The 55903-nt window shown below is 60.9% G+C and carries 58 protein-coding genes and 2 riboswitches (2 of these 60 cut by a window edge); of the genes, 31 read left to right on the top strand and 27 right to left on the bottom strand.

Annotation, left to right across the window (positions count from 1 at the left end):
- The 5 genes from AC097L_RS02015 to AC097L_RS01995 form a co-directional block, all read right to left on the bottom strand.
- Positions 1–131: the 5' portion of a tRNA threonylcarbamoyladenosine dehydratase gene (locus AC097L_RS02015; RefSeq protein ID WP_479584434.1), read on the bottom strand. Its footprint begins 682 nt before the window's first position; the window shows 131 of its 813 coding nt (coding positions 1–131); the start codon lies at positions 129–131; the stop codon falls past the left edge of the window.
- 78 nt (positions 132–209) lie between these two features.
- A complete protein-coding gene (gene ybgF, locus AC097L_RS02010) occupies positions 210–1013 on the bottom strand; it encodes a tol-pal system protein YbgF (RefSeq protein WP_479584433.1) in 804 nt (267 codons plus the stop codon).
- Complete coding sequence (gene pal / locus AC097L_RS02005) at positions 1010–1552, bottom strand: peptidoglycan-associated lipoprotein Pal (protein WP_479584432.1); 543 nt, start codon at positions 1550–1552, stop codon at positions 1010–1012. Before pal ends, ybgF begins: the two co-directional genes overlap by 4 nt.
- Before the next feature lie 49 nt (positions 1553–1601).
- The gene (tolB, locus tag AC097L_RS02000; RefSeq protein ID WP_479584462.1) at positions 1602–2834 is read right to left on the bottom strand and encodes a Tol-Pal system beta propeller repeat protein TolB; all 1233 of its coding nucleotides are present in this window, start codon (positions 2832–2834) and stop codon (positions 1602–1604) included.
- A 118-nt stretch (positions 2835–2952) separates the two neighbouring features.
- Positions 2953–3723 carry a glycosyltransferase family 2 protein gene (locus tag AC097L_RS01995; protein WP_479584431.1) on the bottom strand — a complete coding sequence of 257 codons (771 nt, stop codon included), beginning with the start codon at positions 3721–3723 and terminating at the stop codon, positions 2953–2955.
- Positions 3724–3967: 244 nt separating this feature from the next.
- Here AC097L_RS01995 and msbA point away from each other — a divergent pair, with 244 nt between their 5' ends.
- Together msbA and AC097L_RS01985 are read left to right on the top strand one after the other, a co-directional pair.
- Positions 3968–5737 (top strand): lipid A export permease/ATP-binding protein MsbA, encoded by a 1770-nt coding sequence (gene msbA / locus AC097L_RS01990; protein ID WP_479584430.1) that lies wholly within the window; start codon positions 3968–3970, stop codon positions 5735–5737.
- 29 nt (positions 5738–5766) lie between these two features.
- Positions 5767–6837: a glycosyltransferase family 9 protein gene (locus AC097L_RS01985; RefSeq protein WP_479584429.1), complete on the top strand. Its 1071-nt coding sequence runs from the start codon at positions 5767–5769 to the stop codon at positions 6835–6837.
- On the opposite strand, the gene AC097L_RS01980 is transcribed toward AC097L_RS01985, so the two are convergent.
- Positions 6829–7842: a hypothetical protein gene (locus AC097L_RS01980; protein ID WP_479584428.1), complete on the bottom strand. Its 1014-nt coding sequence runs from the start codon at positions 7840–7842 to the stop codon at positions 6829–6831. The genes AC097L_RS01985 and AC097L_RS01980 overlap by 9 nt on opposite strands.
- A 46-nt stretch (positions 7843–7888) precedes the next feature.
- On the opposite strand from AC097L_RS01980, the gene AC097L_RS01975 reads away from it, so the two are divergent.
- The gene (locus AC097L_RS01975) at positions 7889–9181 is read left to right on the top strand and encodes an O-antigen ligase family protein (protein WP_479584427.1); all 1293 of its coding nucleotides are present in this window, start codon (positions 7889–7891) and stop codon (positions 9179–9181) included.
- A gap of 1 nt (position 9182) precedes the next feature.
- Entirely contained in the window at positions 9183–10007 is an 825-nt protein-coding gene (locus tag AC097L_RS01970) for a glycosyltransferase family 2 protein (RefSeq protein WP_479584426.1), read from the top strand.
- Positions 10008–10132: 125 nt separating this feature from the next.
- Here the strand turns inward: AC097L_RS01970 and rng are convergent, their stop codons facing one another.
- From rng to AC097L_RS01910, 12 genes are all read right to left on the bottom strand, one after another.
- The gene (rng, locus tag AC097L_RS01965; RefSeq protein ID WP_479584425.1) at positions 10133–11620 is read right to left on the bottom strand and encodes a ribonuclease G; all 1488 of its coding nucleotides are present in this window, start codon (positions 11618–11620) and stop codon (positions 10133–10135) included.
- A gap of 11 nt (positions 11621–11631) precedes the next feature.
- Positions 11632–12234, bottom strand: coding sequence for a Maf family protein (locus tag AC097L_RS01960; RefSeq protein WP_479584424.1), 603 nt, complete (start codon positions 12232–12234; stop codon positions 11632–11634).
- A 106-nt stretch (positions 12235–12340) separates the two neighbouring features.
- Positions 12341–12916, bottom strand: a complete 576-nt coding sequence (locus tag AC097L_RS01955; RefSeq protein ID WP_479584423.1) for a YceI family protein — start codon at positions 12914–12916, stop codon at positions 12341–12343.
- 61 nt (positions 12917–12977) lie between these two features.
- A complete protein-coding gene (locus AC097L_RS01950; RefSeq protein WP_479584422.1) occupies positions 12978–13544 on the bottom strand; it encodes a YceI family protein in 567 nt (188 codons plus the stop codon).
- Between the two features lie 20 nt (positions 13545–13564).
- The gene (locus AC097L_RS01945; RefSeq protein WP_479584421.1) at positions 13565–14128 is read right to left on the bottom strand and encodes a cytochrome b; all 564 of its coding nucleotides are present in this window, start codon (positions 14126–14128) and stop codon (positions 13565–13567) included.
- 119 nt (positions 14129–14247) lie between these two features.
- Positions 14248–16116: an ABC transporter ATP-binding protein gene (locus tag AC097L_RS01940; RefSeq protein WP_479584420.1), complete on the bottom strand. Its 1869-nt coding sequence runs from the start codon at positions 16114–16116 to the stop codon at positions 14248–14250.
- Positions 16117–16143: 27 nt separating this feature from the next.
- Positions 16144–16623, bottom strand: a complete 480-nt coding sequence (gene rlmH, locus AC097L_RS01935) for a 23S rRNA (pseudouridine(1915)-N(3))-methyltransferase RlmH (RefSeq protein ID WP_479584419.1) — start codon at positions 16621–16623, stop codon at positions 16144–16146.
- Complete coding sequence (rsfS, locus tag AC097L_RS01930; protein WP_479584418.1) at positions 16624–17436, bottom strand: ribosome silencing factor; 813 nt, start codon at positions 17434–17436, stop codon at positions 16624–16626. It abuts the gene before it with no gap.
- Positions 17433–18044: a nicotinate (nicotinamide) nucleotide adenylyltransferase gene (gene nadD, locus AC097L_RS01925; protein WP_479584417.1), complete on the bottom strand. Its 612-nt coding sequence runs from the start codon at positions 18042–18044 to the stop codon at positions 17433–17435. The genes rsfS and nadD overlap by 4 nt, the downstream gene beginning before the upstream one ends.
- An 8-nt stretch (positions 18045–18052) precedes the next feature.
- Positions 18053–18946 carry an oxygen-dependent coproporphyrinogen oxidase gene (gene hemF / locus AC097L_RS01920; RefSeq protein WP_479584461.1) on the bottom strand — a complete coding sequence of 298 codons (894 nt, stop codon included), beginning with the start codon at positions 18944–18946 and terminating at the stop codon, positions 18053–18055.
- Positions 18947–18966: 20 nt separating this feature from the next.
- Entirely contained in the window at positions 18967–20259 is a 1293-nt protein-coding gene (purD, locus tag AC097L_RS01915) for a phosphoribosylamine--glycine ligase (protein WP_479584416.1), read from the bottom strand.
- A complete protein-coding gene (locus AC097L_RS01910; RefSeq protein ID WP_479584415.1) occupies positions 20256–20975 on the bottom strand; it encodes a YebC/PmpR family DNA-binding transcriptional regulator in 720 nt (239 codons plus the stop codon). The genes purD and AC097L_RS01910 overlap by 4 nt, the downstream gene beginning before the upstream one ends.
- 70 nt (positions 20976–21045) lie before the next feature.
- Between AC097L_RS01910 and AC097L_RS01905 the strand changes: the two genes are divergently transcribed.
- Positions 21046–22584 (top strand): helicase HerA-like domain-containing protein, encoded by a 1539-nt coding sequence (locus tag AC097L_RS01905; RefSeq protein WP_479584414.1) that lies wholly within the window; start codon positions 21046–21048, stop codon positions 22582–22584.
- A 32-nt stretch (positions 22585–22616) separates the two neighbouring features.
- Here the strand turns inward: AC097L_RS01905 and AC097L_RS01900 are convergent, their stop codons facing one another.
- A complete protein-coding gene (locus AC097L_RS01900; RefSeq protein WP_479584413.1) occupies positions 22617–23792 on the bottom strand; it encodes a glycerophosphodiester phosphodiesterase in 1176 nt (391 codons plus the stop codon).
- A gap of 307 nt (positions 23793–24099) precedes the next feature.
- Between AC097L_RS01900 and AC097L_RS01895 the strand changes: the two genes are divergently transcribed.
- The 3 genes from AC097L_RS01895 (at position 24100) to upp (ending at position 27444) form a co-directional block, all read left to right on the top strand.
- Positions 24100–25374, top strand: coding sequence for a GTP cyclohydrolase II (locus AC097L_RS01895; RefSeq protein WP_479584412.1), 1275 nt, complete (start codon positions 24100–24102; stop codon positions 25372–25374).
- On the top strand, positions 25371–26648 hold the full coding sequence (locus AC097L_RS01890) for a URC4/urg3 family protein (protein WP_479584411.1): 1278 nt from the start codon (positions 25371–25373) through the stop codon (positions 26646–26648). The genes AC097L_RS01895 and AC097L_RS01890 overlap by 4 nt, the downstream gene beginning before the upstream one ends.
- A 166-nt stretch (positions 26649–26814) precedes the next feature.
- Positions 26815–27444, top strand: a complete 630-nt coding sequence (upp, locus tag AC097L_RS01885) for a uracil phosphoribosyltransferase (RefSeq protein ID WP_479584410.1) — start codon at positions 26815–26817, stop codon at positions 27442–27444.
- 37 nt (positions 27445–27481) lie between these two features.
- Here the strand turns inward: upp and AC097L_RS01880 are convergent, their stop codons facing one another.
- Genes AC097L_RS01880 through AC097L_RS01870 form a run of 3 tightly spaced genes read right to left on the bottom strand, consistent with a single transcriptional unit; the run spans position 27482 to position 29552 of the window.
- Positions 27482–28501, bottom strand: a complete 1020-nt coding sequence (locus AC097L_RS01880; protein ID WP_479584409.1) for a GGDEF domain-containing protein — start codon at positions 28499–28501, stop codon at positions 27482–27484.
- A 44-nt stretch (positions 28502–28545) separates the two neighbouring features.
- A complete protein-coding gene (locus AC097L_RS01875; protein ID WP_479584408.1) occupies positions 28546–29157 on the bottom strand; it encodes a chemotaxis protein CheC in 612 nt (203 codons plus the stop codon).
- The gene (locus AC097L_RS01870) at positions 29154–29552 is read right to left on the bottom strand and encodes a response regulator transcription factor (RefSeq protein WP_479584407.1); all 399 of its coding nucleotides are present in this window, start codon (positions 29550–29552) and stop codon (positions 29154–29156) included. The genes AC097L_RS01875 and AC097L_RS01870 overlap by 4 nt, the downstream gene beginning before the upstream one ends.
- Positions 29553–29707: 155 nt before the next feature.
- Between AC097L_RS01870 and AC097L_RS01865 the strand changes: the two genes are divergently transcribed.
- The 11 genes from AC097L_RS01865 to AC097L_RS01815 all read left to right on the top strand — a co-directional run bounded on the left by AC097L_RS01865 (position 29708) and on the right by AC097L_RS01815 (position 40041).
- The gene (locus AC097L_RS01865) at positions 29708–30982 is read left to right on the top strand and encodes an amidohydrolase family protein (RefSeq protein ID WP_479584406.1); all 1275 of its coding nucleotides are present in this window, start codon (positions 29708–29710) and stop codon (positions 30980–30982) included.
- A gap of 15 nt (positions 30983–30997) precedes the next feature.
- Positions 30998–31098: riboswitch (glycine riboswitch) on the top strand.
- A 6-nt stretch (positions 31099–31104) separates the two neighbouring features.
- Positions 31105–31229: riboswitch (glycine riboswitch) on the top strand.
- A 51-nt stretch (positions 31230–31280) separates the two neighbouring features.
- Entirely contained in the window at positions 31281–32414 is a 1134-nt protein-coding gene (gene gcvT, locus AC097L_RS01860) for a glycine cleavage system aminomethyltransferase GcvT (protein ID WP_479584405.1), read from the top strand.
- Between the two features lie 25 nt (positions 32415–32439).
- Complete coding sequence (gene gcvH, locus AC097L_RS01855) at positions 32440–32805, top strand: glycine cleavage system protein GcvH (RefSeq protein ID WP_479584404.1); 366 nt, start codon at positions 32440–32442, stop codon at positions 32803–32805.
- 61 nt (positions 32806–32866) lie between these two features.
- Positions 32867–35749, top strand: coding sequence for an aminomethyl-transferring glycine dehydrogenase (gene gcvP / locus AC097L_RS01850; protein ID WP_479584403.1), 2883 nt, complete (start codon positions 32867–32869; stop codon positions 35747–35749).
- Positions 35749–36231 carry a GNAT family N-acetyltransferase gene (locus tag AC097L_RS01845; protein WP_479584402.1) on the top strand — a complete coding sequence of 161 codons (483 nt, stop codon included), beginning with the start codon at positions 35749–35751 and terminating at the stop codon, positions 36229–36231. Before gcvP ends, AC097L_RS01845 begins: the two co-directional genes overlap by 1 nt.
- Before the next feature lie 30 nt (positions 36232–36261).
- On the top strand, positions 36262–36870 hold the full coding sequence (locus AC097L_RS01840) for a DUF6198 family protein (RefSeq protein ID WP_479584401.1): 609 nt from the start codon (positions 36262–36264) through the stop codon (positions 36868–36870).
- Positions 36871–36897: 27 nt separating this feature from the next.
- The gene (locus tag AC097L_RS01835) at positions 36898–37107 is read left to right on the top strand and encodes a SlyX family protein (RefSeq protein WP_479584400.1); all 210 of its coding nucleotides are present in this window, start codon (positions 36898–36900) and stop codon (positions 37105–37107) included.
- Between the two features lie 75 nt (positions 37108–37182).
- Positions 37183–37815 carry a TetR/AcrR family transcriptional regulator gene (locus AC097L_RS01830; protein WP_479584399.1) on the top strand — a complete coding sequence of 211 codons (633 nt, stop codon included), beginning with the start codon at positions 37183–37185 and terminating at the stop codon, positions 37813–37815.
- A 103-nt stretch (positions 37816–37918) separates the two neighbouring features.
- A complete protein-coding gene (locus AC097L_RS01825) occupies positions 37919–39082 on the top strand; it encodes an iron-containing alcohol dehydrogenase (protein WP_479584398.1) in 1164 nt (387 codons plus the stop codon).
- A gap of 39 nt (positions 39083–39121) precedes the next feature.
- Positions 39122–39802: a type 1 glutamine amidotransferase domain-containing protein gene (locus AC097L_RS01820; protein ID WP_479584397.1), complete on the top strand. Its 681-nt coding sequence runs from the start codon at positions 39122–39124 to the stop codon at positions 39800–39802.
- 98 nt (positions 39803–39900) lie between these two features.
- Entirely contained in the window at positions 39901–40041 is a 141-nt protein-coding gene (locus AC097L_RS01815) for a hypothetical protein (protein ID WP_295956492.1), read from the top strand.
- Positions 40042–40120: 79 nt separating this feature from the next.
- Here AC097L_RS01815 and AC097L_RS01810 read toward each other — a convergent pair whose 3' ends face one another.
- Positions 40121–42310 (bottom strand): putative bifunctional diguanylate cyclase/phosphodiesterase, encoded by a 2190-nt coding sequence (locus tag AC097L_RS01810; RefSeq protein WP_479584396.1) that lies wholly within the window; start codon positions 42308–42310, stop codon positions 40121–40123.
- A 245-nt stretch (positions 42311–42555) separates the two neighbouring features.
- On the opposite strand from AC097L_RS01810, the gene AC097L_RS01805 reads away from it, so the two are divergent.
- The 4 genes from AC097L_RS01805 to AC097L_RS01790 all read left to right on the top strand — a co-directional run bounded on the left by AC097L_RS01805 (position 42556) and on the right by AC097L_RS01790 (position 46323).
- Positions 42556–44685: a PAS domain-containing hybrid sensor histidine kinase/response regulator gene (locus AC097L_RS01805; RefSeq protein WP_479584395.1), complete on the top strand. Its 2130-nt coding sequence runs from the start codon at positions 42556–42558 to the stop codon at positions 44683–44685.
- Entirely contained in the window at positions 44682–45038 is a 357-nt protein-coding gene (locus AC097L_RS01800) for a VF530 family protein (protein ID WP_479584394.1), read from the top strand. Before AC097L_RS01805 ends, AC097L_RS01800 begins: the two co-directional genes overlap by 4 nt.
- A gap of 34 nt (positions 45039–45072) precedes the next feature.
- On the top strand, positions 45073–45702 hold the full coding sequence (locus AC097L_RS01795) for a pseudouridine synthase (RefSeq protein ID WP_479584393.1): 630 nt from the start codon (positions 45073–45075) through the stop codon (positions 45700–45702).
- Between the two features lie 162 nt (positions 45703–45864).
- Positions 45865–46323, top strand: a complete 459-nt coding sequence (locus tag AC097L_RS01790) for a guanylate cyclase (protein WP_479584392.1) — start codon at positions 45865–45867, stop codon at positions 46321–46323.
- A 3-nt stretch (positions 46324–46326) separates the two neighbouring features.
- Here the strand turns inward: AC097L_RS01790 and AC097L_RS01785 are convergent, their stop codons facing one another.
- Complete coding sequence (locus tag AC097L_RS01785; RefSeq protein WP_479584391.1) at positions 46327–46644, bottom strand: hypothetical protein; 318 nt, start codon at positions 46642–46644, stop codon at positions 46327–46329.
- 233 nt (positions 46645–46877) lie between these two features.
- Between AC097L_RS01785 and AC097L_RS01780 the strand changes: the two genes are divergently transcribed.
- Entirely contained in the window at positions 46878–47582 is a 705-nt protein-coding gene (locus tag AC097L_RS01780) for a riboflavin synthase subunit alpha (protein WP_479584390.1), read from the top strand.
- Positions 47583–47671: 89 nt separating this feature from the next.
- Positions 47672–48565, top strand: a complete 894-nt coding sequence (gene bla / locus AC097L_RS01775) for a class A beta-lactamase (RefSeq protein WP_479584460.1) — start codon at positions 47672–47674, stop codon at positions 48563–48565.
- Positions 48566–48569: 4 nt separating this feature from the next.
- On the opposite strand, the gene AC097L_RS01770 is transcribed toward bla, so the two are convergent.
- The gene (locus AC097L_RS01770) at positions 48570–49502 is read right to left on the bottom strand and encodes a LysR family transcriptional regulator (RefSeq protein WP_479584389.1); all 933 of its coding nucleotides are present in this window, start codon (positions 49500–49502) and stop codon (positions 48570–48572) included.
- Positions 49503–49600: 98 nt separating this feature from the next.
- On the opposite strand from AC097L_RS01770, the gene AC097L_RS01765 reads away from it, so the two are divergent.
- Complete coding sequence (locus AC097L_RS01765; protein ID WP_479584388.1) at positions 49601–50374, top strand: sulfite exporter TauE/SafE family protein; 774 nt, start codon at positions 49601–49603, stop codon at positions 50372–50374.
- A 153-nt stretch (positions 50375–50527) separates the two neighbouring features.
- On the opposite strand, the gene AC097L_RS01760 is transcribed toward AC097L_RS01765, so the two are convergent.
- A complete protein-coding gene (locus tag AC097L_RS01760) occupies positions 50528–50698 on the bottom strand; it encodes a GFA family protein (RefSeq protein ID WP_479584387.1) in 171 nt (56 codons plus the stop codon).
- A gap of 164 nt (positions 50699–50862) precedes the next feature.
- On the opposite strand from AC097L_RS01760, the gene AC097L_RS01755 reads away from it, so the two are divergent.
- The 3 genes from AC097L_RS01755 to AC097L_RS01745 are packed head-to-tail and all read left to right on the top strand — an operon-like array spanning position 50863 to position 52785.
- Positions 50863–51495, top strand: coding sequence for a hypothetical protein (locus AC097L_RS01755; RefSeq protein WP_479584386.1), 633 nt, complete (start codon positions 50863–50865; stop codon positions 51493–51495).
- Positions 51496–51513: 18 nt separating this feature from the next.
- A complete protein-coding gene (locus AC097L_RS01750) occupies positions 51514–51975 on the top strand; it encodes a hypothetical protein (protein ID WP_479584385.1) in 462 nt (153 codons plus the stop codon).
- Between the two features lie 27 nt (positions 51976–52002).
- A complete protein-coding gene (locus AC097L_RS01745; protein WP_479584384.1) occupies positions 52003–52785 on the top strand; it encodes an SDR family NAD(P)-dependent oxidoreductase in 783 nt (260 codons plus the stop codon).
- 289 nt (positions 52786–53074) lie between these two features.
- Here AC097L_RS01745 and ppk2 read toward each other — a convergent pair whose 3' ends face one another.
- Positions 53075–53968, bottom strand: coding sequence for a polyphosphate kinase 2 (ppk2, locus tag AC097L_RS01740; RefSeq protein ID WP_479584459.1), 894 nt, complete (start codon positions 53966–53968; stop codon positions 53075–53077).
- Positions 53969–54199: 231 nt separating this feature from the next.
- On the opposite strand from ppk2, the gene AC097L_RS01735 reads away from it, so the two are divergent.
- Both AC097L_RS01735 and AC097L_RS01730 read left to right on the top strand, forming a co-directional pair.
- On the top strand, positions 54200–55384 hold the full coding sequence (locus AC097L_RS01735; RefSeq protein ID WP_479584383.1) for an ROK family protein: 1185 nt from the start codon (positions 54200–54202) through the stop codon (positions 55382–55384).
- A protein-coding gene (locus AC097L_RS01730) for a sugar ABC transporter ATP-binding protein (RefSeq protein WP_479584382.1) crosses the window boundary here: on the top strand, positions 55381–55903 show its 5' portion. 977 nt of this gene lie beyond the right edge of the window; only the first 523 of its 1500 coding nucleotides appear in the window; its start codon is at positions 55381–55383; its stop codon lies beyond the right edge, outside the window. The genes AC097L_RS01735 and AC097L_RS01730 overlap by 4 nt, the downstream gene beginning before the upstream one ends.

The following is a 55903-nucleotide window of genomic DNA, read 5'->3' as shown; positions in this document are numbered from 1 at the left end:
CCTACCACCACCACATGGGCGGCACGGATGCGTGCCGCACCAGAGACACCGTACAGGCGCTCCAGGCCGCCGAAACGCCGTGCGACATCGGCTGCTGGCGGAGCGTCTTTCGTCTCTGAAAAATTATGCACAAAATACCCTTCTAGCACATATTTAACCTGCGCAAGAAGCTATTAAATAAGTAGCAATTTACACAGGCTTAAAAACGCTTATTTAAGCTTGGTAAGCCGGTCTTTGGCGGCCGATGCAGCTTCGGACTGGGGATAGGCCTTGACCAGGTCTTCCAGCGATTTACGCGCAGCGCGGCTGTCTTTCAACTCCATCTGGCAATTGGCGATCGACAGCGCTGCCTCGGGGGCGCGCGCATGGTCGGGGGCAGCTGCCAGCATGGCGCGGAAATTGGCGACCGCACTTTTGTAGTCCTTGTTAGCATACTGGGCATTGCCCAACCAAAATAAGGCCGACGGGCCGTAGCCGCTTTGGGGGTAACGTTTGACGAAGCCAGTGAAGCCGGTTTGCGCAGCTGCGAAGTCCCCGGTGCGGAACACCGCCAACGCGGCATCGAAATCGCGCACCTCAGCGGGATCGGCAGTGAATTCCCGGCCATCCACAGTTACCTTGGTGGGTTCAAATTTGCGCAGGCGCTCGTCCACCCCTTGTGCCTGGTCTTTCAGGCGGCGCTGCACGTCTGCCAGGTCGCGGGCCAATTGCTCGTCTTGGCCGCGCTGCTTGGCCAGATCGGTGCGCAGATTGTCGATTTGGCTTTGCAGGTCCAGCAGGCTGCGGCGCAGTTGGCCGTTGTCGTCGGTAGACCGGCGCAGATCTTCGGCCAATTTCTGGTTGGCAGATTCGGCTGCCTGGCGACTGCTATCGACCCGCTGGCGCAGGTCCAAGATGGCTTTTCGGGCCTCGTCGTCGTCAAACACCCCGGCCTGGACACTGGATGCCAACAGCATCCAGCAACCTAACGCCAGAGCAACAGGACGCAGGCTGGACAGGGTGAATCGGCTCATCGGTAGCTGATCTCGGCGCGGCGGTTCTTCGCCATAGCGGCTTCGTCACTGCCCTGAACGGCAGGCTTTTCTTTGCCGAAACTCACAGCCTCCAGCTGCGCATCGGCCACGCCCAGCAAGCCCAAGGCGCGGCGTACGGACTCGGCACGTTTTTGGCCCAGAGCCAAGTTGTATTCACGGCCGCCACGGTCATCGGTATGGCCTTCAACCACGGCACGGCGGGCTTTGTCGGCTTTTAGGTAACGGGCGTTGGCATCAATGACAGTTTGGTCGTCGGGTTTAACGGCGTAGCTGTCGTAGTCAAAGTACACAATGCGGCCGCTGCTAGGACCGGTAGCCACCGAGTTGGAGGCCGACAAGTCCACTGGTGTCACGCCGCTCTTGGTGGCGCCAGAGGTGCTGCCTTCAGCGCCCATACTGCCAGGCTGGGTGACGCCAGCGCCGCTTTTATCGACAATCGGTACATCGTCCAGCTTTACACCCGAAGCGCAACCCGCCAATACGGCGGTCAGTGAAAGTGCCCAAATCAAATTTTTCATTTTTATTTCCTTGTTAAATAGTCAGTACGTTGTTTACAGTGGCTAGAAGTCAGGGCTTTAAAAAGGGACCCCAGTCTGGTTCGCGGATATCACCCGCCTGGCCGGCCAAACGGGCCTTGATCTTGCCGTCCAGCGTGCTGGTCATCAGGGCTTCGCGGCCTTGCTGCTGCGTAGCGTAGACAATCAAGCGGCTGTTTGGGGCAAAGCTGGGGCTTTCGTCTGCAGAGGTGTCGGTAATGCTGGTCACGGTGGAGCTGCTGAGCTCCATCACCTGCAGTTTGAAAGCTCCGCCAATCCTCGATACATAAGCCAGCCAGCGGCCATCGGGGCTGATGCTGGGCGAGATGTTGTAGCTGCCGGAGAAGGTCACCCGTTCCGGGTTGCCTCCGCTGCTGGGCATACGGTAGATCTGTGGTGCGCCGCCCCGGTCACTAACGAAATAAATGCTTTTGCCGTCGGCGGAATACTTCGGTTCGGTATCGATGCCGCTGGACTGCGTAAGCCGCCTCGGCTCGCCGCCATTGGCATCTATGCTATAGATTTGAGAGCCGCCATCGCGACTCAAGGTAACGGCCAAAGTGCGTCCGTCGGGTGCCCAGGCGGGCGCGCTGTTGGAGCCTTTGAAATTGGCCACCAAGCGCCGCTTTCCACTTGCCACGTCATGCACGTAAATAACAGGCTTGCGGGCTTCGAAAGACACATACGCCAATTGCATGCCATTGGGTGACCAGGCGGGGGAAATGATGGATTCCGGGCTGGCCAGCGCGGTCTGGCTGTTTTCGCCATCGGCATCGGCCACCCACAGCGTATGGCGGGTACCCGCCTTGGTCACGTAAGCAATGCGGGTGGAGAAGATGCCCCGGTCACCGGTGAGCTTTTCGTAGATAAAGTCGGCAATGCGATGGGCGGACAAGCGCAAATCACCCTGCGGGACGGTGTAACTCTGGCCGCCCAGGTCCTGTCCGCGCACCACGTCCCAGAGGCGAAAACGCACATCAAAGCGGCCATCGGCCAAACGGGTCACGCTGCCCGTTACCAGCGAATCCGCAGCCTTTTGCCGCCACAAAGCCACATCGGGCCGGGAGGTTTCGTCTAAAGCAACACCACTGGCATCGACGGCCCGAAACTGGCCACTGCGCTCCAGATCAGCCTGCACGATGGACCCGATTTTTTGCGGAGACTGGTCATCGCCCCGAAAACTGGCGACCGCGATAGGCAACTGGGTCAGGCCGATACCAGAGACTTCCACACGAAACTGGGCAAAGGCCGATCCGGTGCCCATCAGGGCCAGTCCGGCAAGGCACGATCGGCGATTTAGTGGGAAAGCTGGGGTCATAAATAATTTTTGTGAATAGTGTTGCCGCAGGGGTGGGTTCGTTTTGCGCGGAAATAGTTCCAGCTTATCGTTTCAAAACATTCTTCCAATCTTGTTCCCATTGAGCCTGGCGGGACAACTCGACCGCCTTGGCGTAACGGTAAAACGTGACTTCAAAATACGACAGGGCAATCACCAAGCCCGGCCAGCCGTCTAGAAAACCCCGCTTGAATAGGTAATGCTTCCAGAAGGCCCAGATCGCATGCGTCAAAGCCTTGCCGTAGCTGGAGCCCGATTGGCGCCGCTTGGTGGCCCCCAGCGACGAGTAACGGTTCATCTTGGCGACCACTTCGGCCAGATCCTTGAACGGGTACTGCCAAATGGCGGCTTGCGCATACCCCACTTTGGCCCCCGGCGTAAGTTCAAAATTTTCATGCACCGGACTGGTGTCGTAGCCCATTTGTGACTTGCGAAACAGTTGGGGTTGGCGGTAGTTGGGATACCAGCCAGAGTGGCGGATTTCGCGACCCAGAAAGAAGTTGCGCCGCGGCACAAAGTACACACCGTGCTCTGCCTTGTCCACCAGTGCCCGAATTTCTGCCGCGGCTTCTGGGGTGCAACGCTCGTCAGAATCCAGGCTGAAAACCCACTCGTGCGTGCAGGCCGCCACCGCGTCGTTGCGCAACCGGCCAAAGCCCTGAAACGGAATCTGCACCACCCGCGCGCCCAGCGATTCTGCAATACGGACGGTGTCGTCGGTACTGTGCGAATCGGCCACCACGACCTCGTCGGCCCAAGCCACGCTGCGAATGGCATCGGCCACCTTCTCTGCCTCGTTGTAGGCAATGATGTACACGGAAATGGGACTCACTTGTGGCACGGCACTCTGACGGTTGGAATCCGATCAAGCATAGCAGACGGCCTACCGCGCCTGGTCGGCCACACCTACCCCCCACAACGGGCAGAAAGCCCTCCGAAAAGCGGGATAATTCCGCTGCGCCGACCTGGTACGCGGCGAGCTACTTTTTTTGTTACCGTATACCGCTGCCCCAATCCAAGCTGCCCTTCTTGTCACCTTCATTTGCCCAGGCAGTCACCCCATGAAAAATGAGCGATCCCCAGGTTTGTTCAACCTGTTGAGGCAAAGCATCCCCAGGTTATCGCCGTATTTTTTCAAAGGCCGCCGTTCGGCCTGGATGGTGGTGGTTATGGCTACCATCATTGGTGCCGCCACCGAGCCCCTGGTGCCCGCTATGTTGAAGCCTTTGCTCGACAACGGCTTCCAAAAAGGTGCATTGAATCCGTGGATGGTGCCGCTGGCATTGATAGCGGTGTTTGGTTTGCGCGGCCTGAGTAGTTTCCTGGGCGATGTCGCCATGGCCAAAATCACCCAAGACGGCCTCGACGCACTGCGCACATCCATGTTCAGCCGCTTGCTGGATGCCCAGAGTACGCTGTTCACCCAACGAACGGCTAGTTCGCTGTCCAACACCATCGTCTACGAAGTGCAAAACGGCGCGGTAATCCTGGTCACCTCGGTCATGGGCTTGGCTAAGGACAGCATGGTGCTGGTGGCTCTGGTGGCCTACCTGTTGTATTTAAACTGGGAACTAACGCTGATTCTGGTGGTGCTGTTTCCCGCCGTGGCCTTTGTCACCCGCACACTTTCGCGCAGGCTGTACCAGATTGCCAAAAGCAGCCAGGGCGCTACCGATGGCCTGGCCTACGTGGTGGAAGAAAACGTGCTGGCGCAGCGGGTGGTGCGCTTGCACGCCGCCCAGGGTGCACAAGGCAAACGCTTCCAGCTTCTGAGCGAAGGCTTGCGCCGCTTGAACATGAAATCGGCAACCGCGTCCGCTGCGGTCACCCCCATGACCCACATGATGTCGGCCATTGCGCTTTCGAGCGTCATCTGCGTGGCCTTGCTGCAAGGATCCAGCGAGGTCAGCGCGGGCGAATTTGCATCCTACATCACCGCCATGCTGATGCTGATTGCACCCGTCAAACGGCTGTCGGACGTGGCCAGCCCCGTGACCCGTGGGCTGGCTGCCATGGAGCGGGCACTGGACCTGATCGAGAAGACACCGGTAGAGCCCAGCGGCGATTTCGCGGTGGAGCGGGCACAAGGCCATATTGAATTTCAGTCGGTCACCGTGCGGTACCGCGACGACGAAACCCGGTCGGCCCTGAACCGGGTGTCGCTGACCGTGGTGCCCGGTGAAGTGGTGGCGCTGGTGGGGCCATCGGGCTCAGGAAAAACCTCGCTCGTCAACTTGCTGCCGCGGTTTGTCACTGCCAGCGCCGGACATGTTTTGCTGGACGGACATGACATTGCGGATTGGCAGCTTAAAGCCTTACGCGATCAGTTTGCCATCGTCAACCAGGACGTGATCATGTTCAACGACACCCTGGCCGCCAATGTGGCATTGGGTGAAACGCCCGACCGGGCACGGGTTGAGGCCTGCTTGCGGGCTGCAAACCTGGGCGGCTTCCTGGACGAGGCTCCGCAAGGCATTGACACCATGACGGGGCACAACGCCACGGAACTGTCGGGCGGCCAGCGGCAACGCCTGGCCATAGCCCGTGCGCTGTACAAGGATGCGCCGATTCTGATACTTGACGAGGCAACATCCGCATTGGATACCGAATCGGAACGCCTAGTACAAGAAGCCCTGCAACGCCTGATGACAGGGCGCACCACCCTGATCATTGCGCACCGCTTGTCTACCATCGAGCACGCGGACCGGGTCGCGGTGCTGGACCAGGGTGACATCATCGAGCTGGGTACCCATGCCCAACTCATCGCCCAGGCCGGGCTCTATGCCCGTTTGCACGCGTTGCAGTTCGGCACGCAGCCCGTCACGGCGTGAGACCCGCAGCGGATGGTCTGAAAATTTCCATGAAAAAGATACTGGTGGTTGCGACCCGGCAAATTGGCGATGTGCTGTTGACCACGCCCTTGATACACGCCGCCCGCCACCAATGGCCCAAGGCTGAAATCGACGTGATCGGTCTGGCGGGCACCCTGGGAATGCTGCAGGGTAACCCGGACATCCATGCGCTCATCGCTACCCAACCTTCCAAGGGCTGGCGCGATACCCTGGCCGTGCTGAAAACCATCTGGAAGCGCTACGATCTGGCCTTGGTAACCCAGCCCAGCGACCGCGCCCACCTGATCGGCTGGGCCGCCAGCCGCCAGCACCGCAGCGGCATCATTCCGGCCAAAAACTCCAGTAATTGGTGGAAAAAACGGATTTTGAGCCACGTGGTCGTCAGCGAAGGCGATGCCGGTACCGTCCATGTAGTAGTCGAAAAACTGGCCTTGCTAGCCCCCTGGTGCCAGCCCGATGTACAGGCGGCTCAGGTACTACCGCCACCCGCACAAGCGTTACCAGCCGCCCTGGATGCCTTGATTCGCCCTAGCGCCATCGTGGTACACGCGCCGTCAATGTGGCCGTACAAGCAATGGCCGGTCGCGAATTTTCGGGAGTTGCTGGTTCAATTGATCGCTGAAGGCCATCAAATTGTGCTCACAGGCAGCACCAGCCCATCAGACCAAGATTGCATTCAACTATTGCGTGGACTCGCAGCTTCACCCCAATTGATTGATACCAGCGGCCAGCTCAATTTCAACCAGTTGGTCAGCCTGTTTCAGCGCGCAAGCCTGTACATTGGCCCGGACACTTCGGTTACCCATTTGGCCGCCGCCTCGGGCATCCGCGTGCTGGCAATGTTTGGCCCCACTAACCCGGTACGCTGGGGGCCATGGCCTAGCACACCGCGCTTCACACAGGCATATGTGGGACGAGCAGAGAAGCAAACCGTGCACAGCATCACCTTGCTGCAAAGCACCCTGCCCTGCGTACCCTGCAGCAAAGCCGGATGTGAAGACCATAACCAAAGTCGCAGTGATTGTTTGCTGCGGATGTCTACAGACCGCGTCATCCAGACGGTCCAAACGCTAGTTTAAAAACGCTGCCGTAATTTGGGCATCGAAATGGGCCGGTTCGTTGGCAATTTTGAGGCGGTAAGCTGCCAGGCCGCTCTGGCATTCAGCCGTCGCCTGGAAGATATGCTGCACTTCGCGCTCAAATTCCGCCAGAAAATGGGGCGCACGCGGATCGAGTTTGTAACGGGGGTCGATTGGGACATCCACATCATTGGCAGTGGACCCATAGCGCCCTGTAATGACGCAGCAACCGTGCAATGCGGCCTCTCGTGGCAGGCGGTCTTTGCCGGGATGGTGGCCAAAATCCATGTACAGCTTGCCGCTCAAAAAGTGCTCGGCAAGTTGCTGGCGGTTGTAGCCCGACAAAGGCATGAAGTCCCAGGCAGGAAAAGCGGCCTTGAGTTGTGCAGTCACCGCTGCGCCCTTGTGCGGGTTGTAAAAAATCCGATTGCTGCGCTGGGCCTGGGCTAGGCGTTCGGGAAGCCCCTTTAAATACGAAGCTTCGGTATAGAAAGGGATGGGATCGGACAAGGACAAGGCATTAATACCATGGCTCTGTAAAAACAAGGTGGCGTAATGGCTCTGGGCAAAATGTCCAAGCTCCCGCAATGCATCGATGCCTCGCCAGGGAATGCGGCCTTTGATCTTGTTTTTCAAAAATCGCAATCTGTCCCGTAATGGATTTTGGTAGCGCACACCGGTGAAATTGTTAACCGACATCCACCAGATGGCGGCTTGCGCATGCTGGGTCTTTAACGCCAGTTGGGTAAAAATCTCCGGGAATAAAATCAAGCTTCCAGAACAGTCTTCGTACTTTTCTACAGGTACACGGTACTTTTGGTAAGCCTGCGGAGTAGCAAAGGGCTGGCTAAATGGGTGGTATACCATCGCAGCAAGTTGACCCAGCGCATTCATTCTCTGGACCAACTGGTGTAGCGCCTCTGGACCCGCGGTCATGGCATTGCCGGGACACGCGACAAGCACTTTCTGGTACCTACTTTTTTGCATATTTTTTTGTTTGTTCATGTCCACTTGCCCTTCTAGCGCCATTCGAATAGCCCACTTGTTTCGCATGCTGGCCCACAAGGGAATTTATTCATCGAACAGCAAAAACACCCAGGCAAGTATCCCCGATTTGTTGGCGGTGGCTTGTCTGGCTTTAGCTCCGCTGTGCTTTCTGAGTGTGCGCAGCTGGACGATTTTTTTCGTATTTTTTCTTATCGTTATTGCGGCATGGGAGCTCGCCCGTACAGACCGCAGCTTCGCAGTATTGCATGGGCAAAAGGCCGCGCTATGGACAGTAGCCGCATTGGTATCTTCTTTTCTAGCCGTACTTGTCGGTGAACTGCTGCGTGGGGATATGCGGGCAGGCTTGCTGGATGGGCCGAGTCGCCCCTTGCTGGCAGTGCTGCTTTTTGTGTACCTACTGCACAAGCCCATTGATTTTGTGCGCTTGCTGGAATGGTCCGCACCACTCTCTCTGACGATCCTGTGCGGCCTGCTGTGGGTACACCCTTACGACTTCGTGAATATTCCCAACGGACGCTTTGGCACCGTTGCGGTGGATCCTTTAACGCTGGGGCAATACGCCACGCTCCTGGGTTTCATCTGCTTGTTCACACTGAACCTGTATGGTCCCGACGGCTTCGTTCTCAAAGCCCTCAAAATCATGGGCATCCTGATGGCTCTCTGGGTCAGCGTGGGCACGGCATCGCGAAGTGGATGGGCTGCAGTTCCCGCCTTACTGGTTATTTGGGTTGTGTGCGTACAAAGAATCCGCAAGCCGCAAAGAATTTTTTGGGCACTTTTCGGCTTGGTTATGTTGGGCTTTGTCATATGCAAATTAATACCTACCGTGGGCGACCGTATTGCGTTAGTAGCTACAGAATATGCAGCGTATTTACATGGAGACGGCCACGATACCGCGACTGGGCTGAGGATCTCGTTACTACGGGCAGCGGGCTTGCTATTTCTGGAGCAACCTGTTGTCGGCTATGGCGACACAGCCTACCCAGCGCTCACCAGTATTCCGGCTATAGCGGCATTCAACACCGAAGCCTTGGAATTCGCCGTAGTCCACAACGGCGTGCACAATGAAATCATGCAGAGCGCACTGCGCTCCGGCATCTTTGGCTTGGTCTCCAGCATCTTGATGTTTGTAGTGCCTGCGGTGGTGTTTTACCGGGGCAGCACCTCCACAGTGCCCAGCGTTCGGGCAGCGGGGTTGGTAGGGCTTTGCTACATCATGGCAGTCTTTTGCTTTAGCTTGAGTACCGAAACTTTTAACCTGAAATACACCGTCTCGTTTTACGCACTGATGGTGTCCGCCCTCGCAGCCCAAGTGCTGCGTCCCCAACCGGCTTGATATGAATCCTGCACGCTACGCCCTCACCTTTGCCTGCTACAACCAGGTGGAATACACCCGCCAATGCATAGACAGCATGGTGCGCCACGGCATGGACTTGTCGCGGCTGATTGTGGTGGACAACGGCTCTAAAGATGCCACCCGCGAGTACTTGCTCACCGTGCCCGTGGGGGGGCGCATCTACAACGATGCCAATCTGGGCTGCGGTGTGGCCTGGAACCAGGGCGCTCTGGCCTTGCAGGCCGAGTGGACCATCGTGATGAACAACGATGTGCTGGTCAGCGCGCAGTGGATCGAGTCGTTAATCAGCGTGGCCGAACAGCGCGGTCTGAAGGTGATTTCACCAGCGCTGATCGAAGGCGCGCTGGACTACGACTTTGAAGACTTCAGCGCAATGGCTTCGCAAAAAATGGCGGGCACGGCGCGCATCGGTGGCCGCCACGCGGTGTGCCTGGCTGTACACAAATCGGTGTGGATGGACGTGGGCTACTTCCAGCCCGTGCCCAAGCTGCTGGGCTACGAAGACACGCTTTTCTTCCACGAACTGGAAAAAGCCAACATTCCGGTAGGCATTACCGGCGCTTCCTGGCTGCACCATTATGGTTCGGTGACCCAGACCGCCATGAAGCAAGAGCGCGGCTTGTCGGCCAATGACGGCCTAGGCTACCGCTACAACTACAAGCTGCTCAACCAAAGTTGGTTGGCCCGCAAACTGGCCAAATCGCAGCGGGTGGCCCAGCAAAAGCAATGGCGGCAAGAAGAGCTGGCAGCCCACGCCATGACCATCCATGGCCTGCGCGAAGGCAGCCAGTTCCGCTGGATTTAGCCTCCAGCTGCTGAAGACGAGACTGTCTTACGCCACAAACATTGTGGCACTGGCTTCGCCAGGCCGCTGGTGTTGCTTCCTGCAAGAAAGTTGGCTTTTACACGAAGTGAAAAGCCTGGGGGTGTTCACAACAGCACGATGTCGTACTGCTCCTGCCCCATGGCCCCTTCGCTCTGCAGCGAAATCGGCTTGCCGATGAAGTCACTCAGGCCCGCCAGATGCTGGCTCTCTTCGTCCAGAAACAGCTCAATCACTTTGGGCGAGGCGACGATGCGGAACTCGCGCGGATTGAACTGGCGGGCCTCGCGCAGGATCTCGCGCAGGATGTCGTAGGTCACGCTGCGGGCGGTTTTAACCGTGCCTTTGCCGCTACACACGGCACAGGGCTCGCACAGCATGTGCGCCAGGGACTCCCGGGTGCGCTTTCGGGTCATCTCCACCAACCCCAGCGCAGAAAAGCCGCCTGCGGTGGTTTTGACGCGATCGCGGGCCAGTTGCTTGCGGAACTCGGCCAGCACGGTGTCGCGGTGGTCTTCGCGCACCATGTCGATGAAGTCCACGATGACAATACCGCCCAGGTTGCGCAAACGCAGTTGCCGGGCAATGGCCTGGGTGGCTTCCAGGTTGGTTTTGAAAATGGTGTCGTCGAAATTGCGGGCACCGACGAATGCGCCGGTGTTCACGTCTACCGTAGTCAAGGCCTCGGTCTGGTCCACGATCAGGTAGCCGCCCGACTTCAGCTCCACCCGCCGCCCCAGGGCCTTGGCCACTTCTTCGTCGATAGAGAACAGGTCAAAAATCGGTCGCTCGCCCTTATAGTGCTGCAGCTTTTCTACCGCCGCGGGCATGAACTCCTTACCAAACGCCTGCAGCATGTCGAACTGCTCACGGGAATCAAGCCGAATGGTCTGGGTTTGTTCGCCCACCAGGTCGCGCAACACCCGCTGCAGCAGGTTCAGATCCTGGTGCAGCAAGGATGTAGCCGGCAGGCGCACCGAGGCGCTTTTGATGCGCGCCCAGGCTTTGCGCAAATAGGCAATGTCTTCGGCCAGTTCGGTATCGGTCGCGTCCTCGCCATTGGTGCGCAAAATAAAACCACCACCACCACCGGTAGCGGAGTCACCCACCAGGGTCTGCAAACGCTTGCGTAAATCTTCGCGCTGGGCCAGGGGAATTTTTTGCGACACGCCCACGTGGTCGTCCTGCGGCAAAAATACCAGTAAGCGCCCGGCAATGCTGATCTGGGCAGACAAGCGCGCGCCCTTGGTGCCAATCGGGTCCTTGATGACCTGCACCATCAAAGCCTGGCCCTCGAAAACCTGGCGTTCAATCGGCACCACAGGGACCACCTTGGCATCGGGCTCTGCCGCTTTATGGCCTACAAAGCCATTGACCAGATCAGCCACATGCAAAAACGCCGCCCGCTCCAGCCCGATGTCGATAAACGTGGACTGCATGCCTGGCAACACCCGTACCACCTTGCCCAGGTAGACGTTGCCCACCATGCCACGCTCCAGGGTGCGCTCGATGTGAAGCTCTTGTACCGAGCCGTGCTCTACCACCGCCACGCGGGTTTCTTGGGGCGACCAATTGATAAGGATGTCTTGCTGCATAGGGGGTGTTGTCAAAGCTTGTATCCCATTGCGTGCAGCAGTTGCGCCGTCTCGAACATGGGCAAGCCCATGATGCCCGAATAGCTGCCACGGATCTGCGAGATAAACCCTGCCGCCCTGCCCTGCACCGCATAGGCACCGGCTTTGCCCAGCGGCTCGCCCGATGCCACATAGGCTTTGATCTGCGCCGCCGTCAGTGGCGCAAATGTCACCTGTGAATCGCTCAGGGCTTCCAGCCGCTTGCGACCATGCTGCAACGCCACCGCCGTCAGCACCCGGTGCCGGGACCCGACAAGCTCTGTCAGCATGCGTACGGCATCTTTGGCGTTTTCGGGTTTGCCGTAAATCTGTCGACCCAGCGCCACCGTGGTGTCAGAGCACAAGATCGGCGCAACGGGCAGGCCGCGCTGCTGCATCCGCGCCAGCGCTGCATCTAGTTTTAGGCCTGTTACGCGCTTCACATATGCAGTGGGTGCTTCATTTTTAATAGCAACCTCCAAGCCCTCACTGTCCTCCTCCAGACCGGGTAAGAGCAGTTCATGGCGCACGCCTAATTGGTCCAGCAACTGGCTGCGGCGCGGGCTTTGGGAGGCAAGGTAGATAAAGTTAATCATGGCGGAATTATCGGGGCTGTCTAAAACGTGTTTACGCTAACGCCCCCAAAAAGAACAGCCCGCCCATCTCAACGATGGGCGGGCTGGCGAAGAAGCTACGCGCAGATTACTGCTTGACAGCCTCGACCTGAACGATCAGGTGCACAGCGTCGGGGAAGCCGTAGTTGGCGCCCCAGGTCATGCCCCATTGGCTGCGCTGGATGGTGGTGTCGAAGTCGCCGCCGCAGACTTCGCGCTTGAGCATGGGGCTCTGGTAGCAGTTGAAGTTGCTGGCCTTGAGGGTGACCGGGTTGGTCTTGCCCAGCAGGGTTAAAGTGCCGTTGATTTCCGAGACCTTGTCGCCGCTGAATACGAACTTGTCGGCGCTGAACTTGATGGTGGGGAACTGCTCGACGTTGAAAAAGTCTGCGCTCATCAGATGCTTGTTGAATGCCGCTGTACCCGTAGACAGCGAGGTCGCGTCAATGGTCAGGTCCACTTTGCCGGTTTTGGCGGCGATATCAAGCTGCGCGATGCCTTCTTTTTTGTCGAAACGGCCACGGTTGGTCGAGGTGCCCATGTGGCCGATTTCGAACGTCACAAAAGTGTGGGTAGGGTCGATAGCGTAGTTGGCGGTTTCGGCTTGGGCGGTGCCTACGGCCAAGGTGGCAATGGCGGCAAGGGCTAACAAGGTATGGCGCATGGTTTCTCTTTCAAAAGAAAAGTTAAGGGGAAAGGGTTAAAGAATCAGCAGGAATGAAGACTTACAGCTTGCCAACACCAGTCAAGCTGAACTTGAATTTGACCTGCACGTCGTCGGCCACCATCGAAGTGTCGGCCCACTCGCCTTCACCAATCTTGAAGGCCAAACGTTTGATCGGCAACACACCGCTGGCCACCGTAATGGGACCGGTTTGCACCATGGCTACTGGCACAACCACATCGCGAGCCTGGCCCTTGATGCTGAGCTTGCCCACCACGTCAAACTTGCCACCACCAAGCGCCTTGATGCTGGTGGAGGTAAACGTAGCCTGCGGGAACTTCACACTGCTGAACCAAATGGGTTTTGGCAGCTCGGCATCTGTCTCTGGCACACCCAAAGTGGCGCTGCCCATGTCCACTGTGAAGCTGACCTTGCTGGCATCCAGCTTGGCCGCATCAAAGCTGATCTGGGCATCAAATTTTTTGAAGTGCCCTTCGACCGGCACGCCCATTTGCTTGCTCACAAACACGATATCGCTCTGCGCAGGCACGATTTTTTGCTGCGCAAACCCCGCAACCGCTACACCAGAAAAAAGCAAGGCCACGGAGAATTTCAATAAGGAGGACATAAATGACTTTCGCAAAAAAATTAAGGCAACATGCGGCCAATCAGGCCATCGCGGTCAATGAACTGGTGCTTGAGGGCGGCGGCCACATGCAGCACCACCAGCGCACACAGGGCCCAAGCCGCCAGGCCATGCAAAGGCTTGATGGTTTCGGCCAGCTCCTTATTAGCAGACAGCAGATCGGGCAAAGGCAGCACGCCAAACACCACGATCTGGAAACCAGACGCAGAACTATAGGCCCAGCCTATCAACGGAACTATAAAAAACAGAGCATACATCGCATAGTGGGTAACCTCATGTGCCCAATGCTGCCACTTTGGCATGGTTCGGGCGGTAGTGACGGGCAAGGGCGGTGGGCGGTGGGTCAAGCGCCACAGCAAACGCAATGCGGACAGCGCCAAAATCGTGATGCCCGCCCATTTATGCCAGTTGTAGAGCTTCAGCCGCAAGGGGGAAAAAGGCAGATCGGCCATGTAAAGACCCACACCAAAAATGCCGACCAATGCCAGCGCCAACACCCAGTGCAAAATCTTGGCGACAGCGGTGTAACTTGTAGGTTTAGCAGAGGCAGAGGTGGACAGGGCCATAAAGAGTGCGGCGGGCGGTGAAACCCAGGGGTGAACTTATTGGCTAGTGTAGAAACTGTCCAAGGCAAAAAGTTCACTCAATTCGTCGGAATGGTTCGAATTTTTTGAACCACGGAGACCTACACCGTGGCGACGCCCGCGGGTTCGTCGTCTTCTTCACCCAAAAACCCGCCGCTCTGGTGCGCCCACAGCCGGGCGTACAGGCCACCCGAGGCCAGCAGGCTGCGGTGGTCACCCATCTCGACGATACGTCCCTTGTCCAGCACCACCAGCCGGTCCATAGCGGCAATGGTAGACAGACGGTGGGCAATGGCGACCACAGTTTTGCCCTCCATTAGCCGGTACAGGCTGGACTGGATGGCTGCTTCGACCTCGGAGTCCAAGGCGCTGGTGGCCTCGTCCAGCAGCAGGATGGGCGCGTCTTTCAGCATCACTCGGGCAATGGCGATGCGCTGGCGCTGGCCGCCCGACAGCTTCACGCCGCGTTCACCCACGTGGGCATCAAAACCGGTGCGTCCAGTGGGGTCGCCCAAGGTCTGGATGAAGTCAAACGCCTCGGCGCGGCGCGCTGCAGCCTCCATATGGGCATCGGTGGCATCTGGGCGGCCGTAGAGGATGTTGTCGCGCACCGAGCGGTGCAGCAGCGAGGTGTCTTGGGTCACCATGCCGATCTGCGCGCGCAGGCTCTCTTGGGTCACCTGTGCAATGTCTTGACCATCCACCAGGATGCGGCCCTGCTCCAGGTCATAAAACCGCAGCAGCAGGTTCACGATGGTGGACTTGCCCGCGCCAGAGCGGCCCACTAGGCCAATCTTTTCCCCAGCAAGGATGTGCAGCGACATCTGGTCAATCACCTTGCGGGCCCCGGGCCCCTTGGCTCCGTAAGCGAAGTCCACGTTCTCAAACCGCACCTCGCCTTTGGGTACTTGCAGCGGCTGGGCCTGGGGCACGTCTTGCACGGCTTGCGGGCGCGACAAAGTGTTCAGACCGTCCTGCACCGTGCCAACGTGCTCAAACAGCGAAGCCATTTCCCACATCACCCAGTGCGAAATGCCGTTCAGGCGCAGCGACATGGCAGTGGCCGCCGCCACCGCGCCCACGCCCACCTGGCCTTGCGTCCACAGCCACAGCGCCAGTCCGGCGGTGGACAGAATCAGCAGAATGCCCAGCACGTGGTTAACCACCTCGAAACCGCTGACCAGGCGCATCTGGCGCTGCACGGTCTTCAAAAAATCCTGCATCGCCGACCGGGCAAATCCGGCCTCGCGCCCGGCGTGCGAGAACAACTTCACGGTGGCGATATTGGTGTAGGCATCGGTGATGCGGCCGGTCATTAGCGAGCGGGCATCGGCCTGTTTTTTGGCCACACCCGACAGGCGCGGCACAAAGTAGCGGATGGCCAGGCCGTACAACACCACCCAGCCCAGAAAGGGCAGCAGCATCCAGGCATCAAAGCTGCCCACCACCGCTACCATGGTGACGAAGTAGATAGTCACAAACACCAGAATATCGCCCAAGATCATGCACACATCGCGCACTGCCAACGCGGTCTGCATCACCTTGGTGGCCACGCGCCCGGCAAACTCGTCCTGGTAAAAGCCCATGCTCTGGCCCAGCATCAGGCGGTGGAATTTCCAGCGCAGCATCATCGGAAAATTGGCCGCCAGGGTCTGGTGCTTGAACAGGGTTTGCAATGCAATTAATAGCGGACTTCCCAGCAGCAGCGCGCACAAAAGCAGTAAATTGTTCTTTTCTTGGGTCCACAGCAAAGCCGGTTGCACCTTGCCCAGCCAGTCCACTACACGGCCCATCATGGCGAACAGCAGCGCCTCGAACACGCCCACACTGGCCGTGAGCAAGGTCATGGCCAGGATGTATTTGCGCACGCCAACAGTGCAAGCCCACACAAAATGAAAAAAGCCGCGCGGTGGCGGCTGGGGGGTGTCGTCCGTATAAGGATGGACGAGGTTTTCAAACCAACTCAGCATAACAATGCCTCAATTTATTCGCAGTGACTATTCACGGTGATAGGGGTGGTTGGCGTTGACCGACCACGCCCGGTACAGCTGTTCAACCAGCAGCACACGGGCAAAGGCATGCGGCAGGGTCAGGTCCGACAGGCGGATACGCTCGTGGGCCGACTGGCGAAACGCCGGGTCCAGCCCGTCCGGGCCGCCAATCACCAGCGCCACGTCGTCGCTTTCCAACTGCCAGCCGTTGAGCTTAACCGCCAAGGCCTTGGTCGTCAGCGCCGTACCCCGTTCATCCAGGGCCACGATACGGGCATTGCGGCCAATACTGGACTGGATGGCGGCTTCTATGCGTTCCCGCTCGGCCGCATAAATCGTCTCCAAGGTTTTGGAGCCCCGAGGTTCGGTCTTAACGGCCTTGAGCTCGACCTTGAGCTCGGGCGGAAAGCGTTTAGCGTAGTCGTCGTAGGCAGTTTGCGCCCAATCGGGCATGCGCTGGCCTACGGCCACGATCACCAACTTCATTTACTTGCGGCCGGGGGCGCGCTTGGCAGGCGCTTTAGGGGTTTTGGGTGCGGCACGCTTGGCGGCAGCCGCCTTCTTCACGGTCTCGATCGGGGCCTTGATGACCACGGTCTTGGCCACGGTTTTGACAGCTGCCGTCTTGGCGGGCGCTTTAACGACCGTCTTGGCAGCGGTTTTTACCGCCGTTTTCACCGGACCACGGGTCGAAGTCGAGGTCTTGGACGGCACGGGTGTCGCCACAGCCGTCTTGCGGGCAGCACGCTTGGGCGCCACTTCCAGCACCGGACGCTCGGGGGCCAGCAGGCTTTCGGCGTATTCGCGGTCGGCAATCTTGGCGGCGCGTTTGGCGGCAGCGGGCGACAGCTTTTTGGCAGGCACCTTCTTCGCGGGCTTGGCAGGTTTGACTTCTTCGGCCTTGGGCAGCGGCTTGGCAGCACCCAGCTTGAGGCGGATGGGCTTTTCGCCCCACAGCTCTTCCAAGTGGTAGTACTGGCGAATGGCAGGTTGCATGATGTGCACCACGGCGCGGCCGCAATCCACAATGATCCATTCGCCGTTGGACTCACCTTCCATGCGGGGCTTGGCAAAACCGGCCTCGCGCACGGCATCGCGCACGCTGGCGGCCAGCGCCTTGGTTTGGCGGTTCGACGTGCCCGAGGCGATGATCACGCGCTCAAACAGGGCCGACAGGCCTTCGGTGTCAAACACCACGATGTCTACCGCTTTGACATCCTCCAAGCCATCGACGATGGCGCGCTGGAGTTTTTGGGTGTCTTTTTTGGCAACGGTTTCGTTTTGGGCAAAAGTGGTCATCGGTCGGTTTGGTAAAGAAGATGGTGGTCAATATAGCGCGCTACGCCCTCGGGAACCAGATGGGCTATCCCTTGCGAGGTGGCGGCGCGGTGGCGGATGTCGGTGGCGCTAAGTTCCATGGGAGAAGCCTTCAACGCCTGGAATGACCCCGCGGGTAGAAATTCAGGTACAAATTCAGAGCCAAACTGGCCGTTGGCGCTGGTTGAATCTGCACGAGAAGCTACACAAATTATAGCTGCCCGCACGATCTCCTCCCAACCATGCCAAGTCGGCAGTCGTGTCGCCTGGTCTTCGCCCATCACCAGATAGAGCTGCGCCTGGGGTTCTTCGGTCTGCAGTTCGTGCAAAGTGTCGATGGTGTAGGTGGGGCCGCTACGCTCAATTTCGCGCGGGTCCACCACCACGCCGGGGATGCCACCAAAGGCCAACTGGGCCATGGCCAGCCGGTCGGCCGCCGGGCTGAGCGTGCGGCTTTTGTGCCATGCGTGGCCTGTGGGGAACACATACAGCGCGTCCAGCTGCAACTGCGCCAAAGCCGTCCGCACCAGCGCCACATGCATGAGATGCGGTGGGTCAAACGCACCTCCGAACACGCCGATCCGACGCATAGTCAGGCTCACACCCATGCGCGGGCAACCAGAAATTCGCGGGTCAGAGCCTCTTCAGCCGAGCCTAGCTCCGGCGCGTGCTGGTACGACCAACTGGCCATTGGCGGCATCGACAGCAGAATGGATTCTGTACGGCCGCCCGACTGCAGGCCAAAGTACGTGCCCCGGTCCCACACCAGGTTGAATTCCACATAGCGGCCGCGCCGGTAAAGCTGAAAAGCCCGCTCGCGCTCACCGTAGGGCATGTCCTTGCGGCGCTGCAAAATCGGCACATAGGCATCCAGAAACGCCGACCCCACGGCCTGCACCATGGCCAAACTGCCGCCGGTGCCCAGCTCGGAAAAATCGTCAAAAAACACGCCGCCGATGCCACGCGGCTCCTGGCGGTGCTTGAGGTAAAAGTACTCGTCGCACCACTGCTTGAAGCGCGGGTATTTGTCGTCCCCAAACGGAGCCAGGACAGTCTGGCAGGTGCGGTGAAAATGCACCGCGTCTTCTTCAAAGCCGTAGATGGGTGTCAAGTCCATGCCGCCGCCGAACCAGCACACCGGCTCGCCGACCTCGGGCGTGGCCACGATCATGCGCACATTCATGTGCACCGTGGGGGCAAACGGGTTGCGCGGATGGAACACCAGCGACACGCCCATGGCCTCGAACGGCGCACCCGCTAACTGGGGCCGGTGCTGGGTGGCACTGGGCGGCAACTGTGGCCCGCGCACATGCGAAAAGCCGCAACCGGCACGCTCCAGCACCGCACCATTTTCCAAAATCTGGGTGATGCCCTGCCCTTGCAGCTTCTCACCCGGCGGCTTTTCCCACGCGTCGCTCAAGAAACTTCCGCCGTCCAGCACGGCCATGCGGGCGGTGATACTGGATTGCAGGCCCAGCAAAAAGGCCCGCATCACATCAGCGGTGTGCAAGCTCAACTTTTAATGGCCTTGTAGCCAATATCACGGCGGTACTGCATACCATCAAATTGGATGCCACGGGTGACCTCATACGCGTGCTGCTGGGCCAGCTTGACGTTGTCGGCCAGCACAGTCACGCACAGCACCCGCCCGCCCGAGGTGGACACGGTATCGTCTTGTTTGGCCGTACCCGCGTGGAACACCACTGCGTCGTCGGTATTTTTGGGCAAGCCAGTGATGGCATCGCCCTTGCGCGGGGTCATGGGGTAGCCATGGGCCGCAAGCACCACGCCCAGGGCGATGCGGCGGTCCCAGTCCAGGCTGATCTGGTCCAATTTTCCGTGCGGACCGGGCTCGGTAGCCGCCCACAAGACCTCGAACAGGTCGGACTTGAGACGCATCATCAGCGGCTGGGTTTCGGGGTCGCCCAGACGGCAGTTGAATTCCAGCGTCTTGGGCTTGCCCTTGGCATCGATCATCAGACCAGCGTACAAAAAGCCGGTGTAGGTGATGCCGTCTTTTTCCATGCCCTTGATGGTGGGCAAGATGATCTCGCGCATGGCGCGGGCGTGCACATCAGCAGTGACCACCGGCGCGGGCGAGTACGCACCCATGCCACCGGTGTTGGGGCCATTGTCTCCGTCGAGCAGGCGCTTGTGGTCCTGGCTGGTGGCCAAGGGAATCACGTTCTTGCCATCGCACATCACGATGAAGCTGGCTTCTTCGCCCGCTAAAAATTCTTCGATGACGACGCGCGCCCCACCCTCGTTATGGCTCACGCCCAGGATGTTGTCCAGCAGCATGAAGTCGATGGCCTTGTGGGCCTCGGCCAGCGTTTGCGCCACCACCACGCCTTTGCCTGCGGCCAGGCCATCGGCCTTGACCACGATGGGCGCGCCCTTTTGCTCCACATAGGCGTGGGCCGCTGCGGGGTCGGTAAAGGTTTCAAATTCGGCTGTGGGAATGGCGTGGCGCTGCATGAAGGCTTTGGAAAACGCCTTGGAGCTCTCCAGCTGCGCGGCCGCCTTGGTGGCGCCAAAAATGCGCATGCCGTGGCTGCGAAACTCGTCCACCACACCAGCGGCCAACGGACCTTCAGGGCCAACTACGGTCAGCGCGATCCCCTCGGCCTGGGCCCATTCGCGCAGAGCCTGCACATCGGTGATGGGGATGTTGATGAGCTGGTCGTCCAAGGCAGTGCCGCCGTTGCCAGGAGCCACGTACACCTGGTTAACGCGGGCACAGCCATCTAGCTTCCAGGCCAAGGCATGTTCGCGGCCACCGCCGCCAATGACTAGAACTTTCATAGGCCAGCGTTGTGGAAGACTTCTTGGACATCGTCCAGGTCTTCGAGCACATCCAGTAGTTTTTGCATTTTTTCGGCGTCCTCGCCTTCCAGGTCGATGGTGTTGTCGGCGCGCATGGTGACTTCGGCCAGATCGGAGGTGAAGCCTGCCTTTTCCAGCGCCAGCTTCACGGTTTCAAAGTCGGTGTAGGCGGTCAGCACTTCGATGGCGCCGTCTTCGTCGGTGATCACGTCTTCGGCTCCGGCTTCCAGGGCCACTTCCATGAGTTTGTCTTCATCCGCGCCCGGGGCAAAAATGATCTGCCCGCAGTGCTTGAATTGGAAGGCTACCGAGCCCTCGGTACCCATGTTGCCGCCGTATTTGCTGAAGGCGTGACGCACTTCGGCCACGGTACGCACGCGGTTGTCGGTCATCGTGTCCACGATGATGGCCGCGCCGCCAATGCCGTAGCCTTCGTAGCGGATTTCTTCATAGGACACACCTTCCAGCGTGCCGGTGGCTTTTTCGATGTTGCGCTTGACCGTGTCAGCAGCCAGATTGGCGGCCTTGGCCTTTTCCACGGCCAGGCGCAGGCGCGGGTTGATGCTCAGGTCACCACCGCCCAGGCGCGCCGCCACCATGATCTCGCGGATCACGCGGGTCCAGATCTTGCCCCGCTTTTCATCCTGGCGGCCCTTGCGGTGCTGAATATTCGCCCATTTACTGTGACCAGCCACAAAAATTCCTTGTCAATTGATTTACTCTAAGGACAGATTTTACTTACCCCCACCCGTCAGGACTCTTGCCATGGCCGAACCCATCTTAATCGCCAAAAACGCTACCACCGGCTGCGAGCTGTTCCCTGCGTTGGCGAATCGCCACGGCCTGATCACCGGGGCTACCGGCACCGGCAAAACTGTCACGCTGCAAACACTGGCTGAGAATTTCTCCAAAATCGGTGTGCCGGTTTTCATGGCCGATGTCAAAGGCGACCTGACCGGCATCAGCCAGGCGGGCCGTATCGGCGACAAACTGGCCGGCATCCTCAAAGAGCGTGGCATAGCCCAGCCCGAGTCCCTGGCCTGCCCGGCCACCCTGTGGGATGTTTTTGGTGAGCAAGGCCACCCGGTGCGCGCCACCGTGTCCGACATGGGCCCGCTGCTGCTGGGCCGCATGCTGAACCTGAACGACACCCAGGGCGGCGTGCTCAACATGGTGTTCAAGATTGCTGACGACCACGGCCTGCTGCTGCTGGACCTGAAAGACCTGCGCGCCATGCTGCAGTACGTGGGCAACAACAGCAGCGAATTCACCACCCAGTACGGCAATGTGTCTGCCGCCAGCGTGGGCGCCATCCAGCGCGGCCTGCTGCAGATCGAATCGCAGGGCGGCGACAAGTTCTTCGGCGAGCCGATGCTCAACATCAGCGACTTCATGCAAACGGTAGACGGCAAGGGTGTCATCAACATCCTGACCGCCGACAAGCTGATGAACGCGCCGCGCCTGTACGCCACGTTTTTGCTGTGGATGCTGTCCGAGCTGTTCGAACAGTTGCCCGAGATCGGCGACCCCGAAATCCCGAAGCTGGTGTTCTTCTTCGACGAAGCGCATCTGCTGTTCAACGAAGCGCCCAAGGCGCTGGTGGAACGCATTGAGCTTGTGGTGCGCTTGGTGCGATCCAAAGGCGTGGGCGTGTACTTTGTGACGCAAAACCCGCTGGATATTCCCGATTCGGTGCTGGCCCAGCTGGGTAACCGGGTGCAACATGCCTTACGCGCATTTACACCGCGCGACCAAAAGGCCGTCAAGGCCACAGCGCAGACCATGCGGCAAAAGCCCGGGCTGGACATCGAAGCCGCCATCACCGAGCTCGCCGTGGGCGAGGCCTTGGTGAGCCTGCTGGATGAAAAAGGCCGCCCCAGCATCACCGAGCGCGTGTTTGTACTGCCACCCGGAAGCCAGCTCGGCCCCATCACCCCAGCGCAACGCCAGTCGCTGATCGCCAATTCGCTGGTTGCAGGGGTGTACGAGAAGCTGGTAGACCGCGAATCGGCCTACGAGAAACTAAAAGGCCGCACCGAGACCACCGCCACCAATGCCTCGGCCCCCGCCCAACCGCCCAGCCTGCCCGGCATGGCACCACCTGCGGCGCAAACCAGCGCACAGGGCGGTGGTTTGATGGGCGGCTTGAACGACATCCTGTTCGGCACCACCGGCCCGCGCGGTGGCAAACACGATGGCCTGGCCCAGACCATGATGAAGTCCGCCGTGCGCACCATGGGCACCAAGGTCGGGCAAGAGATTTTGCGCGGTGTGCTGGGCGGCATCTTCGGCGGCAAGCGCTGAAAGCGGGGGCTTTCAGCCCCGCCCCGCTCTCGTTACTTCTTCACAAAAGTGCGAATCGCCTCTTTGCCGACTGCCGAATCATCGGTAAAAAAGCCGTCTATCCCCGCCTGCAAAAAGGTCTGGATCTCGATGATGCTATCGCCGCGCAGCGTGTTGTCGGTGATCGGTGCCTTCTTCAGGTTGACGGGCAAAAAGTTGTTTTCAGGCCGCAAGGTGTAGATATGCACCGCCAAACCAGCCGCCTTGGCGTTGGCCACCAGCGCAGTGGGCGTGCCCAGGTTGCCGCCTACCAGCGGAATCACCATGTCTTTGCTCGGACCAATGGCGTTGGCGTAGGTGGCGACCTCTTTCAGGCCCACCGGGGTGATGATGTCCGCGTAGCTGCGGGTTTCGCTGGCACCCGCGGCCACAAAGTCGTACGGGCGGCCGCTGGACGACAGCAGTTGCACAATACGCGCGGTGGTCATGGTGCGAATCTCTTTCAGGTTGGCGACCTCGAAGGATTGGATGAACACCGGGGCTTCTTTGGAGTTCCAGCCATTCTGGGCCAGTGCATCCACCAAACGCTTTTCCAACGGCAAGCCGATGGATTTGAAGTAAGTGGGGTGCTTGGTTTCTGGGTAGATGCCAATCGTGCGGCCTTTTTCTGCCGACTTGGACTTGGCCAGGTCAATCACCTCCTGGAAGGTGGGAATCTGGAACTGGCCGTTGTAGGCCACGTTGGCCGGCCGGATGGCCGGGATGCGCTCGCGGGCCCGCAGGGTTTTCAGCTCGGCCAGGGTCAGGTCTTCGGTAAACCAGCCCGTGATGGCGGTGCCGTCGATAGTTTTGGTCGCTTTGCGCGCGGCGAACTCTGGGCGGTCCACGATGTCGGTGGTGGCTTCGCGCACCGTGCCGTCGGCGTTGAGGATGGCGATGGCATTTTCGTGGCGCGCCACCAGTACACCATCTTTGGTGCTGACCAGATCGGGTTCGATGATGTTGGCACCGTCTTCAATCGCCTGAGTGTACGAGGCGATGGTGTGCTCTGGGCGCAGTGCAGGTGCACCACGGTGACCAATCAGGGTCGGCACAGGAGGCCATACAGGGGCGTCGTCGCTGCCGCCACAGGCGGTAAGAACCATGCCAGCCAGCACGCCGGCGATTGTCAATGGGAGGCGATTGAGACGAATTTTGTTTTTCACAGAGGATGTTCTCAGTTTGGCCATGTATTACCAGGGGCAACCTGGCCTACAAGCTGTTGCACTGCGGGACATCCGCAGAGTCCGGCCTAATATATTTATATTCTGTGAATATTTTTTGACATAACTTCACATAACTACACATTCACCCCTGAAAGACCAAGCTATCCATGCGCAGCACCACGCGCATGCAAAATACATAGCAGGCACCGAACTGGTTATTTCTTACCGCCTGTGCATGCCGCATATGCCTACCGCTTGCGCCGCACCCGAGTGAATAGCCTCTGGCCTGCAACCCGATGCTGTGCAAGCATCCATACTTTGAGGATTCTCTATGCCCGCTGATACCGCCACTGGCTCCATGGCTCCCGCGCAAACCAGCCACATACGCCTTACCTCGCACGCCAGCGGCTATGGCGCCTTGCCCATCCGCTGGGCAGCGGCTACCGCCGCCGAACGCGGCCCGGTGGTCGGCACCACCACCAAGCGCAGCCACCGCAACGTGATCGGCACCCACAGCGGCAGTTACAGCATTTACCGCGCGCTGGCCGTAGCCTCGGGCGGCCTGTCGCCGCAGCACAAGGCCGACCTCACTAATACCATGCCCACCGACATCATCGGCCCCTACCCGCAGTGGAGTGAGCCGGGCCGCATCGTGGCCATGGACCCCTGGGGCGCGACGATTGCCGAGGTGTTTGCCGGTGAACTGGCGGCGGGCTACGACATCCGCCCCACCATCGCCGTCACCCAGGCCCATGTGATCCTGCCCGAAGTGATAGAGGCCCTGCAATCCGGCCGCCTGAAGGCCGATGGCAAATTCCTCACCGCCAGCGGCGCAGCCATGGTCACCAAGGTGGCCGTTGAACCCGTGTGGTACCTGCCCGAAGTCGCCAAACGCTTTGGCTGTACCGAAGCCGAACTGCGCCGCGTGCTGTTCGAGGAAACCGGCGGCATGTACCCCGAGCTGGTGACGCGCAGCGACCTGGAAGTTTTTCTGCCTCCCATTGGCGGCCTGACTGCCTACATCTTCGGCAACCCACGCGATTTGGCCAACCCCGAGGTCGAGCTGACCGCCCGCGTGCACGACGAATGCAATGGCTCAGACGTCTTCGGCTCCGACATCTGCACCTGCCGCCCCTATCTGACGCACGCCATCGAAGAATGCATCCAGGGCGCGCAACGCGGCGGCGTGGGCTTGGTGAGCTATTTCCGCAAGGAAGGCCGGGCCCTGGGCGAAGTCACCAAATTCCTGGTCTACAACGCCCGCAAACGCCAGGTCGGTGGCGACACCGCCGACCAGTATTTCAACCGAACCGAATGCGTGGCGGGCGTGCAGGACATGCGCTTCCAGGAACTTATGCCCGACGTGCTGAACTGGCTGGGCATTCGCAAAATTCACCGCCTTGTGTCGATGAGCAATATGAAATATGACGCCATCACCCGCGCCGGTATCGAGGTGGTGCAGCGGGTGAATATTCCCGACCACATGATCCCCGCCGATGCCCAGGTGGAAATGGACGCGAAAATGGCGGCCGGTTACTTCACCCCCGGCGCAGTGCCGGATGCCGAAGAACTCAAAAAGGCCAAAGGCCGTGGATTGACTGAATGACTATGGATTTGATAGCTACCCGCGCAGATGCAATAAGCGCTAGCACCCTATTACGCTCTACAAAAGCGGTGCGCGCACGGGCCCAGGGTCTACTGGCGCGCGCCCGTGCGGGCGACTCAAAGTACTTCACGGTGGTGGATGCCGCCCTGGCTCCCACCGCGCAACTGGTGGCCGAGGTCACGCGCAAAAATTACCCGAGCCTGGAGATCCCGTACCACAGCCGCTGGCGGCATTTCGAGGCGGGTGGGGTCAACCGCACCGACCAGATGACCGAAGAACTCGGCAAGGTGTCCGTGGCCAAACGCGCCCGTGCACAGATCGACCTGGCCATCGTCAGCGTGCTGCTGGACGCAGGCGCGGGACCCGACTGGAGCTACACCGACCCGCGCACGGGGCAAAAACTCAGCCGTTCCGAAGGCCTGGGCGTGGCCAGCTTCAACGCCTTCACCAAAGGCCTGTTTTCCAGCAAACCCACCCAGCCCTGCCAGGCCGACGCGCTGGGATTGCAAGCCCTTACCTCCCGCCAGTTGGGCGATGCCTTCCAGGTCGGCGTAGAGAACCCGCTGGTGGGGTTGGAAGGCCGCGCAGCCCTGTTGCGCCGCCTGGGCGAGGTCATTGCAAGCCAGCCCGAAGTGTTTGGCGGCGCGGGCGGGCTGTGCCGTCCGGGCCGTTTGTTCGACCACCTGGTGCCCACCGATACCGACGAACCCACCGTAGCGGCACACGACATTCTTGGGGCACTTTTAAGCACGCTGTCGCCCATCTGGCCTGCACAGAATGCTATTCAAACGGACGATGGCGGTGAAATTGCACTCGGCGACTGCTGGCGGCACAGCGCGGTGCCGGGCGAGGGCGCGTCCGCGGGCTGGATGCCCTTTCACAAGCTGTCTCAGTGGCTCACCTATTCGCTGCTGGAGCCGCTGGAATGGGCGGATGTGACCGTCACCGGCCTGGACGCACTGACAGGCCTGCCCGAGTACCGCAATGGCGGCCTGCTGCTGGACGGCGGCGTGCTGGTGCTGAAAAACCCGGCCCTGGCCACCCAAGTACAAACTGCGGGCGACGAATGCATCGTCGAATGGCGCGCCCTGACGGTCGCTCTGCTGGACGAACTGGCCCCGCTGGTCCGCACCGAGCTAGGCCTCACTGCCGCGCAAATGCCCCTGGCCTGCGTGTTGGAGGGCGGCACCTGGGCGGCAGGCCGCGTGCTGGCCCAGCGCTTGCGGGGTGGCACCCCACCCATGAATATCGCCAGCGATGGCACTGTGTTTTGACACACCCCCAGGCTGCGTGCACTGCGTGTCACTCTCGCCAACCCCCTTGCAGGGGGCGATACCAGCAGCCTGGCGGAGCCAATTCTGCGGTATCTCTGGAATGGGCAGGCCCGTAGCGTAGCGATCACACTGAGAAAATGAATTCTTCACTTTTGCAAAGCACACCATGAGCAACGTCCACCTGATCAACCACCCCTTGGTACAACACAAGCTGACCCTGATGCGCCGCAAGGATGCCAGCACCAACACCTTCCGCCGCCTGCTCAACGAGCTGAGTTCGCTGATGGCCTACGAGGTCACGCGCGACATGGCGATGCAGGATGTGGAGATCGAAACCCCGCTGGAGACCATGACCGCCCGCGTGATTGACGGCAAAAAGCTGGTGTTTGTGTCCATTCTGCGCGCGGGTAACGGCATTCTGGAGGGCATGCTCAGCGTGGTACCGGGCGCGCGCGTGGGCCATGTGGGCCTGTACCGCGACCCCAAGACACTGACGGCGGTAGAGTACTACTTCAAAATGCCCAAGGACATGCATGAACGCGATGTGGTGATCGTCGACCCGATGCTGGCCACCGGCAACTCGGCCATCGCTGCGGTGGAGCGGCTCAAGGAGCTGAACCCCAAATCCATAAAATTTGTGTGTTTGCTCACCTGCCCAGAAGGCGTGGCCGCGTTGCAAGCCGCGCACCCCGACGTGGCGATCTACACCGCCGCCATCGACCGCCAGCTCAACAGCCACGGCTACATCGTGCCGGGCCTGGGCGATGCGGGCGACCGCATTTTTGGCACCCAATAAGCCTCTAGCCCATATTCTACCTACACTAGCCGCTATATTAAAGAGAGTGCCCTGGTCCAGGCGGGTCTTGGCCCTCTACCCCGTAGCCGCCAGTGGGTTGCGGGTCGGCCACGCTGAGCCAACGCACCGCATTGCGGCCACCGTGTTTGGCGGCATAGAGGGCTTTGTCCACGGTATCCAGCAGGAGCGCATCGCTGCAGGCGACACCACCCGCGCAGGTAGCGGCACCCAGGCTGGTGGTGATGTGCTTATCAACCTGTGAGCCGACATGTTCGATGTGCAATGCCGACACCGCCTTGCGCACATTTTCGGCAATGCGGTTGGCCCCGACACGGTCGCAAGACGGCAGGATGATGATGAATTCTTCGCCACCGTAGCGCGCAAACACATCCGACAACCGGTTCAACTGCGACTGCACCGCGCCCACAATCGCCTGCAGCACCCGGTCTCCCGCCGGGTGGCCGTAGGTATCGTTGTATGTTTTGAAGTAATCCACATCCAGCATTACCAGCGACAGCGGGGTCTTGTGGCGCTGGGCGCGGCTCAGTTCGGCGGCCAGCTTCTGGTCGAAATACTTGCGGTTGTAGATGCCGGTCAGGCCATCAATCACTGCCTCGCGGGAAAGCTTTTCAGAACGTGACTGCAGCAGCCGCTCACGCTTCACGAAGCTGCTGGTGTCGGTGATCTGCAACATCACCAAAAACGCGTCCGCACCGCCGCTGTCATAGCGCACGGGCACCAGAGTCAGCGACTGTGGCATGCGTTGCTGCGGGCCAATAGCGACGTCTTCGGGGCGCAGGTACAAGGGCAAGGGCGTACGGTGCAGCACATTGGACAAAACGACCGGCAGCTTGTAGGCCAGTACATTTTTCAGGGCGCTGATGAAAGACAGCGACAGGCCGTTGGCGAACACCGACTGCAGCGTGCAGCCCAGTGCCGCCGGGGCAGTAATACCGCTGTGGCGCACCACCCAGGCGTTCCACAGCAGCACTTCACCACGCGGGTTGAGCACAATCAAACCGCTGCCCAGTGCGTCCACCATTTCGGACCATGGCAACAGCGACCCTACAGAGCTGGCGGACATCCAGGCTGGCGACGGATTCAAATGCGCGCCAAAAATGCATCCAGGGAGGCAACCAGCCCCTCTAGCGAGCTGGCGCTGAGCAAAAACACCAGGTAGCCTTGGGTATCGCGCTTTTCGATGGTCAGGTCAATATGCAGCACCAACACCATAGGCTGGGTCTCGTCGGACATCAGCTTGCCAATCACCGTGTCGGCACCGTCCACCGAATAATCGGGCAAGGTGCTGCTCAGGTCGATGCTGAGCATGTCGGCAATGGCCGATAAACAGGCGTTCAGAATCACATTGCCCAGCTCGCACATAGCCTCGTGCTCAAACTCCACCAGATCTTCGACGCTGACCTGCGAACCCAGCATTTCCTGCACAATTTCCAGCGCTTTTTCTTCGCGAAATAGCAGGGTGGCCTCCAGGCTGAAGGGACCGCCAAATTTTTGCCGCACAGCACCAAGGCGCCCGCCCCGCAGCGACAGCGTTTCGGCGTTGACATCGGTACGGTCGAAAAACTGGATGCGCGGCACCGACAAAAGCACTTCGTCACCAACGATTTCACTCAGGCTGGCCGCAGCCTGGCCGGCGCCGACGTTGAACACCTCGGTCAACGCATCCAGTTGCAGCTCAGACAGATTGATCACAGCAGACTTTCAAAAAAAGTGAGCGCCTCGGTCACGCTTTTATCGCTCACGGGTTTGGCCACAAACTTCACGCCCAGCTCCGCCGCACGCGTCTTCTGGCTTTCCTGGATGTTGGCCGAAAACAGGGCCAACCGCAACGTGGGACGCTGGCGTTTGAGGTGCTCGGCTGCATCGGTACCCAGCATGCCGGGCATATTGATGTCCATGGTGCAGTAATCGAACATCTGGGTGGCCGCCAGGGCCAGGGCCTCGTCGCCGCTGGCCGCCTCCACCAGGGTCCAGGTGGGGCGCTTGGCCAGCACCAGCGTGCGGATCATCATGCGCGAAACCCGGCTGTCGTCGACGATCAAAAGGGTAGTGGAGGGGGTCTCGTTGGTAGCAGTGGTGGTGGTCATGTTGGGGCAGGCTCTAGGGGCATGAAAATGATTGTCGCGCTAAGTCGCGGCCATGTGTCAGGATGTTACCAATCCATAGCGCGCTGCCAGCACCAGACGTGTAAAAATTATTTGCGTTTGCGCCCTCCTCCATCCCACTCTATTACGCTAGTCCTATGCTCGACCTCCTCGTTACCCACGCCACTTTGCCCGATGGCCGCACCGGCATGTCGATTGCCGTGCAAAACGGCCGCATCACCGAAGTCGCCGCGGGCCTGTTGGCACCCGCGCACCAGACCCTCGATGCGCAGGGCCTGCTGGTCAGCCCACCGTTTGTTGATGCGCACTTTCACATGGATGCCACGCTGAGCTACGGCTTGCCGCGCGTCAACCAGAGCGGCACCTTGCTCGAAGGCATTGCACTCTGGGGCGAGCTGAAGCCCGACCTGACCCAGGAAGCCCTGGTCCAGCGCGCCCTGGCCTACTGCGACTGGGCGGTGGGCAAGGGCCTGCTGGCCATCCGCAGCCACGTGGATATTTGCGACCCGCGACTGCTGGCGGTAGAGGCGCTGCTGGAAGTGAAACACCAGGTTGCGCCGTACCTGGACCTGCAGCTGGTGGCTTTTCCACAAGACGGTGCCCTGCGCGACCCGCTGGCCATGGACAAGCTGAAACGCGCACTCGACATGGGCGTGGACGTGGTAGGCGGTATCCCACACTTCGAGCGCACCATGGCCGATGGGGCCTTGAGCGTGAAACTGCTGTGCGAGCTGGCCGCAGAACAGGGCAAGCTGGTGGACATGCACTGCGACGAGTCCGACGACCCGATGTCGCGCCACATCGAAACCCTGACTTTCGAGGCCCAGCGCCTGGGCCTGCAGGGCCGCGTTACCGGCTCGCACCTTACTTCCATGCACAGCATGGACAACTATTACGTCTCCAAGCTGCTGCCGCTGATGGCCGAGGCGCAGATCCATGTGGTCAGCAACCCGCTGATCAACATCACCCTGCAAGGCCGGGGCGACAGCTACCCCAAGCGCCGCGGCATGACCCGCGTGCCCGAAATGATGGCCCACGGCCTGACCGTCGCCCTGGGCCAGGACTGCGTGATGGACCCCTGGTACAGCCTGGGCAGCGGCGACATGCTGGAAGTAGCCAGCATGGGCCTGCACGTGGCCCAGATGACCAGCCAGGCCGCGATGCGCCAGTGCTTTGATGCCGTCACTGTCAACCCGGCGAAGATTTTGCAGCTGGAAGGCTACGGCCTGGAGGCCGGTTGCTGGGCCGACTTTGTGCTGCTGCAAGCCCAGGACCCGGTGGAAGCCATCCGCCTGCGCGCCACCCGGCTGCAGGTCTACAAGCGCGGCAAGCTGCTGGCGCAAACCCCGGCCGCCACGGCCAAGCTGGACCTGCCCGGACGACCTTCGCAGACCGATTGGCTGCTGCGCTAACCGCCATGGTTAGAATCTAGCCTGTCAGGAGAGAGTTCTTCCAGCAAGAACCGCCGAAGGCGCAGGACCCCGCTACGTGGGTCTGAACGCTCAGGCAAAAGGACTGACAAGCGCTTTAACAAGCGTCTCCCCCTGGAGAGAAACCCGCCCTGGAGCGGGTTCACCGAAGGCGCAACCCGCAGTCGGCCTGCACCACCGCAAGGCCTGCCCGGCGAATCGCTCAGGTAAAGCGGACAGAGGGGGCCACACATGGTTTTTTGTAACCGTGATTTTCTGTGTGCCCTCTGAAAGAACCGCAATGTCCGATTTGCCCACACCACACCTGTTGACACCGCTCAACGCTCTGCATCTTGAACTGGGTGCACGCATGGTGCCCTTCGCCGGTTACAGCATGCCGGTGCAGTACCCGGCAGGTTTGATGGCCGAGCACCACCACACCCGCACGGCGGCGGGTCTGTTCGATGTGTCCCACATGGGCCAGTTGCGTCTGGTCGGCCCGGACGCGGCGGCGGCTTTTGAAACCTTGGTTCCGGTCGATGTGATCGATCTGCCGGTGGGCAAGCAGCGCTATGGCCTGCTGTTGAACGACGACGGCGGCATCCTCGACGACCTGATGTTCTTCAAGCGCGCCGACGACATCTTCGTGATCGTCAACGGGGCCTGCAAAGCGGCCGATATCGCCCACATCCAAGAAAAAATTGGCCAGCGCTGCCAGGTCATCCCCCTACCAGAACTGGCATTGCTGGCGCTGCAAGGCCCCCAGGCGGTGGACGCCCTCTCGCGCCTCGCACCCGGCGTAGAAAAGCTGGTCTTCATGACCGGCGGCCACTTCGATGTGGCGGGCATCCCCTGCTTTTTGACGCGCAGCGGCTACACGGGCGAAGACGGGTTTGAAATCTCGGTCCACAGCAGCCAGGCCGAAGCTCTGGCCCGCGCGTTGCTGGCCCAGCCCGAAGTCAAGCCCATCGGCCTGGGCGCCCGCAATTCGCTGCGCCTGGAAGCCGGGCTGTGCCTGTATGGCAACGACCTGGACACCACCACCACACCGGTCGAAGCAGGCCTGAACTGGGCCATCCAGAAAGTGCGGCGTACCGGTGGTGCGCGTGAGGGTGGATTTCCAGGTGCTACAAAAATACTAGCGAAACTCACACGCGGCACTAGCGCTACCGCTCGAAAACGTGTTGGACTCGTGGCCCTGGAGCGCATCCCCGTGCGCGAACACACCGCCCTGCAAGACACGGCGGGCAACGCCATCGGCGAAGTCACCAGCGGCCTGCTCGGCCCCACCGTGGACAAGCCGATTGCCATGGCCTACGTGGCCCCGGAATTCAGTGCCATCGGCACCCGCATCAATGCCGTGGTGCGAGGCAAAATCGTGCCGATGGAAGTCGTATCCATGCCTTTCACACCCAACCGCTACTTTCGCGGCTAATCCCATTTTTTACAGGAGCAACCCCATGAGCATCCACTACACCGAAGACCACGAATGGCTGAATATAGAGGGCGATATCGCCACCGTCGGTATTACCACCCATGCGCAAGACGCGCTGGGTGACGTGGTGTTTGTCGACCTGCCCGCGGTGGGCGCCAGCTTTGCCCAAAAAGACGTGGCCGGCGTGGTCGAGTCGGTGAAAGCCGCTGCCGACGTGTACATGCCCGTGTCCGGCGAAATCATTGAAGTCAACGAAGAGCTGCGCGCCGACCCGGCTTTGGCCAACACCGACCCGCAGGGTGCTGGCTGGTTCTTCAAGGTCAAGCTGTCGGACGCATCGCAAATCGCCGCTTTGTTAGACGAAGCGGCCTACACCGCCTTTAGCGCCTAAATTCACCCTCACCCCAACCCTCTTCCCTGCACGGTAGAGGGACTAAAACCAACGCCTCGCCATGACGACCTCCCTGCACGAACTCGAAAACTCCGCCGAATTCATCGCCCGCCATATCGGTATCGATGCCACCGATGAGGCCCTGATGTTGGAGGTGATTGGCTCCAGTTCGCGCCGGGACCTGATTGACGGTATCGTGCCGCGCTCGATTGCGCGCAGCACGCCCATGGTGCTGCCCGCGCCCGTGACCGAAGCAGCAGCGCTGGCCGAGCTCAAGGCCATCGCGGCCAAGAACAAGGTGTTCAAAAGCTTTATCGGCCAGGGCTACTACAGCACCCACACGCCCGGTGTGATCCTGCGCAACATCCTGGAAAACCCCGCCTGGTACACGGCGTACACGCCCTACCAGGCCGAAATCTCGCAAGGCCGCATGGAGGCGCTGATCAACTTCCAGACCATGGTCTGCGACCTGACCGGCATGCCTATCGCCAACGCCTCCATGCTGGACGAAGCCACCGCGGCGGCCGAAGCCATGACCCTGGCCAAACGCAGCGTGAAAGCGAAGAGCAATGTCTTCCTCGTGGCGGGCGACTGCCATCCGCAGACGATTGAAGTGATCCAGACCCGCGCCAAGCCCCTGGGCATCGAGGTCAAGGTCAGCACCGCGCTGGAAACCCTGCCACAGCTCATGGCCAGCGGCGACTTCTTCGGCGTGCTGGCCCAGTACCCGGCCACCAATGGCATGCTGCACGACCTGCGCCCGCTGGTGGGCGTGGCCCATGCCTGCGGTGCAGCGGTATGTGTTGCCGCCGACCTGCTGGCGCTGACCCTGCTGGTGCCGCCCGGCGAGTGGGATGCCGACATCGTCATAGGCAGTACCCAGCGCTTTGGCGTGGCCATGGGCAACGGTGGTCCGCACGCGGCCTACATGGCCTGCCGCGATGCCTTCAAGCGCTCCCTGCCCGGCCGCCTGGTGGGGGTAAGCGTGGATGCCCACGGCAACCCGGCCTACCGCCTGGCGCTGCAAACCCGCGAGCAGCACATCCGCCGCGAAAAAGCCACCTCCAACATCTGCACCGCCCAGGTGCTGCCCGCCGTGCTGGCCAGCATGTATGCGGTCTACCACGGCCCGCAGGGCCTGACCCGCATCGCCCAGCGCGTGGCCCGCTTCACCGCCATCCTGGCGCGCGGCCTGCAGCAAATGGGCTACGAGATCGTCAACACGCATGCGTTTGACTCGCTCACCGTCAAAACCGAAGATGCTAGCGATTTGATAGCTACTCGCGCACACAACGCCTGCGCCAACCTGCGTTTTCGCTTAAAAAATCACCTCGGCATCTCGTTGGACGAAACCACCACCCGGGGCGATATCGAAATGCTCTGGTCTTTCTTCGTAAAGTCCGGCGAACCCATGCCGCGTCTGGGCGAGCTGGAAGACAGCGTGGACTCGCTGATCCCCGCCGAGCTGCGCCGCAGCAGCGCCTTCCTGACGCACCCGGTGTTCAACACCCACCACAGTGAAACCGGCATGCTGCGCTACATCCGGCACTTAAGCGACAAAGATTTGGCACTCGACCGCAGCATGATCCCGCTGGGCAGTTGCACCATGAAGCTCAACGCCACCAGCGAAATGGCCCCGGTCACCTGGCCCGAATTTGCCAACATCCACCCCTTCGCCCCCGCCGACCAGCGCCTGGGCTACACCGAGCTGGACGCACAATTGCGCGACTGGCTATGCCAAGCCACCGGCTACGCCGGCATCAGCCTGCAACCCAACGCGGGCAGCCAGGGCGAATACGCCGGTCTGCTGGCCATCAAGGCCTATTTTGACGACCACGGCCAGAGCCAGCGCAACATCTGCCTGATCCCCAGCAGCGCGCACGGCACCAATCCCGCCAGTGCCCAAATGGCCGGGCTGACGGTGGTGGTCACCGCCTGCGATACACAAGGCAACGTGGACATGGCCGACCTGCAAGCCAAGTGCGAAAAATACAGCGACACGCTGGCGGTGGTGATGATTACCTATCCCAGCACCCACGGCGTGTTTGAAACCCAAGTGAAAGAGCTCTGCGCTCTGGTGCACAGCTTTGGTGGCCGCGTCTATGTGGACGGTGCCAACATGAACGCCCTGGTCGGCGTTGCCGCCCCGGGTGAATTTGGCGGCGACGTGAGCCACCTGAACCTGCACAAAACCTTTTGCATCCCGCACGGCGGCGGCGGCCCCGGTGTTGGCCCCGTCTGCGTGGTGGCGGATTTGATCCCCTACCTGCCCGGCCACGCCACGGCGGGCGACACCCAGCATGGCATTGGTGCCATCAGCGCCGCGCCGCTGGGTAATGCCTCGGTGCTGCCGATCAGCTGGATGTACTGCCGCATGATGGGAGCCGAGGGCCTGCAGCACGCCACCGAAGCCGCCATCCTGGCCGCCAACTACGTCAGCACCAAGCTGGCACCGCACTACCCTACGCTGTACGCCAGCGCCAATGGCCACGTCGCCCACGAATGCATCCTGGACCTGCGCCCGATCAAGGACAGCTGCGGCGTGACCGCCGAAGATGTCGCCAAGCGCCTGGCCGACTACGGCTTCCACGCGCCCACGCTGAGTTTCCCCGTGCCCGGCACGCTGATGGTGGAGCCTACCGAAAGCGAAACCCTGGCCGAGCTGGACCGCTTCATCTTCGCCATGGTCGCCATCCGCGACGAGATCCGCCAGATCGAAAGCGGTGCCTGGCCGCAAGACAACAACCCCTTGAAGCACGCGCCCCACACCGCCGCCAGCCTGATGTCTGCCGAGTGGGGCCGTCCGTATGCGCGTGAGATCGGTGCGTTTCCGCTGGCCAGCCTGAAGCAGTCCAAATACTGGCCGCCAGTGGGCCGGGTGGACAACGTGTTTGGCGACCGCAACCTGTTCTGCAGCTGCGTGCCGGTGGCGGATTACGCGTAATGGCAGTGCAAGTCTGCCGCGTCGACTACAGCAACCCCGTGGATGCGGCCGCGCTGGTACACCTGCTGGACCTGTATGCGCAGGACCCCATGGGAGGTGCCACGCCGCTCAGCGACGACACCCGCCAGCGCCTGTGCGCCGACCTGGCGCTGCGCCCGCATGCCGCCAGTTTCATCGCTTGGCGGGGTGAAGAGCCCGTCGGGCTGGTCAACTGCTTTGAAGGCTATTCGACCTTCAAGGCCCAGCCGCTGCTGAACATCCACGACCTGGCAGTGCACCCCGCGCACCGAGGCCGGGGCGTGGGCCAGGCGCTGCTGGCGGCGGTGCAGCAGCACGCGCATGAGCGGGGCTGCTGCAAGCTGACGCTGGAAGTGCTGACCGGCAATGCCAAGGCCCAGGCCAGCTATGCACGCTTTGGGTTTGTGGGCTACCAACTGGTCGCGTCCGCCGGGCACGCGGTGTTTTTGCAGAAACAAATTTAGTGCGGCACAGTTCCTGCTGGGGAACTGGCCATGGCTGAATCCTCCGTACACCTCCACACCCCGTTCGAAGACGCGCAGGCCATTTTTACCGGCACGCTGTTTGTTTCGCTAGCACTGATCTTGTTTGCCCAGGCTGGCCTGATGACAGGTGGTACGGCAGGGGCGGCGTTTTTGCTGTTTTATGCCACGGGCATCACGCTGGGCAAGCTGTTCTTTCTGATCAACCTGCCGTTTTACTGGTTCGCCTGGACGCGCATGGGGCGCGAATTCACTTTCAAAACTTTCATCGCCATCAGCATGCTGTCGGCCATGATGGAGTGGTCGCCCAAGCTGTTTGCCATTGAACGGCTGCACCCGGCCTACGCTGCCGTGCTGGGCGGGCTGCTGCTGGGCTCTGGCTGCCTGTTTCTGGCCCGCCACCGCGCCAGCCTGGGCGGGGCCACCATCGTCACCCTGTATCTGCAAAAAACCTACGGCTGGCGTGCGGGCAAGGTGCAGATGGCTATTGACTGCACCATCGTGCTGCTGGCACTGACAGTGATCGAACCCGCCCGTGTGGGCTATTCGGTGCTGGGCGCGGTGGTAATGAATCTGTTTATCTGGGTCAACCACAAGCCGGGCCGGTACGCCGTTTTGTAGGCGGTGCGGTAGTGTCCAATACGGGCCATGCATGACACCATTGACCAACGCCTGACCGACCTGGAAATCAAAGCCAGCTTTACCGAAGACCTGCTGGAGCAACTAGACCAGGTGGTCATCCGCCAGCAGCAGCAAATCGACCTGCTGGTGCGCGAAGTGACCCGGCTGCAGCGGCGGCCTAACGACGGCCTGGACGGCCCACGCAACGCCGCAGACGATCTGCCACCGCACTACTGAAAAAGACCTAGCACAGCTAAGGGGTTTGCATAACAAACCACTAGACGACTGGTCTACTACCACTACAATACCGCTATGCTGACCGAAGCCCCTACTGCCAAACACCACATCCTCGACTGTGGCGAACGTCTGATCGCCACAAAGGGTTTTGTGGGCGTGGGCCTGGCCGAGATTTTGGCCGTGGCCGGTGTGCCAAAGGGTTCGTTCTACCACTACTTTAGTTCCAAAGAGCGCTTTGGCGAGGCCCTGCTGGTGCGCTACATGGAGCGCTACGTGCAAGGGCTGGAGGCGATGTTCCGCCCCGACGGTGCCACGGGCTCCGTGCGCCTGATGCGCTACTGGCAGCACTGGAACAGCACCCAATGCGCCACAGGCTGCGAACCCACCGCAGACACCCACACCCCGTCGGCCGCCAGCACCAAATGCCTGGTCGTCAAACTCAGCGCCGAGGTGGCAGACATGTCTGAAGCCATGCGCTTGACCCTGCGCGACGGTACCGATCAGATCGTGCAGCGCATTGCCGGGTGCCTGCAAGATGCCATCGCTGATGGCTCGGTTGCACCCCCACTGGATGCCAAGGAGACGGCCCTCACGCTGTACCAAATGTGGTTGGGTGCCAGCCTGCTGTCCAAACTGCGCCGCGACGGCACACCCTTTGAACACGCCATGCGAAATACCGAACAAATATTGGGTCTAGCGCATACATAACATGGGCTTTTAGCTATTATTTTTAATATTAAATTTATTACACAACAAGCCGACCGGTCTACTATTTTTATTGCACACAACTTACAACCTCACCAGGCTCACCATGAACAACTTTGATTTCCACAACCCCACCCATATCGTCTTTGGCAAAGACCGCGTTGCCGATCTCGCCACGCTGGTGCCCGCCACTGCCAAGGTGCTGATCCTGGTAGGCGGCTCCAGCGCCGAAAAAACCGGCACCCTGGCCGAAGTGCGCCAAGCCCTGGGCAGCCGTGCCCACGCCACCTTCACCGGCATCGAACCCAACCCCAGCTTCGACACCGCCATGCAAGCCGTGCAGCAGGTGCGTGAGAGCGGCTTTGACTTTTTGCTGGCGGTGGGCGGTGGCTCGGTAATCGACGCAGCCAAGTTCATTGCCGCAGCGGCCTTGTTTGAAGGCGATGCCTGGGACATTCTGCTCAAGGGCGGTGCCAACATCACCCGCGCCCTGCCCTTTGGCACGGTGCTGACCCTGCCCGCCACCGGCTCAGAAATGAACAAGGGCGGCGTGATCACCCGGCGCGACATCGGTGCCAAGCTGCCTTTCCGCAGCCAGCACGTGTACCCACAGTTCTCGGTGCTCGACCCCACTAAAACCTATACCCTCCCACCGCAGCAGCTGGCCAACGGCGTGGTGGACGCGTTCGTGCACACGGTAGAGCAGTACCTGACCTACCCGGTCAACGCACCGCTGCAAGACCGCTTTGCCGAAGGGATTCTGCAAACCCTCATCGACGTGGGCCCGCGCCTGCTAACGGCCCCCGAGCCGGTATACGACGACCGCGCCAACCTGGTTTGGGCCGCCACCCTGGCGCTGAACGGGCTGATCGGCTCGGGCGTGCCGCAAGACTGGTCTACCCACATGGTGGGCCACGAACTCACCGCCCTGCACAACATCGACCACGCCCGCACGTTGGCCATCGTGTTGCCCGCCATGCTGGAAGAGCGCCGGGTGCAAAAGCACGCCAAGCTGTTGCAGTACGGCGAGCGTGTCTGGGGCATCCGCAGCGGCAGCAGTGAAAACGAGCGCATCACCGCCACCATCGCCGCCACCCGCGACTTCTTTGAGCGCATGGGCATTCCTACCCGCTTGTCGGCCTACGGGCTGGGCGCGGAGGCCATCGACGTGCTGGTAGCCCAGCTCACCGAACACGTCATGACACGCCTGGGCGAACACGGCGACATCACGCCTGAAGTTAGCCGCCGTGTGCTGCAAGCCGCTTTGTAATTCCCTTAATAATCTCTTATCTCAACCCAAGGAAACTCTATGTCCAAAATCCTCATGGTGCTCACATCGCACGACCAACTCGGCAATACCGGTGCCAAAACCGGCTTCTGGCTGGAAGAATTTGCCGCGCCCTACTACGTCTTCCAAGATGCCGGTGCCACCATCACCCTGGCCTCGCCCCAAGGCGGCCAGCCGCCGCTGGACCCCAAGAGCGACGACCCTGGTTCGCAAACCGAGGCCACCCTGCGTTTCAAGGCCGACCCCGCCGCCCAGGCACTGCTGGCCGACACCCGCATGCTCGCCAAAGTGTCTGCCTCCGACTTCGATGCCGTCTTCTACCCCGGTGGTCACGGCCCGCTGTGGGACCTGGCCGAAGATGCCGCCTCGATTGCGCTGATTGAAAGCCTGCTGGCTGCGGGCAAACCGGTGGCGGCCGTGTGCCATGCCCCCGGTGTGCTGCGCCACGCCAAGGCAGCCGATGGCCAATCCATCGTGCGCGGCAAGTCGGTCACCGGCTTCACCAACAGCGAAGAAGCCGCTGTGGGCCTGACCGACATCGTGCCCTTCCTGGTCGAAGACATGCTGGTCGCCAACGGCGGCATCTATTCCAAAGGCCCGGACTGGCAGTCGTATGTGGTGACCGACGGCCTGCTGGTCACCGGGCAAAACCCCGCGTCGTCCGAAGCGGCGGCGCAGGCCTTGCTGCACAAGCTGGCGTAAAAAAAGAGGCCATAAACTTTGCCTCGCCAAAGCGCAAAACCGGCTGTGAACTGATAAGCTCAAGGCCGTAAAAACCTCTTAATTGACTGGAGAAAACCATGGCCAAAGGCGAGCAAAAAACCAACAAGGAATCGAAGAAGCCCAAGAAGGACACTTCGCCTCCCAAGCCCATTTCTACCGATGCTGTACGCCCCACCATCACCACCGTGGTGCCGGTGCGCGGCAAGTTGAAGAAGTAACTGAAAAAGTAACGCTTCCCACCCCCCAAAAAAGCCGCATCCAATGCGGCTTTTTTGTGCCCGCCAGCCCAGGATGTACTCAGATCCACACCGCCATGGGGGCTTCATCCATCCAGCGCGCAGCTTCTGCGGGGCTGAGTGGTTTTGCAAACAGGTTGCCCTGCAGTTCATGGCAACCCGACATACGGGCGATTTCGGCCTGCACCGGTGTCTCGATGCCCTCGGCCACCACATCCAGCCGCAATGCCACTGCCAGTTGGCAAATGGCGCGTACCACAGCGGCGGCATCCGGTGCGGGCAAAGGCTCGATCAGACCCCGGTCGATCTTCACCGACTGCAATGGCAGGCTGCGCAGCATGTACAGCGACGAGAAACCGGTGCCAAAGTCGTCTAATGCGACCACAATGCCCATCTCACGCAGTTGCTGCATTTGCACCCGCGCCTGGTCCATATCGGCTACGGCGGCACTTTCGGTAATCTCCAAGGTGATGCTGCGCGCAGGCAGTCCATGTTGGCGCAACAGCTGTTCGACCAAGGCGGGAAACCCACCGTCCAGCATCTGCAGCGGCGATACGTTAACCGCCACCGGCACCACCGAGTGCAACTGCTGTCGCCACAGCGCCACCTGCTCGCAGGCCAATGTCAGCAGCAGCAAACCCAGTTCGGCAATCAAACCGGTACGCTCGGCCACCGCAATGAACTCCACCGGGCTGACCCAGCCCACCCCGGGCCGGTGCCATCGGGCCAGGGCTTCAAAGCTGGTCAGGTGCCCGGTGTGGGCATCCACCTTAGGCTGGTAGTGCAGGCTGAATTCGCGCTGCTCGATACCCACCCGCAGCGCCTGCTCTTGCTCCAGCACATCGCTGGAGCCACGCTCGAACCGCGCCTCGGCTAGCGCCACCGAAGTACCCGGCGTGCGCTTGGCCGCGTGCAGGGCCGCATTGGCTGCGCGCAGCAGGGCCTCGGCATCCTCGGCATGCTGCGGGTACAGCGCAATGCCCATGGACACATCGATGAAAAGATTGCGCTGTGGCAATTCCAGCGGCCGCAGCAGCATTTGCTGCACTCGGCGTGCCATGCATGCGGCGGTGTCAACTTCTTTGTCGCCATCCTGGTACGGCAGGGCCAGTAACGCAAACTCATCCGCCCCCAGGCGCATCAGCTCGCAAGCCTCGCCCAGTTCGCGCACCAGCGCCGCCGCCAGCGCTTTCAGCACTTCATCGCCCAACGAATGGCCATGGGCTTCATTGAACAGCTTGAAGCGGTCCACCCCCAACAGCACCAGCCCAAACTCGGGCCGCTCTGGCAACGCCACACAACGCTGGCGCAGGCGTTGCAGCAAGGCGCTGCGGTTGGGCAGGCCCGTCAGTTCGTCGTGCGTGGCCTGGTACAGCAAAGCCTGGGTGGCATCGCGCCGGGCAGTCTGGTCGGTGACCAGAATCTGGATCGCCTGCGCGTCGCCCCACAGCGTGCGCCAGCCGGAAAACCGCAACCACACGGATGAGCCGTCTTTGCGGTGCCGCAGCCCCTCCCAGCACACATCGTCGGCAGTGCCATTTTCAATTTGCTGACAGCGCGCCCGTACCTGGTCGACTTCTTCGCGCCGCACGCCGTGCAGCAAACCGGCCACGCTCAGTTCCCGCTGGTGCCCAAACCCGTATAAGCGCAGCAACGCCGGATTGGCATAGCGCACCCGCTGCCCCACCAGCACCAGAATTCCCTGGTGGGAACGCTCTACCAGTTGATCAAACCGTTCGCGCAAGTGGCCCGACTCGGCCATTGCGCGGTCCAGGCTGGCATAAACCAGAGTCAAACCCAAAACCAGCCACAGCAGCGCACCGGCATTGGCCTGGAACACCAGCGCTGCCTCGCCCCACAATACAAAACCCAGTTGGTTGGTACCCAGCAGCACCAGCCACAGCCCGACCAGACGGTCGGCGGCCCTGCTGCGGCGCGCACCATGCGCCACCTGCCTGACCCGCCAGCCAAAAAACCGGCTGCTGCCCCGCAGCAGCAGCGCAATACTGCCAATCTGGCCCAAAACGGCCATGGACAGGCCCGGCAAAGACCATTGCGCATCGGCTTCGTGGCCCAGCAGATAGCCCATAGGTGCCAGAGACTGCAGCAGTTGCGACGCGCCCAGGTCCCGGATAAATAGCTGCGCCCGGTGTGTGTGCCACACCCACAGCAAGGCAGTCCCCATGGCTATTCCCACCACGGCATTGACCCAGAGCGAGTAGACAAGAACAGGACTGAATGCGGGGGACATCAAGAAAAAAACAAGGATTTATGTGTATGCACAGTAGGCCACCTATCGTAACCCGTCCACAAGACGAATTCCTAAACTTGCAGACGGGTAAAGAGATAGGACAGATGTCGCTCCAACCCGTAAACTGTTACAACTGTCCACCCATAAAAATATGGCTTACGCGGTACCGGGATGAGAGGCTTCTGGCCTGCCACACTGGCGTTGTGCAAGTTCTCCAACCCGTTTTCTAGCCGCCCCCAGCCTCCATGCGCCAGTCATCCCCTTCCGCATTGGTGCCCAGCACCCCTTCCAGCCTGGCCACCGACAGCCCGCCACCGGTCCCAACGCACCAGGTGATCCAGGAACTGCGCACCCACCAGGCCGAACTGGAAAGCCAGAACAAGGTGCTGCGCTACAGCCAGGCAGCATCCGAAGCGGCATCCGAGCGCTTTGAAACCCTGTTCTCCAGCGTGCCGCTGGCCTTGATGGTGGTGGATGACCACGACATGGTGGTGCAGAGCAACGCCATGGCGCAGCGCTTGTTCCAACCCACCGAACAAGACCGGCCGCTGCATTTCCTGATGCCCTTTGTCAGCCCTGGCTGCACCGAACAGGTGCGCCAGGCCTTCCGCGAAGCACGGGTCGACGGCCATTGCGAAGCCACCGAAGTGGTGTTCACCATCGGCCAGGACGGCGCGATGTCGGGCGACCTGCACATCGCCCGGCTCGACAGCGCGTCGGATGCCATCGCCCAGTACATCTGCGCCGTGGTAGACCAGGGCCCGCTGCTGGCCGAGCGCCGCGCCCTGCAGCTCAGCGCCACCGCTCTGCGCCAGCGCAACGAACAGCTGCGCTCCAGCGAGAGTCGGCTGGAGGCCATCATCAATTCAGCGCTGGATGCCATCATCTGCGTCGATAAAGACCAGCGCATTACCGTCTTCAACCCTACAGCAGCGGTGCTGTTCCAGTGCCCGCCCTCGCAGGCCCTGGGCAGCCTGCTGACGCGCTTTTTCCCTGAAGCCGGGCACGCACTGGCCTTGAACCAGATCTCCACCCAGGCATTTTTGGGCGAGATGGCGGCCCTGACGGCCAGCGGCAAGCGCCTGTCGGTCGAGGTCAGCGTGTCGTTCGAGCGCCACCCCAGCGGCGAGACCACCACGGTTTTCGCCCGCGACCTGACCAGCCGCAAGCGTGCCGAAGTGCAGCGCAGCGTGCTCGAAGCCCAGCTGCGCGAATCGCAAAAAATGCAGGCCGTGGGCACCATGGCCGGCGGGATTGCGCACGATTTCAACAACATCCTCAGCGCCATCCTGGGCAATGTGGAGCTGGCCAAGGAAGACGCTGGCCCCAACTCGCCCGCCCAGGTAAGCCTGCACGAGATCGAAAAAGCCGGTCGCCGCGCCCGCGACCTGGTGCGCCAGATTCTGACCTTCAGCCGCAACGAAGCCCCGCGCCGCGCCCCGGTAGCCCTGGCCGAGCTGGTCAGCGAAACCGAGCGCCTGCTGCGCGTCACCCTGCCCCCGGCCGTTGAACTGCACCTGCACATCGACCCCAACACCCCGGTGGTCATGGCCGACGCGGTGCAGGTACAGCAGGCCGTGCTGAATCTGTGCACCAACGCCATCCAGGCCCACGGCGACCAGCGCGGGGTGGTCAGCCTTGAACTGTCGGGCGTGGAACCCGACCTGCGGCTGTGCGACCGCCTCAACATCAGCCCCGGCTACTACGCCATGCTGACCGTGCTCGACAGCGGCAAGGGCATGGACGGCGAAACCCTGTTGCGCATTTTTGAGCCCTTCTTCACCACCAAGGAAGTTGGCCAGGGCACCGGCCTGGGCCTGGCCGTGGTGCACGGGGTGATGCGCAGCCACGCCGGTGCGGTCGATGTACAAAGCGCTCCCGCCCTGGGCAGCCGCTTCACCCTGTACTTCCCCGCCACCTCTCCGGATATGGCTCCGGATATGGCAGTGCCGCTGCCCCTGCCCGAGCCCGCGCCGGTCGCCAGCGAACAGGTGCTGGGCAAGCATGTGATGTATGTCGACGACGACCACGCCCTGGTGTTTTTGGTCGAACGCGTGTTGCGCCGACGCGGCTTTCGCGTCAGCGGCTTCTCTGATCCCAACAAGGCGGCCGCCGAGCTGCGCGTCAACGCCGGGGCCTACGACCTGCTGGTCACTGACTTCAACATGCCCGGCTACTGCGGCGTGGACCTGGTGCGCGAAGCCCAGCGTATCCGCCCCGACCTGCCCGTGGCCCTGGCCTCGGGCTACATCACCGCCGAGATCGAGCAAAGCGCCATCGCCGAAGGTGTCAAAGCCCTGATCCACAAACCCAACGACGTGGAAGAACTCTGTGCTACCGTGCAGCGCCTGATTCTGGACAACGCCGCCGCATGAGTACTGATATTCCCAATACACCACCCACCAAACAAGTCCGTAATCCGCTGCACGGCCTGACCTTGGAGGCCATCCTGACCGAGCTGGTTACCGCCTACGGCTGGGAGTCCTTAAGCCAGCAGATCAACATCCGCTGCTTCACCAGCGACCCCAGCATCGCCTCCAGCCTGAAGTTTTTGCGCAAAACCCCCTGGGCGCGCGAAAAGGTCGAGGGCTTGTTTTTATTCATGCAGCGCGAACAACGCCGTGGAAGATTGGCTCACCCCCAGGCTTCAGCGCAAACGCTAGTCCCCAACCCCCTTGCAGGGGGCGACGCCAGTGGCCCGGCAAAGCCGGTTCCACGGCATCCCTGAGCGTGTGTGTTCTGCCCGTAGCCGTGTGGCAGTAATGACAACAGACCTGGACACCGTATACGCCGACGACCACCTCCTCGTCTTCCACAAGCCCAGCGGCCTGCTCTCGGTGCCGGGCCGGGGAGACGACAAACAAGACTGCCTGAGCGCCCGCGCCCAGCAGGTCTACCCCGACGCGCTGGTGGTGCACCGGCTGGACATGGCCACCTCCGGCCTGATCGTGATGGCGCGCGGCATAGCCATGCAGCGCTTGCTGAACGCAGCCTTTGCGAACCGCGCGGTGGAGAAGCGCTACACCGCCGTAGTGGCGGGCCAACCCGATGGGGAGCACGGCCAGATCGACCTGCCCATCCTCGTAGATTGGCCGAACCGCCCGCTGCGCAAGATCGACCCGGACCACGGCAAACCGAGTTGCACCCGCTGGCGCGTACTAGAGGCAATGGACGGCAGCACCCGGCTGGAACTGGAACCCGTCACCGGCAGGTCGCACCAGCTGCGCGTGCACTTGGCCGCCATCGGCCACCCCATTTTGGGCGACGCGCTGTATGCCCCGCCCCGCGTGCAAGCCATGGCCAGCCGCTTGCTGCTGCACGCCAGCAGCCTGGCTTTACAACACCCGGTCACCGGCGTAGCACTGCGCTGGGACTGTGCGGCAACGTTTTGAGCCTGCAAACTATTTGCTACTGTATTAATAGCTACTAGTGCATAGCGAATGTGCACCAGAGGCACTTTCAATGCAAAACATACGGAATGTGCAGTGCCACTGGCATAAACTGTGCTGCCTTCGCTATGCCCCCTGATTGCAAGCCCATTACCCCTTAGCACCATGCAACCCTCCCGAAGCCTCGCGGCCTTCTCCTCTGTACTCGAAACCCAGGGCGCAGAAGCCGCCATCCATCACCTGAACGCAGGCGTGGCGCACCGCTTCACAGCGGTGTACCGACTCGACGATGGCATATTGCGCAATGTGCTGCTGTACGACAAGTTAGGCGAGATCCGCCCCGAGTATTTGGCCGAGATCCCTTTGGCCACCAGTTTTTGCCAGTTTGTTTTGCGCGACGGCGTTTTTCAAACCGCCAACACCGCCAGCGACCGGCGCGTGGACGGCCACCCTTACCAGGGTATTTTGATTTGTTACCACGGCGTGCCCCTGCTCAGCACCAAGGGCCAGCTTTGGGGCACCTTGTGCAATTTTGATATGCAAAAATTAACCCTGCCGGATGCGGAATTCGAGCTGCAACAGCAGGCGGCGAAGCTGTTGCCGCCTCATCTACCGCAGGTCTAATATTTAAGAGCCCTGGCCCGCTTGCAGCGCCTTGACTTCCTGCTCCAGCGCTTCGGTGGCATCCTCCAGCACTTTGGCAGATTCGGTCAGGCGTTTTTCCAGCGCGTCGGTACGGGCCACTGCTTCCACCACATCTTCGTGGTGCACATCTCCCGGGATTTGGGTATCCAGCACGGCATGCACTACACCCAACTCTTCCGCCACTTCTTTGATTTCTTCAGCCACCTGCTTGTGTTTGTCCAGCGCGTCGGCAATGGCATCGGCAGCAGACGGTTCAGCGGCTTGGAGGAGTCCGGGCAGATTGGGCAGGTTCATGGGCATATCGGTTGGCTTCGGGAGAGGGAGCGGCTGCAAGTGGCGCAATGGTCAAGTTTACGTCTGCACAGCCCCTGGCGGCCCAGAATCTACAGAAGCCGTGTGCCACAACCCCCATACGCTCCCGTATCCATAGCTATCTGCGCAGGCAGAACAAGCGCTAGAGGCTCTTTTTAAGCCTAAAACCTCGCCATTCCCCCGCTAGCGGACAATGGCGGCTTTACCCACTGCACTGCACCATGTTCACTGGAATCATCCAAGCCACCGCCACCATCGCAGCCCTGCAAGACCGCGACGGTATGCGCAGTTTCAACCTCACATTCCCCCCCGGCTTTTGCCAGGATCTGGCCATCGGTGCCAGCGTGTCGGTCGACGGCGTGTGCCTGACGGTGACCGAACTGGTATCTCCCACCGCCGCCGCGTTCGACGTAATGCTGCAAAGCCTGAACATCACCACCCTGGGCCGAACCACGCAAGGCAGTGCGGTGAATGTAGAGCGCGCCGCCAAGGAAGGGGCCGAAATCGGTGGCCACCCGCTATCCGGCCACGTGGATTTCTGCACCAGCCTCATCGACGTGCTGCTGACCGACACCAACTGCAAACTGCGCTTCGCGATTCCCGAAGCGTTTCGCAAATACATTTTCGCCAAGGGCTACATCGCCATCAACGGTGCCAGCCTCACCGTCTCGGAAGTCAACCGCCAAGAGGGCTGGTTCGAGGTCTGGCTGATCCCCGAAACCCGCCGCGCCACCACCTTTGGCCATATCCAGGCGGGCGACACGGTCAACATCGAGATCGAGCGCAGCACCCAGGTGGTGGTAGACACCGTGCGCGAAACCGTGGCCGAGAGCCTGGGCAAACTCCAGCCACTGCTGGAAGCCCTGTTGAAAGAAAAAGGCCTGTCGCTGGACGACTTTGTGGGCGTACCCAGCCTGCCCCAATAAATAGCGCACCGGTTCAAAAACTATACTTTTCATAGCTACTCGCGTAGGTAGAACATATGCCAGAGGCACTTTTTATGCTTAATTTCAACCTGCCACGCCGCCAAATCATCCAGGCGGCTACTGCCATCACCATAGGCGGCATGGCCCCCATGCTGCGGGCCCAGTCACCCGCCAGCGCCAGCCGGTTCCAGCAGGCGGTGCAGCAGATCGAAACCACCAGCGGCGGCCGCCTGGGCGTGGCCGTGCTGGACACCCAGACCGGCGCGGCTTACGCCTACCGCGGCGCAGAGCGCTTTGCCCTGTGCAGCACCTTCAAATTTCTGGCCGCCGCGCTGGTGCTGGCCCGGGTAGACCAGGGGCAGGAACAGTTGGCCCGGCAGATCACGGTGCAAGCGGCAGACATGGTGCCCTACGCGCCCGTAACCCAGCCACGCGTGGGCGGCCCACCCCTGACCGTGGCCGAACTCTGCGAAGCCGCCATCACCGTCAGCGACAACCCTGCCGCCAACCTGCTGCTGCACAGCTTTGGCGGGCCGCAAGCCCTTACCGCCTACGCCCGCAGCCTGGGCGACACCGCCACCCGGCTGGACCGCATAGAACCGCACCTGAACCAGGCCACGCCCGGTGACCCGCGCGACACCACCACCCCCGCCGCCATGCTGCGCACCCTGCAGCAGATCGTGCTGGGCGATGCCCTGTCGCCCGCGTCCCGTACGCTGATCACCCGCTGGCTGCTGGACTGCAAAACCGGCGACCGCAAACTGCGCGCCCTGTTGCCCGCAGGCTGGCGCGTGGCCGACAAAACCGGTTCCGGTGGCCACGGCAGCAACAACGACATCGCCGTACTCTGGCCGCCCGGCCGCAGCCCGGTGCTGGTCACCAGCTACCTGACCGACACCACGGCAACACAAGAGACGCGCGACCAGGCCTTGGCAGAGGTGGGGCAGCTGGTGGCGGCGCTGGTGCTCGCCGGGCCGGGTTAAGCCTTCACCACACCTGCGTACGCGCCGCCTCCAGCGCCCGCTGGTCGGCAAACCTGGCGGCCAGAAAGTCCAGAAACAGCCGCACCTTGGACGACAGGTGGTGGCGCTGGGGGTAAATGGCGTAGATGTCCGATGGCGAACCCTCCCAGCCCGGCAGTACCCGGCGCAGCTGCCCCGAGCGCAGGTAGGGCGCAACGTCCCATTCAGAACGCAGCAAAACACCGTGCCCGGCCAGCGCCCAGTCCACCGCGATCTCGCCAAAGTTGGTGCTCAAGCCGCCGTACACCTTCACCATTTCCTGGCGCTGCCCGTCCGACAGCTGCCAATTATTAAATGCCGAGTTGAATGCCGTGCTCTCGCGGATCACGATGCATTCGTGCGCGTGCAGGTCGCGCGGCGTGGCGGGCTCCGTCCGCCCCTGCAGGTACGCCGGGGCGGCGCACAGAAAGCGCCGGTTAGGGGCCATCTTGCGGGCCAGGATGCGCCGGTCCGGCGGCTCGCCGAAGTGGATGCCGATATCCATGGCGTGGGCCGTCAAATCCAGGGTCCGGTCGGTGAGCTGCAGCACGATTTCAACTGCCGGGTACAGCCCGCGAAACTCGGAAATCGCCGGGGATAGGTGGCGACGCCCAAAGCCAAAGGTGGCGTTGATGCGCAGCATCCCGTGCGGCACTTCGGCCCCCGCGGACAAAGACCGCTCCAGCCCCTCGATCCCGCGCAGCAGGCGGCCGCCCTCTTCCAGGTAGCGCTCGCCTTCAGGGGTCAGGCTCAGCCGCCGGGTGGTGCGGTTCAGCAGGCGCACGCCCAGCCGCTGCTCCAGCTGCGCCAGGCGGCGGCTCACCGCCGGGGGCGTGACCCCCAGCTCCAGAGAGGCCGCCGCCAGGCTGGGCTGGCGCGCCAAGATGGCGAAGAAGTTGAGATCGGGCGTATCCTTCATTCGTGCATATTAATACCGAATGAATTGCATCCTGGCCCATTGATGCATGGTGTAGAGCCTCATACCATCAGGACATTCCCACTCTGCCCATCCACCCCATGCTGCATGTCGCCCTTTCTGCGCTCTTGATGATGCTGCTGCTGGGTGCCGCGCTGGGATTTCTGGGCGGCCTGTTTGGCATTGGCGGCGGCATCGTCGCCATCCCGCTGCTCGCCGTGGGCTTTGGCATGGACCAAGCCGTGGCACAGGGCACCGCCCTGGTCATGATGGTGCCCAACCTGCTGATCGCCTGGAGGCGCTACAGCCAACGCCACCCCGTAGCCCGTAAAACCGCGCTGCAGATCGGCGCGCTGGCCTGCCTGACCACCTGGGTAGTCGCCCACGTGGCCACGCGCCTTGCGCCCGAAATCATGCGCACGGTCTTCAGCGTCTTTCTACTGGCCTTGGCCGTGCGCCTGCTGGCCAAAACCCCTGCCAGCCCCACCGCCGTTGCCCCCCCACCGCGCAGCCTGCGCTGGATGCCCCTGGTGGGCATGGTGGGTGGCGGTGCCATGGGCCTGCTGGGCGTGGGCGGCGGCCTGGTCGCCACCCCCATCTTCACCGGCTGGTTCCGCCAAAAACAGACCGTGGCCCAAAGCCTGTCCCTCGCCCTGGTGGCGCCCAGCTCCATCATTGCCCTGATGGCCTACAGCGCCGCGCACCGGGTGGACTGGGAAATGGGCCTGCCCCTGGCCATCGGCGGCCTGTTCACCGTCTCCGCCGGGGTGGCCGTGGCCCACCGCCTGCCGGAAAAGCGCATGCAGGCGGCGTTTGCATGGATGGTGCTGTGTACGGCGGTGTGGATGCTGGTGAAGCCGTTTGTGTTGGGGTGAGGTGCGCGCGAGCCGATGCCCGCGTCAAACCCGGCATCGGCACCCCACTCACAGATGGTTAAAGAACTTCGGCACCGCCTGCCAGTCGCCGCTGCGGCCATTTACGTACTGGATTGGCAAAGCCACCAGCTCTGCGTCGGAAATACCCGCGAGTCAGCCCAGATTGACGCCGTAAATCTTTCCAATCGGCGTATCGGTGCCGATGCCAAAGGCCCGCACGCCGCAGTGCTTGCAAAAGTAATACTGGTTCTTGCGGGTGTTGAGCAGGTACAGGCTGAGGTCGGTCTCTCCGGCCAGCAGGTGAAAGCCCTCTTCACGGGCCACCGCGGGCCAGAAGCGGGTGCGGTTACCGATGGAACAGTTGCAGCGGTAGTTATCAAGTTTCGTGCAATTATGTCCATCCTCACTGGCGCATCGCGCGGCATGGGCTTGGCTATGGCCGAGTAGCTGCTACTATTTTTACTTATCAATAATAGATCGAAAAATATATGTTCCTGACTTTAATGTGGAGTGCAATCAGCACCTTGAGCATCGCTCTTTTGACCATCATTGTTATTCCTCTAGCTATCGCTTGCTATGTATTTTTTAATGTAATTACCGTTGCCTGGTTTTCAAGAAACTTGGGCACCTGGTTCCAAAGTCTTTTAATTTTTTTACTAAATCAATTTAGAGCATTATCAACGACTCGCATCTGGGCGACTTTTCTACTGCACTCTACAGCTATCGTCGTATTGCTCATAGCATTATCTAGTCCAATAGAAATTTTCTGGCTACCATTGGTTTTTTTCGGTTATGTCTTTTTCGTCTCAGCGCTGACGCTGTCACTTTTTGCACAGTTACCTTATTTTCGAGCACTTTGGGATGATACTTTCTTTAAAATCGCGGTGATAGCCATCCCGATCTTGATCCTTTATTTGGCAAAGGGATACGCCGCTCTCTGGATCGGAGACTTACTGAAAATGAGCGCCTCGAACGCACCTATGGCGTACCTTGCAGCAACCAGCTTTTTGCTACTTTGCTCCGTTGCATTACTATTATTTGGAGCCGCCATCGCATTTGAAATACTATGTATTGTTGCTCCCTTATTTACCTCAAAAAAGGGGCGCACCAGCTCATCTTAAATAAGCACTCTTGCCATATTGACTTCTTTAGATAAGCATCCAAATCGGAGGGAGAAAGTGCATATGCGCAGGATAGCTAAAAGATTAGAACTTCCCGCACTTTTTCTAATTACTTTCCTGGCTTGTTTCGCCGGCATCCATGCCAGTGTATCAATGGCAATTGGTCGTCATGGCGAAGTTGTCTTATCAGCAATTGTTTTTGAGTTCGATGCAACTCCGGCTGATCGTTGCGAGCTTACAAAGTCTGAGACACTATTAGTAGATTCAAATGAAACAAGTGAATCCATCTTAAAAGCACTGTTTTTGTCTAGCTCCCAAGAAAAGGCAATTCTTGTAATGCATGCAGTTGATTTGTTCAAACCGATTCATTTAAAAGAACTCAAATCCGAGACTTCTTCGTTGAGAAAACTCACTTTTGGTCGAATCGTTAAATGCTATGAACCAAGTGACTTATCAATGCCACGAACTCAAAGCCAATAATTTTCACTATATATTTAATAGCATATTATGCAGACCAAACTTACGCAAACGTCCCGCTTTACCACCCCCCACCACCTCACCATCCTCACCGGCGCATCGCGCGGCATGGGCCTGGCCATGGCCGAGCAACTGCTGCAGGCGGGCCACCATCTGGTGTGCATCTCGCGGCAAACCAATGCGCAGCTGGTTGCCCCGGTGGGCAGCGCGCTGGAGCAGTGGCAGGCGGATCTGGCGGACAGCCTGCCGGTGGCGCAGCGGCTGGGCACCTGGCTGCAACAGCAAGACCCGGCGCGGTGGGCCAGCGCGACGCTGATCAATAACGCGGGCACTTTGGCGCAGCTCACGCCGCTGCGGGATGCCGACGCGGCGGACCTGGCGCAGGCGCTGCGGGTGGGGCTGGAGGCACCGATGCAGTTGACAGCGGCGTTCTTGGGGGCGACGCGGGGCTGGCCGGGGCAGCGGCGGGTGTTGAATATTTCGTCAGGGCTGGGGCGGCGGGCGATGGCGGCATCTGCCGCCTATTGCGCGGCCAAGGCGGGGATGGACCACTTCACGCGCTGCGTGGCGCTGGACGAGGCGGGGCAGGTGAATGGGGCCAAGCTGTGCTCGCTGGCACCGGGGGTGATCGATACCGACATGCAGGCGCAGTTGCGCGGGGCGGATGCGGGGACGTTTGCGGACCAGGGGGCGTTTGCCGATTTGCACCGCAAGGGGCAGCTGACATCGCCGGGAGATGCGGCAGCGCGGGTATTGGCTTATTTGGGGCGGGGGGATTTTGGGAGTGAACCGGTGGCGGATGTGCGAGGGTGAACGGCTGCAGTGTCTAACCGCCAATAGGGGTCGGAGCCCAAATGCGGTCTGCGGTACTTATCGATAGCAGCGGTTTTCCGCGCAATTGGGATCCGACCCCTATTGGCTACCGCCGCTATGCATCCAGTAGCTGCTCATGCTTATTCAATGAGCGCTAGCGGCCTAAAAAGCATATACCTACCGCACAGACACACCTTCGTGAAACAGCGCGGAACTGGCTCCGCCAGGCCGCTGCGGTTGCCCCCTGCAAGGGGGGGGCGAAAACACGCAGTGTGTAGCCTGGGGGTGTTCAATAAATCTCAGGCACCACAATCTCCTGCGGCACGGCGTTGCGGATGTAGTCCTCGTGGCGCTCGCGTTCGGGAAGAACGATGGCGGGGTGCTCGGTTTCCTGGTACGGCATTTGCTGCAGCAGGTGGTGGATGCAGTTCAGGCGGGCCTTCTTTTTGTCTACGGCCTGCACCACCCACCAGGGGGCTTCGGGGATGTGGGTGCGCTCCAGCATCACCTCTTTGGCCTTGGTGTATTCCTCCCAGCGGCGGCGGGATTCCAGGTCCATGGGGCTGAGCTTCCACTGCTTCAGCGGATCGTGGATGCGGCCCAGAAAGCGCAGGTGCTGCTCCTGGTCGGAGATCGAAAACCAGTATTTCACCAGCTGGATGCCGCTGCGCACCAGCATGCGCTCGAACTCAGGCACGGTGCGGAAGAACTCTTCGTACTGGTCGTCGGTGCAAAAGCCCATCACCCGCTCCACCCCGGCGCGGTTGTACCAGCTGCGGTCAAACAGCACGATTTCGCCAGCGGCGGGCAGGTGCGACACGTAGCGCTGGAAGTACCACTGGGTGCGTTCACGGTCGTTGGGTGCGGGCAGCGCAGCCACGCGGCAGACGCGCGGGTTCAGGCGCTGGGTGATGCGCTTGATCACGCCGCCCTTGCCTGCGGCATCGCGGCCTTCAAACAAGATCACCACCTTGTGGCCGGTGGCGACCACCCAGTCTTGCAGCTTGACCAGCTCGGCCTGCAGGCGAAACAGCTCGCGGAAATACTGGCGGCGGGCTTCTTTTTGGTCTTCGGTGGTGGGATCAAAGTCAGCGTCCGTGCCAGTCAGCATGCGATCGTCCATTTCCAGCTCCAGCTCCTCGTCGTAGCTGTCGATCAGGTCGCGGTGCATGCGCTGCACCATGTCGTCGTTGGCGTTCAAGGGCTTCTCCAAGTGCAAATAATGCTACGGTAGCCCGCGCATGTGTCAATGGCATGACAAAACTATGTCAGCAAGTTCCTCAAATTGTTTGACCTGAATTTGGTCGAAGATAAGACTTGTATGGCAGAAGTGTGCGGCCTACCATCCGCCACCGACCGCGCTCTATCGACGGTTGGACATAAAAGGAGACAAGTTTTGCCATTCGGAATGGACATGTCTGTCGATGAAACGACCCTGTTGCAGACCATTTTTTGGTCGGTGGGTGCGTCGCGTCTGGCCCTGGCCGAGCGGCTGGATTTTTCTAAAAGCAAAACCAACAGCCTGGTCGCCGCCCTGCTTGACCTGGGCTTGTTGACCGAAACCGGGTTGAAGGCCTCCAGCGGTGGCCGCCGCCCGGAGACGGTGCAAATCAACCCCAGCCTGGGCGTACTGGTTGCCGCAGACCTGGGCGCCACCAGCCTGGACATCGCCATCCTGCGCCCCGATTTATCTGTACTGGCCCGCCACTCCGAAACCGCCGACGTGCGCGCAGGCCCCGGCCTGGTGATGGCCCGGGTGCGGGTGTTGATGCGTGAGCTGCTGGCCCAGTGCGCTGCCACGCCGCAGCAGGTGATTGGCATCGGCATGGGCGTACCCGGCCCGGTGGACTTTGCCAGCGGCCAGCTGGTCAACCCGCCGCTGATGCCGCAGTGGGACAGCTTTTCCATCCGCGACGCGCTGCGCGAAGACTTTGCCGCGCCAGTGTTTGTAGACAACGACGTGAACACCATGGCCCTGGGCGAACTGTGGCGGCTACAACGCAGTTTGCAGAACTTTCTGGTCATCAAGGTGGGCACCGGCATTGGCTGCGGCATCGTCTGCCACGGCGAGGTGTACCGGGGTGCCAACGGCTCGGCAGGCGACGTGGGCCACATCTGCGTAGACACCGCCGGGCCGCGCTGCCACTGCGGCAACCTGGGCTGCGTGGAAGCCATGGCCGCAGGCCCGGCCATCACCCGCATGGCGCTGGAGGCTGCCGCATCCGGCGAAAGCGCCCTGCTGGCCGCCTGCCTGGCCAACACCGGCACCATCACCCCAGAAGATGTGGGCAATGCCAGCCGCCATGGCGACGCGGCGGCGAACCGCATCATCCAGCACAGCGGCAATTTGATCGGCCAGATGTTGGCCTCGGTGGTGAATTTCTTCAACCCCTCGCACGTATTCATCGGCGGCGGCATCACCCGCATCGGGCCGCTGTTTTTGGCCTCGGTGCGGCAAAGCGTATACCAGCGCTCGCTGGCCTTGTCCACCCGGCACCTGGAGATCCAATACACCCCGCTGGCCGAGCAGGCCGGGCTGGTGGGCGCAGGCGTACTGGCGATGCAAGAGACCTTAAAAAACAAAGGAAGCCCGCGATGAGCGTGAACGTGGAATTTGACAATGTCGTCAAAGAGTTTGGCCCGGTGCGCGTGCTGCACGGCGTGAGTTTTGCCTTGCAAGCGGGCCGCACCGTGGGCCTGCTGGGCGAAAACGGCGCGGGCAAGTCCACCCTGATGAAGATTTTGGCCGGTTTCGAAGTGGCCACTGGCGGCACCCTGCGCATCAACGGCCAACCCATGCAATTCACCACCTCGCGCCAAGCCGAAGAGCAAGGCATTGTGCTGATCCACCAGGAATTCAGCCTGGCCGAAGACCTGACGATTGCACAAAACCTGTTCCTGGGCCACGAGAAGAAAAAAGGGTGGCTGCTGGACGATGCCACGATGCAAACCGAGGCCGCCAAGGCGATCGCCCAGGTGGGCCTACAGGCCGACGTGAACACCCGCGTCAAGCACCTGATCGTGGCCGAAAAGCAGCTGGTGGAAATTGCCCGCGCGCTGCTCCGCAAGGCCCGCCTGCTGATCATGGACGAGCCCACCGCCACCCTGACCCCCGGCG

The organism is Rhodoferax sp. RT5P35 (assembly GCF_056521385.1).
This window is presented reverse-complemented; position numbering and strand designations above follow the sequence as displayed.

What these genes read in the sequence shown, in the direction of transcription:
- AC097L_RS01985 (WP_479584429.1), top strand. Translation starts at nt 5,767, where the DNA reads ATGAAAAAGATACTGGTGGTTGCGACCCGGCAAATTGGCGATGTGCTG.
- AC097L_RS01890 (WP_479584411.1), top strand. Translation starts at nt 25,371, where the DNA reads ATGACTATGGATTTGATAGCTACCCGCGCAGATGCAATAAGCGCTAGC.
- AC097L_RS01870 (WP_479584407.1), bottom strand. Translation starts at nt 29,552, where the DNA reads ATGACCACCACCACTGCTACCAACGAGACCCCCTCCACTACCCTTTTG.
- tolB (WP_479584462.1), bottom strand. Translation starts at nt 2,834, where the DNA reads ATGGGCACCGGATCGGCCTTTGCCCAGTTTCGTGTGGAAGTCTCTGGT.
- AC097L_RS01830 (WP_479584399.1), top strand. Translation starts at nt 37,183, where the DNA reads ATGCTGACCGAAGCCCCTACTGCCAAACACCACATCCTCGACTGTGGC.
- AC097L_RS01815 (WP_295956492.1), top strand. Translation starts at nt 39,901, where the DNA reads ATGGCCAAAGGCGAGCAAAAAACCAACAAGGAATCGAAGAAGCCCAAG.
- AC097L_RS01975 (WP_479584427.1), top strand. Translation starts at nt 7,889, where the DNA reads ATGCTGGCCCACAAGGGAATTTATTCATCGAACAGCAAAAACACCCAG.
- gcvT (WP_479584405.1), top strand. Translation starts at nt 31,281, where the DNA reads ATGTCCGATTTGCCCACACCACACCTGTTGACACCGCTCAACGCTCTG.
- AC097L_RS01895 (WP_479584412.1), top strand. Translation starts at nt 24,100, where the DNA reads ATGCCCGCTGATACCGCCACTGGCTCCATGGCTCCCGCGCAAACCAGC.
- purD (WP_479584416.1), bottom strand. Translation starts at nt 20,259, where the DNA reads ATGAAAGTTCTAGTCATTGGCGGCGGTGGCCGCGAACATGCCTTGGCC.
- AC097L_RS01790 (WP_479584392.1), top strand. Translation starts at nt 45,865, where the DNA reads ATGCAACCCTCCCGAAGCCTCGCGGCCTTCTCCTCTGTACTCGAAACC.
- AC097L_RS01780 (WP_479584390.1), top strand. Translation starts at nt 46,878, where the DNA reads ATGTTCACTGGAATCATCCAAGCCACCGCCACCATCGCAGCCCTGCAA.
- AC097L_RS01845 (WP_479584402.1), top strand. Translation starts at nt 35,749, where the DNA reads ATGGCAGTGCAAGTCTGCCGCGTCGACTACAGCAACCCCGTGGATGCG.
- AC097L_RS01950 (WP_479584422.1), bottom strand. Translation starts at nt 13,544, where the DNA reads ATGTCCTCCTTATTGAAATTCTCCGTGGCCTTGCTTTTTTCTGGTGTA.
- gcvP (WP_479584403.1), top strand. Translation starts at nt 32,867, where the DNA reads ATGACGACCTCCCTGCACGAACTCGAAAACTCCGCCGAATTCATCGCC.
- AC097L_RS01735 (WP_479584383.1), top strand. Translation starts at nt 54,200, where the DNA reads ATGTCTGTCGATGAAACGACCCTGTTGCAGACCATTTTTTGGTCGGTG.
- rlmH (WP_479584419.1), bottom strand. Translation starts at nt 16,623, where the DNA reads ATGAAGTTGGTGATCGTGGCCGTAGGCCAGCGCATGCCCGATTGGGCG.
- AC097L_RS01970 (WP_479584426.1), top strand. Translation starts at nt 9,183, where the DNA reads ATGAATCCTGCACGCTACGCCCTCACCTTTGCCTGCTACAACCAGGTG.
- AC097L_RS01955 (WP_479584423.1), bottom strand. Translation starts at nt 12,916, where the DNA reads ATGCGCCATACCTTGTTAGCCCTTGCCGCCATTGCCACCTTGGCCGTA.
- AC097L_RS01745 (WP_479584384.1), top strand. Translation starts at nt 52,003, where the DNA reads ATGCAGACCAAACTTACGCAAACGTCCCGCTTTACCACCCCCCACCAC.
- ybgF (WP_479584433.1), bottom strand. Translation starts at nt 1,013, where the DNA reads ATGAGCCGATTCACCCTGTCCAGCCTGCGTCCTGTTGCTCTGGCGTTA.
- upp (WP_479584410.1), top strand. Translation starts at nt 26,815, where the DNA reads ATGAGCAACGTCCACCTGATCAACCACCCCTTGGTACAACACAAGCTG.
- AC097L_RS01785 (WP_479584391.1), bottom strand. Translation starts at nt 46,644, where the DNA reads ATGCCCATGAACCTGCCCAATCTGCCCGGACTCCTCCAAGCCGCTGAA.
- msbA (WP_479584430.1), top strand. Translation starts at nt 3,968, where the DNA reads ATGAAAAATGAGCGATCCCCAGGTTTGTTCAACCTGTTGAGGCAAAGC.
- AC097L_RS01755 (WP_479584386.1), top strand. Translation starts at nt 50,863, where the DNA reads ATGTTCCTGACTTTAATGTGGAGTGCAATCAGCACCTTGAGCATCGCT.
- AC097L_RS01940 (WP_479584420.1), bottom strand. Translation starts at nt 16,116, where the DNA reads ATGCTGAGTTGGTTTGAAAACCTCGTCCATCCTTATACGGACGACACC.
- AC097L_RS01945 (WP_479584421.1), bottom strand. Translation starts at nt 14,128, where the DNA reads ATGGCCCTGTCCACCTCTGCCTCTGCTAAACCTACAAGTTACACCGCT.
- hemF (WP_479584461.1), bottom strand. Translation starts at nt 18,946, where the DNA reads ATGCGGGCCTTTTTGCTGGGCCTGCAATCCAGTATCACCGCCCGCATG.
- AC097L_RS01795 (WP_479584393.1), top strand. Translation starts at nt 45,073, where the DNA reads ATGACAACAGACCTGGACACCGTATACGCCGACGACCACCTCCTCGTC.
- AC097L_RS01810 (WP_479584396.1), bottom strand. Translation starts at nt 42,310, where the DNA reads ATGTCCCCCGCATTCAGTCCTGTTCTTGTCTACTCGCTCTGGGTCAAT.
- AC097L_RS01800 (WP_479584394.1), top strand. Translation starts at nt 44,682, where the DNA reads ATGAGTACTGATATTCCCAATACACCACCCACCAAACAAGTCCGTAAT.
- AC097L_RS01905 (WP_479584414.1), top strand. Translation starts at nt 21,046, where the DNA reads ATGGCCGAACCCATCTTAATCGCCAAAAACGCTACCACCGGCTGCGAG.
- AC097L_RS01820 (WP_479584397.1), top strand. Translation starts at nt 39,122, where the DNA reads ATGTCCAAAATCCTCATGGTGCTCACATCGCACGACCAACTCGGCAAT.
- gcvH (WP_479584404.1), top strand. Translation starts at nt 32,440, where the DNA reads ATGAGCATCCACTACACCGAAGACCACGAATGGCTGAATATAGAGGGC.
- AC097L_RS01960 (WP_479584424.1), bottom strand. Translation starts at nt 12,234, where the DNA reads ATGATTAACTTTATCTACCTTGCCTCCCAAAGCCCGCGCCGCAGCCAG.
- AC097L_RS01980 (WP_479584428.1), bottom strand. Translation starts at nt 7,842, where the DNA reads ATGAACAAACAAAAAAATATGCAAAAAAGTAGGTACCAGAAAGTGCTT.
- rng (WP_479584425.1), bottom strand. Translation starts at nt 11,620, where the DNA reads ATGCAGCAAGACATCCTTATCAATTGGTCGCCCCAAGAAACCCGCGTG.
- rsfS (WP_479584418.1), bottom strand. Translation starts at nt 17,436, where the DNA reads ATGACCACTTTTGCCCAAAACGAAACCGTTGCCAAAAAAGACACCCAA.
- pal (WP_479584432.1), bottom strand. Translation starts at nt 1,552, where the DNA reads ATGAAAAATTTGATTTGGGCACTTTCACTGACCGCCGTATTGGCGGGT.
- AC097L_RS01840 (WP_479584401.1), top strand. Translation starts at nt 36,262, where the DNA reads ATGGCTGAATCCTCCGTACACCTCCACACCCCGTTCGAAGACGCGCAG.
- AC097L_RS01835 (WP_479584400.1), top strand. Translation starts at nt 36,898, where the DNA reads ATGCATGACACCATTGACCAACGCCTGACCGACCTGGAAATCAAAGCC.
- AC097L_RS01770 (WP_479584389.1), bottom strand. Translation starts at nt 49,502, where the DNA reads ATGAAGGATACGCCCGATCTCAACTTCTTCGCCATCTTGGCGCGCCAG.
- AC097L_RS01900 (WP_479584413.1), bottom strand. Translation starts at nt 23,792, where the DNA reads ATGGCCAAACTGAGAACATCCTCTGTGAAAAACAAAATTCGTCTCAAT.
- AC097L_RS01825 (WP_479584398.1), top strand. Translation starts at nt 37,919, where the DNA reads ATGAACAACTTTGATTTCCACAACCCCACCCATATCGTCTTTGGCAAA.
- AC097L_RS01765 (WP_479584388.1), top strand. Translation starts at nt 49,601, where the DNA reads ATGCTGCATGTCGCCCTTTCTGCGCTCTTGATGATGCTGCTGCTGGGT.
- ppk2 (WP_479584459.1), bottom strand. Translation starts at nt 53,968, where the DNA reads ATGGTGCAGCGCATGCACCGCGACCTGATCGACAGCTACGACGAGGAG.
- nadD (WP_479584417.1), bottom strand. Translation starts at nt 18,044, where the DNA reads ATGCGTCGGATCGGCGTGTTCGGAGGTGCGTTTGACCCACCGCATCTC.
- AC097L_RS01865 (WP_479584406.1), top strand. Translation starts at nt 29,708, where the DNA reads ATGCTCGACCTCCTCGTTACCCACGCCACTTTGCCCGATGGCCGCACC.
- AC097L_RS01805 (WP_479584395.1), top strand. Translation starts at nt 42,556, where the DNA reads ATGCGCCAGTCATCCCCTTCCGCATTGGTGCCCAGCACCCCTTCCAGC.